Annotated in this window: 52 protein-coding genes and 1 pseudogene (1 of these 53 only partly in view); 22 read left to right on the top strand and 31 right to left on the bottom strand. The window is 61.2% G+C overall.

Annotated elements, in window-relative coordinates; genetic code table 11:
* From K0H47_RS23970 to K0H47_RS23960, 3 genes are all read right to left on the bottom strand, one after another.
* Nucleotides 1–502 carry the 5' portion of a thiazole synthase gene (locus tag K0H47_RS23970; protein ID WP_032884143.1) on the bottom strand. The gene continues 293 nt to the left of window position 1, outside the view, so 502 of the gene's 795 nt are visible here — the first part of the coding sequence; the start codon lies at nt 500–502; its stop codon lies off the left edge, out of view.
* Between the two features lie 65 nt (nt 503–567).
* Entirely contained in the window at nt 568–768 is a 201-nt protein-coding gene (gene thiS / locus K0H47_RS23965; RefSeq protein ID WP_063026500.1) for a sulfur carrier protein ThiS, read from the bottom strand.
* Between the two features lie 71 nt (nt 769–839).
* Nucleotides 840–1,217, bottom strand: coding sequence for a DUF423 domain-containing protein (locus tag K0H47_RS23960; protein ID WP_093204045.1), 378 nt, complete (start codon nt 1,215–1,217; stop codon nt 840–842).
* Nucleotides 1,218–1,291: 74 nt separating this feature from the next.
* Here K0H47_RS23960 and mtgA point away from each other — a divergent pair, with 74 nt between their 5' ends.
* A complete protein-coding gene (gene mtgA / locus K0H47_RS23955; RefSeq protein WP_063026496.1) occupies nt 1,292–2,014 on the top strand; it encodes a monofunctional biosynthetic peptidoglycan transglycosylase in 723 nt (240 codons plus the stop codon).
* 195 nt (nt 2,015–2,209) lie between these two features.
* On the opposite strand, the gene rpoH is transcribed toward mtgA, so the two are convergent.
* The 4 genes from rpoH to ftsY form a co-directional block, all read right to left on the bottom strand.
* Nucleotides 2,210–3,064 (bottom strand): RNA polymerase sigma factor RpoH, encoded by an 855-nt coding sequence (gene rpoH, locus K0H47_RS23950; RefSeq protein WP_003176698.1) that lies wholly within the window; start codon nt 3,062–3,064, stop codon nt 2,210–2,212.
* 129 nt (nt 3,065–3,193) lie between these two features.
* The gene (ftsX, locus tag K0H47_RS23945) at nt 3,194–4,216 is read right to left on the bottom strand and encodes a permease-like cell division protein FtsX (protein WP_017476532.1); all 1,023 of its coding nucleotides are present in this window, start codon (nt 4,214–4,216) and stop codon (nt 3,194–3,196) included.
* Complete coding sequence (gene ftsE, locus K0H47_RS23940) at nt 4,213–4,884, bottom strand: cell division ATP-binding protein FtsE (protein ID WP_017476533.1); 672 nt, start codon at nt 4,882–4,884, stop codon at nt 4,213–4,215. Before ftsE ends, ftsX begins: the two co-directional genes overlap by 4 nt.
* Nucleotides 4,881–6,296 carry a signal recognition particle-docking protein FtsY gene (ftsY, locus tag K0H47_RS23935; RefSeq protein WP_177025607.1) on the bottom strand — a complete coding sequence of 472 codons (1,416 nt, stop codon included), beginning with the start codon at nt 6,294–6,296 and terminating at the stop codon, nt 4,881–4,883. Before ftsY ends, ftsE begins: the two co-directional genes overlap by 4 nt.
* 232 nt (nt 6,297–6,528) lie before the next feature.
* On the opposite strand from ftsY, the gene K0H47_RS23930 reads away from it, so the two are divergent.
* From K0H47_RS23930 to K0H47_RS23915, 4 genes are all read left to right on the top strand, one after another.
* A complete protein-coding gene (locus tag K0H47_RS23930; protein ID WP_003213786.1) occupies nt 6,529–7,884 on the top strand; it encodes a pitrilysin family protein in 1,356 nt (451 codons plus the stop codon).
* Complete coding sequence (locus K0H47_RS23925; RefSeq protein WP_219273745.1) at nt 7,877–9,367, top strand: pitrilysin family protein; 1,491 nt, start codon at nt 7,877–7,879, stop codon at nt 9,365–9,367. The genes K0H47_RS23930 and K0H47_RS23925 overlap by 8 nt, the downstream gene beginning before the upstream one ends.
* Nucleotides 9,367–9,972 (top strand): 16S rRNA (guanine(966)-N(2))-methyltransferase RsmD, encoded by a 606-nt coding sequence (rsmD, locus tag K0H47_RS23920; RefSeq protein ID WP_003213788.1) that lies wholly within the window; start codon nt 9,367–9,369, stop codon nt 9,970–9,972. The genes K0H47_RS23925 and rsmD overlap by 1 nt, the downstream gene beginning before the upstream one ends.
* Before the next feature lie 130 nt (nt 9,973–10,102).
* Entirely contained in the window at nt 10,103–11,098 is a 996-nt protein-coding gene (locus tag K0H47_RS23915) for a hydrolase (protein ID WP_219273744.1), read from the top strand.
* A gap of 120 nt (nt 11,099–11,218) precedes the next feature.
* Here the strand turns inward: K0H47_RS23915 and K0H47_RS23910 are convergent, their stop codons facing one another.
* Together K0H47_RS23910 and K0H47_RS23905 are read right to left on the bottom strand one after the other, a co-directional pair.
* Complete coding sequence (locus K0H47_RS23910) at nt 11,219–12,073, bottom strand: sulfurtransferase (RefSeq protein WP_063026484.1); 855 nt, start codon at nt 12,071–12,073, stop codon at nt 11,219–11,221.
* Between the two features lie 39 nt (nt 12,074–12,112).
* The gene (locus K0H47_RS23905) at nt 12,113–12,784 is read right to left on the bottom strand and encodes a TetR/AcrR family transcriptional regulator (RefSeq protein ID WP_003213791.1); all 672 of its coding nucleotides are present in this window, start codon (nt 12,782–12,784) and stop codon (nt 12,113–12,115) included.
* Nucleotides 12,785–12,931: 147 nt separating this feature from the next.
* Here K0H47_RS23905 and K0H47_RS23900 point away from each other — a divergent pair, with 147 nt between their 5' ends.
* From K0H47_RS23900 to K0H47_RS23880, 5 genes are all read left to right on the top strand, one after another.
* Nucleotides 12,932–14,359 (top strand): coniferyl aldehyde dehydrogenase, encoded by a 1,428-nt coding sequence (locus K0H47_RS23900; RefSeq protein WP_219273743.1) that lies wholly within the window; start codon nt 12,932–12,934, stop codon nt 14,357–14,359.
* A gap of 28 nt (nt 14,360–14,387) precedes the next feature.
* Entirely contained in the window at nt 14,388–14,933 is a 546-nt protein-coding gene (locus tag K0H47_RS23895; RefSeq protein ID WP_063026481.1) for a hypothetical protein, read from the top strand.
* Between the two features lie 33 nt (nt 14,934–14,966).
* A complete protein-coding gene (locus K0H47_RS23890) occupies nt 14,967–16,562 on the top strand; it encodes a GMC family oxidoreductase (RefSeq protein WP_003213795.1) in 1,596 nt (531 codons plus the stop codon).
* 114 nt (nt 16,563–16,676) lie between these two features.
* On the top strand, nt 16,677–17,156 hold the full coding sequence (coaD, locus tag K0H47_RS23885) for a pantetheine-phosphate adenylyltransferase (RefSeq protein WP_003176711.1): 480 nt from the start codon (nt 16,677–16,679) through the stop codon (nt 17,154–17,156).
* Nucleotides 17,157–17,258: 102 nt separating this feature from the next.
* Nucleotides 17,259–17,510, top strand: coding sequence for a YfhL family 4Fe-4S dicluster ferredoxin (locus K0H47_RS23880; protein ID WP_003213796.1), 252 nt, complete (start codon nt 17,259–17,261; stop codon nt 17,508–17,510).
* Nucleotides 17,511–17,643: 133 nt separating this feature from the next.
* Here the strand turns inward: K0H47_RS23880 and mutM are convergent, their stop codons facing one another.
* On the bottom strand, nt 17,644–18,456 hold the full coding sequence (gene mutM, locus K0H47_RS23875) for a bifunctional DNA-formamidopyrimidine glycosylase/DNA-(apurinic or apyrimidinic site) lyase (RefSeq protein ID WP_017476543.1): 813 nt from the start codon (nt 18,454–18,456) through the stop codon (nt 17,644–17,646).
* Between the two features lie 21 nt (nt 18,457–18,477).
* Nucleotides 18,478–19,290 (bottom strand): HDOD domain-containing protein, encoded by an 813-nt coding sequence (locus K0H47_RS23870; RefSeq protein ID WP_172834596.1) that lies wholly within the window; start codon nt 19,288–19,290, stop codon nt 18,478–18,480.
* Nucleotides 19,291–19,603: 313 nt separating this feature from the next.
* Between K0H47_RS23870 and K0H47_RS23865 the strand changes: the two genes are divergently transcribed.
* The 4 genes from K0H47_RS23865 to ilvD all read left to right on the top strand — a co-directional run bounded on the left by K0H47_RS23865 (nt 19,604) and on the right by ilvD (nt 25,693).
* Complete coding sequence (locus K0H47_RS23865; RefSeq protein ID WP_003213799.1) at nt 19,604–20,800, top strand: class I SAM-dependent rRNA methyltransferase; 1,197 nt, start codon at nt 19,604–19,606, stop codon at nt 20,798–20,800.
* Nucleotides 20,801–21,187: 387 nt separating this feature from the next.
* Nucleotides 21,188–22,270: a SagB/ThcOx family dehydrogenase gene (locus tag K0H47_RS23860; protein ID WP_219273742.1), complete on the top strand. Its 1,083-nt coding sequence runs from the start codon at nt 21,188–21,190 to the stop codon at nt 22,268–22,270.
* Between the two features lie 122 nt (nt 22,271–22,392).
* A complete protein-coding gene (locus tag K0H47_RS23855; protein WP_219273741.1) occupies nt 22,393–23,592 on the top strand; it encodes an MFS transporter in 1,200 nt (399 codons plus the stop codon).
* Between the two features lie 259 nt (nt 23,593–23,851).
* Nucleotides 23,852–25,693, top strand: a complete 1,842-nt coding sequence (gene ilvD / locus K0H47_RS23850; RefSeq protein ID WP_063026475.1) for a dihydroxy-acid dehydratase — start codon at nt 23,852–23,854, stop codon at nt 25,691–25,693.
* Nucleotides 25,694–25,877: 184 nt separating this feature from the next.
* Here the strand turns inward: ilvD and K0H47_RS23845 are convergent, their stop codons facing one another.
* Nucleotides 25,878–26,936 (bottom strand): haloacid dehalogenase-like hydrolase, encoded by a 1,059-nt coding sequence (locus tag K0H47_RS23845; protein ID WP_257626727.1) that lies wholly within the window; start codon nt 26,934–26,936, stop codon nt 25,878–25,880.
* Between the two features lie 241 nt (nt 26,937–27,177).
* Here K0H47_RS23845 and K0H47_RS23840 point away from each other — a divergent pair, with 241 nt between their 5' ends.
* Nucleotides 27,178–28,569: an L-cystine transporter gene (locus K0H47_RS23840; RefSeq protein WP_093203997.1), complete on the top strand. Its 1,392-nt coding sequence runs from the start codon at nt 27,178–27,180 to the stop codon at nt 28,567–28,569.
* 94 nt (nt 28,570–28,663) lie between these two features.
* On the opposite strand, the gene K0H47_RS23835 is transcribed toward K0H47_RS23840, so the two are convergent.
* Nucleotides 28,664–29,176 carry a dihydrofolate reductase gene (locus K0H47_RS23835; RefSeq protein WP_219273740.1) on the bottom strand — a complete coding sequence of 171 codons (513 nt, stop codon included), beginning with the start codon at nt 29,174–29,176 and terminating at the stop codon, nt 28,664–28,666.
* A 90-nt stretch (nt 29,177–29,266) separates the two neighbouring features.
* On the opposite strand from K0H47_RS23835, the gene K0H47_RS23830 reads away from it, so the two are divergent.
* Nucleotides 29,267–30,646 (top strand): DUF2868 domain-containing protein, encoded by a 1,380-nt coding sequence (locus tag K0H47_RS23830; RefSeq protein WP_219273739.1) that lies wholly within the window; start codon nt 29,267–29,269, stop codon nt 30,644–30,646.
* Nucleotides 30,639–32,012: a DUF3482 domain-containing protein gene (locus K0H47_RS23825; RefSeq protein WP_076013018.1), complete on the top strand. Its 1,374-nt coding sequence runs from the start codon at nt 30,639–30,641 to the stop codon at nt 32,010–32,012. The genes K0H47_RS23830 and K0H47_RS23825 overlap by 8 nt, the downstream gene beginning before the upstream one ends.
* Here the strand turns inward: K0H47_RS23825 and K0H47_RS23820 are convergent.
* From K0H47_RS23820 to K0H47_RS23790, 7 genes are all read right to left on the bottom strand, one after another.
* The gene (locus K0H47_RS23820) at nt 32,009–32,563 is read right to left on the bottom strand and encodes a phosphonate degradation HD-domain oxygenase (protein WP_177070884.1); all 555 of its coding nucleotides are present in this window, start codon (nt 32,561–32,563) and stop codon (nt 32,009–32,011) included. The genes K0H47_RS23825 and K0H47_RS23820 overlap by 4 nt on opposite strands.
* Nucleotides 32,563–33,687, bottom strand: a complete 1,125-nt coding sequence (locus K0H47_RS23815) for a TIGR03364 family FAD-dependent oxidoreductase (protein WP_177070885.1) — start codon at nt 33,685–33,687, stop codon at nt 32,563–32,565. The genes K0H47_RS23820 and K0H47_RS23815 overlap by 1 nt, the downstream gene beginning before the upstream one ends.
* Nucleotides 33,688–33,812: 125 nt before the next feature.
* Nucleotides 33,813–34,829, bottom strand: coding sequence for a putative 2-aminoethylphosphonate ABC transporter substrate-binding protein (locus K0H47_RS23810; protein ID WP_017476554.1), 1,017 nt, complete (start codon nt 34,827–34,829; stop codon nt 33,813–33,815).
* A gap of 23 nt (nt 34,830–34,852) precedes the next feature.
* Nucleotides 34,853–36,577 carry a putative 2-aminoethylphosphonate ABC transporter permease subunit gene (locus K0H47_RS23805; RefSeq protein WP_219273738.1) on the bottom strand — a complete coding sequence of 575 codons (1,725 nt, stop codon included), beginning with the start codon at nt 36,575–36,577 and terminating at the stop codon, nt 34,853–34,855.
* Nucleotide 36,578: 1 nt separating this feature from the next.
* Nucleotides 36,579–37,643: a putative 2-aminoethylphosphonate ABC transporter ATP-binding protein gene (locus K0H47_RS23800; protein WP_063026458.1), complete on the bottom strand. Its 1,065-nt coding sequence runs from the start codon at nt 37,641–37,643 to the stop codon at nt 36,579–36,581.
* A 225-nt stretch (nt 37,644–37,868) separates the two neighbouring features.
* Nucleotides 37,869–38,732 carry a LysR family transcriptional regulator gene (locus K0H47_RS23795; RefSeq protein ID WP_008438952.1) on the bottom strand — a complete coding sequence of 288 codons (864 nt, stop codon included), beginning with the start codon at nt 38,730–38,732 and terminating at the stop codon, nt 37,869–37,871.
* Between the two features lie 15 nt (nt 38,733–38,747).
* Nucleotides 38,748–41,018, bottom strand: coding sequence for a heavy metal translocating P-type ATPase (locus K0H47_RS23790; protein ID WP_219273737.1), 2,271 nt, complete (start codon nt 41,016–41,018; stop codon nt 38,748–38,750).
* Nucleotides 41,019–41,103: 85 nt separating this feature from the next.
* On the opposite strand from K0H47_RS23790, the gene cadR reads away from it, so the two are divergent.
* Nucleotides 41,104–41,553, top strand: a complete 450-nt coding sequence (gene cadR, locus K0H47_RS23785; protein ID WP_017476559.1) for a Cd(II)/Pb(II)-responsive transcriptional regulator — start codon at nt 41,104–41,106, stop codon at nt 41,551–41,553.
* A gap of 124 nt (nt 41,554–41,677) precedes the next feature.
* Here the strand turns inward: cadR and K0H47_RS23780 are convergent, their stop codons facing one another.
* From K0H47_RS23780 to K0H47_RS23770, 3 genes are all read right to left on the bottom strand, one after another.
* Complete coding sequence (locus K0H47_RS23780) at nt 41,678–42,511, bottom strand: thymidylate synthase (RefSeq protein WP_008438950.1); 834 nt, start codon at nt 42,509–42,511, stop codon at nt 41,678–41,680.
* A gap of 51 nt (nt 42,512–42,562) precedes the next feature.
* On the bottom strand, nt 42,563–43,375 hold the full coding sequence (gene lgt, locus K0H47_RS23775) for a prolipoprotein diacylglyceryl transferase (protein WP_008438947.1): 813 nt from the start codon (nt 43,373–43,375) through the stop codon (nt 42,563–42,565).
* Nucleotides 43,376–43,441: 66 nt separating this feature from the next.
* The gene (locus K0H47_RS23770) at nt 43,442–44,224 is read right to left on the bottom strand and encodes a sulfite exporter TauE/SafE family protein (RefSeq protein ID WP_017476560.1); all 783 of its coding nucleotides are present in this window, start codon (nt 44,222–44,224) and stop codon (nt 43,442–43,444) included.
* 89 nt (nt 44,225–44,313) lie between these two features.
* On the opposite strand from K0H47_RS23770, the gene K0H47_RS23765 reads away from it, so the two are divergent.
* Nucleotides 44,314–45,060 (top strand): NRDE family protein, encoded by a 747-nt coding sequence (locus K0H47_RS23765; protein WP_219273736.1) that lies wholly within the window; start codon nt 44,314–44,316, stop codon nt 45,058–45,060.
* A gap of 99 nt (nt 45,061–45,159) precedes the next feature.
* Here the strand turns inward: K0H47_RS23765 and ptsP are convergent, their stop codons facing one another.
* Together ptsP and K0H47_RS23755 are read right to left on the bottom strand one after the other, a co-directional pair.
* Complete coding sequence (gene ptsP, locus K0H47_RS23760) at nt 45,160–47,439, bottom strand: phosphoenolpyruvate--protein phosphotransferase (protein ID WP_003213828.1); 2,280 nt, start codon at nt 47,437–47,439, stop codon at nt 45,160–45,162.
* A gap of 22 nt (nt 47,440–47,461) precedes the next feature.
* A complete protein-coding gene (locus tag K0H47_RS23755) occupies nt 47,462–47,941 on the bottom strand; it encodes an RNA pyrophosphohydrolase (RefSeq protein ID WP_003176750.1) in 480 nt (159 codons plus the stop codon).
* Nucleotides 47,942–48,084: 143 nt separating this feature from the next.
* Here K0H47_RS23755 and K0H47_RS23750 point away from each other — a divergent pair, with 143 nt between their 5' ends.
* A complete protein-coding gene (locus tag K0H47_RS23750) occupies nt 48,085–48,741 on the top strand; it encodes an HAD family phosphatase (RefSeq protein ID WP_063026447.1) in 657 nt (218 codons plus the stop codon).
* A 112-nt stretch (nt 48,742–48,853) separates the two neighbouring features.
* On the opposite strand, the gene K0H47_RS23745 is transcribed toward K0H47_RS23750, so the two are convergent.
* Entirely contained in the window at nt 48,854–49,267 is a 414-nt protein-coding gene (locus K0H47_RS23745) for a DUF2269 family protein (RefSeq protein WP_076013032.1), read from the bottom strand.
* A 40-nt stretch (nt 49,268–49,307) separates the two neighbouring features.
* Nucleotides 49,308–50,822, bottom strand: coding sequence for a threonine ammonia-lyase, biosynthetic (gene ilvA / locus K0H47_RS23740; RefSeq protein ID WP_003213834.1), 1,515 nt, complete (start codon nt 50,820–50,822; stop codon nt 49,308–49,310).
* Between the two features lie 136 nt (nt 50,823–50,958).
* Between ilvA and rpiA the strand changes: the two genes are divergently transcribed.
* Nucleotides 50,959–51,630 (top strand): ribose-5-phosphate isomerase RpiA, encoded by a 672-nt coding sequence (rpiA, locus tag K0H47_RS23735; protein ID WP_008438935.1) that lies wholly within the window; start codon nt 50,959–50,961, stop codon nt 51,628–51,630.
* A 133-nt stretch (nt 51,631–51,763) separates the two neighbouring features.
* Here the strand turns inward: rpiA and K0H47_RS23730 are convergent, their stop codons facing one another.
* The 4 genes from K0H47_RS23730 to K0H47_RS23715 all read right to left on the bottom strand — a co-directional run bounded on the left by K0H47_RS23730 (nt 51,764) and on the right by K0H47_RS23715 (nt 56,047).
* A complete protein-coding gene (locus tag K0H47_RS23730; RefSeq protein WP_201142362.1) occupies nt 51,764–52,669 on the bottom strand; it encodes an SdiA-regulated domain-containing protein in 906 nt (301 codons plus the stop codon).
* Between the two features lie 117 nt (nt 52,670–52,786).
* Nucleotides 52,787–53,716: an SdiA-regulated domain-containing protein gene (locus K0H47_RS23725; RefSeq protein ID WP_177025621.1), complete on the bottom strand. Its 930-nt coding sequence runs from the start codon at nt 53,714–53,716 to the stop codon at nt 52,787–52,789.
* Between the two features lie 248 nt (nt 53,717–53,964).
* Nucleotides 53,965–54,630 (bottom strand): fumarylacetoacetate hydrolase family protein, encoded by a 666-nt coding sequence (locus tag K0H47_RS23720; protein WP_003213842.1) that lies wholly within the window; start codon nt 54,628–54,630, stop codon nt 53,965–53,967.
* Between the two features lie 22 nt (nt 54,631–54,652).
* A complete protein-coding gene (locus tag K0H47_RS23715; RefSeq protein ID WP_177025622.1) occupies nt 54,653–56,047 on the bottom strand; it encodes an FAD-binding oxidoreductase in 1,395 nt (464 codons plus the stop codon).
* Nucleotides 56,048–56,251: 204 nt separating this feature from the next.
* Here K0H47_RS23715 and K0H47_RS23710 point away from each other — a divergent pair.
* Nucleotides 56,252–56,669: pseudogene (locus tag K0H47_RS23710) on the top strand (phosphoglycerate dehydrogenase); the annotation flags it as partial.

Raw genomic sequence — 56,669 nt, 5'->3', positions numbered from 1 at the left:
AACCGATCAGACCGGCCAGCGGCATTACCGCGATGCAGCCGATTTCGGCCAGTTGGCGGGCAATGATCGGGTCATCGCTGGTGTAAACCATCACGTCGAAGCCTTCCTTGACCAGGGTTTCGGCGGCCTTGAGGGTTTCGATCACGTTGGGGAACAGGGTTTTCTGGTCGGCCAGCACTTCCAGCTTCACCAGGTTGTGGCCGTCGAGCAACTCACGGGCCAGGCGGCAGGTGCGCACGGCTTCGATGGCGTCGTAGCAACCAGCAGTGTTTGGCAAGAAGGTGTAGCGATCCGGCGACAGCACTTCGAGCAGGTTCGGCTCGCCCTCGATCTGACCGAGGTTGGTGCGGCGCACGGCGAAGGTAACGATCTCGGCACCCGAGGCTTCGATGGCCAGGCGGGTTTCTTCCATGTCGCGGTACTTGCCGGTACCGACCAGCAAACGGGACTGGTAGGTACGACCGGCCAGGACAAAAGGCTTGTCGCTACGAACGATGCTCATGGGAAATCCTCGAGTTGGGGTGAGGTTCTACAGAATGCGGGTTGGCGCTCTGGAGCGCCGGGCGGCTAGCCGCCGCCGATGGCATGGACCACTTCGACCTGGTCACCTTCGGTGAGCGCGGTCTCGGCGTGCTGGCTACGCGGGACGATATCCTGGTTGAGCTCCACTGCGACGCGACGCCCGGTCAAATCCAGACGGGTCAGCAGGGCCGAAACGGTTTCACCGTCGGGCAGTTCAAAAGATTCGCCGTTCAACTGAATGCGCATGCCACGGGCCGCCATCGTTTTTAGGGGCCAGCATTCTAGCGTGATTGGCGTTGCTGGCCCAAGCCCCTTGGTCAGGCAGCCTGTAGACGCCACGCCGCCAAACCGAGGAAGAACCAGCCCAGCAGGAACGCCAGGCCACCAAACGGGGTGATGATGCCGAGCTTGCTGATGCCGGTCATGGTCAGCACATACAGGCTGCCGGAGAACAGCAGGATGCCGATGGTGAACGAGATGCCCGCCCAGGTGACCAGTCGACCGGGAATGTGCACCGCCAGCAATGCCACGCCGAACAGCGCCAGGGTGTGCACCAGTTGGTAGGTCACGCCGGTGTGGAAAATCGCCAGGTACTCGGCGCTCAGGCGGTTTTTCAGGCCGTGGGCGGCAAACGCGCCCAGGGCAACGCCGGTGAAACCGAAAAAGGCAGCCAGCATCAGAAAGCCACGCAACATGAGGAACTCCAGTCAGACTCAGTGGGCAGGGTCTGTATAATGGCCCGCTCAACGGGTTCGGCCAAGCCATCTCTATGCTGCGTCTCCTCTTCAAGCGTTTTCTCAAAGTCCTCAAGTGGTTTGCCATCGGCAGCGTGCTGCTGGTGCTGCTGTTCCGTTTCGTGCCGCCACCGGGAACTGCGCTGATGGTTGAGCGCAAGGTCGAATCCTGGGTCGACGGCGAGCCGATTGACGTACAGCGCACCTGGGTGCCGTGGGATCAGATCTCCGACGAGCTTAAAGTGGCGGTGATGGCGGGCGAAGACCAGCGCTTCCCGCAGCATTGGGGTTTTGATTTCGACGCGATCCAGGCGGCATTGCTGCATAACGAGCGCGGCGGCTCGATTCGCGGCGCCAGCACCTTGAGCCAGCAGGTGTCGAAGAACCTGTTTTTGTGGACCGGACGCAGCTATTTCCGCAAGGGCCTGGAAGCCTGGTTTACCGGGCTGATCGAGATTCTCTGGCCCAAGCAGCGAATTCTTGAGGTCTACCTCAACAGCGTGGAATGGGATGAAGGCGTGTTCGGCGCCGAAGCGGCAGCGCGGCATCATTTTGGGGTGAGTGCCAAGGCGCTGACCCGCCAGCAGGCCAGCTACCTGGCGGCGGTGCTGCCTAACCCACGGGTGTGGAGCGCCAGCCATCCAACATCGTATGTGGCGCGACGGGCGGCGTGGATTCGGCAGCAGATGAGTCAGTTGGGTGGCGACAGCTACCTGAATGAGCTGAACAACTCGCGCAAGGCGCCTTGGGCTGACTGACACCCCACAAAACAACTGCAGGAGCTGGCTTGCCTGCGATAGCGGTGTGTCGGCCTGCAGGTGTGTTGGCTGACAGGCCCTCATCGCAGGCAAGCCAGCTCCCACAGTGGACCGAGCTGAATTCGAGTTGTGCGAACACAAACAAAGATGCCCCGATCTCTCGATCGGGGCATTTTTTTGTCACTTCGCTGCCGTTTAGGCGGCGATCGACAGTTTCAGCTTGTTCATCGCACTCTTCTCGAGCTGACGAATCCGCTCAGCCGACACGTTGTACTTCTGCGCCAGGTCGTGCAGCGTGGCTTTTTCTTCTGCCAGCCAGCGCTGGTAGAGGATGTCACGGCTGCGGTCGTCCAGCACTTCCAGCGCTTCGTGCAGGTTGTGATTGGAATTGTCGCTCCAGTCAGCGTCTTCCAGTTGACGCGCCGGGTCGTACCGGTGGTCTTCCAGGTAGTTGGCCGGCGATTGGAAGGCGCTGTCGTCGTCCGCTTCAGCGGCCGGGTCGAAGGCCATGTCATGGCCGGTCAGGCGACTTTCCATCTCGCGCACTTCACGTGGCTCTACGCCAAGGCTTTCGGCCACCCGATGCACTTCTTCGTTGTTCAGCCAGGCCAGGCGTTTCTTCTGGCTGCGCAGGTTGAAGAACAGTTTGCGCTGAGCCTTGGTGGTCGCGACTTTCACGATGCGCCAGTTGCGCAGGATGAATTCGTGAATTTCCGCCTTGATCCAGTGCACAGCAAACGACACCAGGCGCACACCCATTTCCGGGTTGAAGCGCTTTACAGCTTTCATCAGGCCAACGTTGCCTTCCTGAATCAGGTCAGCCTGGGCCAGACCGTAGCCGGAATAGCTACGGGCGATATGTACGACAAAACGCAGGTGGGCGAGCACCATCTGCCGAGCCGCCCCCAAATCCTGCTCATAGTAGAGACTCTCGGCCAGTTCACGCTCCTGCTCGGGCGTCAGCAATGGAATGCTGTTGACCGTGTGCACATAGGCCTCCAGGTTCGCACCCGGGACCAGAGCATAAGCAGGTTGCAAAGAAGTGGTCATACGAAAAAACCTCCGACTCACATAACTCGTGCAGTTCAGCACTGCGAAAATTGACCGGGAACCGTAGGACAAGTTCCCTAAACCACTGATACGGTCAATACAAACGAAACCACATTACCCTGACATTAACTACTTCGGTGCCAGCTCACGTAAATGCCGTGCGACCGCAATCCACGCACCGATATACCCCAAGAGCACTGCCCCAAGCAACAATGACAGACCATCGGCTGCCGGCACGCCGGCCAAGGCAAAATCACTGCCGTACAGGCCAGCAAGCCCCACCACCGCGTCGTTCAGCCAGTTCAGGCCGAAAGCCAGTACGCCCCAGGACAAAATCCCCGCACCGAAGCCATAAAGCGCGCCCATGTACAGAAAAGGCCGACGCACATAGCTGTCCGTGCCGCCGACGAGTTTAATCACTTCTATCTCGGTGCGCCGGTTTTCAATATGAAGACGAATGGTATTACCTATCACCAAAAGTAATGCAGAAACCAGCAACACCGTCAGGCCGAACACAAACCGGTCGCCCAGCTTGAGAATTGCCGCCAACCGCTCCACCCAGACTAGATCAAGTTGGGCCTGCTGCACCTTCGGCAGCTCTGCGAGTTTTTGTCGCAGGGCTTCCAGGGTCGTCTTGTCCACCTCATTCGGCGTTACCAGCACCACGCCCGGCAGCGGGTTTTGCGGCAGCTCCTTGAGCGCCTCACCCAGGCCGGACTGTTGCTGGAACTCTTCCAGGGCCTGATCGCGGCTGATGTATTCAGCCTCGGCCACACCTGGAAGCTCTTTGATCTCGTCGCGCAGGGACTCGCCGTCTTTGGTGCTGGCATCCAGGTTCAGGTACAGCGAAATCTGCGCCGCCCGCTGCCATGAGCCGCCAAGGCGCTCGACGTTATTGAGCAGCAGCGACAACCCCATCGGCAGGCTCAAGGCCACGGCCATGACCAGGCAGGTAAAGAAGCTGCCAATCGGCTGTTTGCCCAGGCGACGCAGGCTGTCTACCAGGCTCGCGCGGTGACTTTCGATCCAGGCGTGCACCAGGGTGCCGAAGTCCGGGCCGTCGTCTTCGTCGCGTTTCTTCTTCTGAGGTTGCGGGTCGGCCGCTTTCGGCGCGACGCGTTCGGAAACCTTAGGGCTGCGTGTAGCACTCATACCCCAGCCTCCCCGTCGCCAATCAGGCGGCCGCGCTGCAGGGTCAACATGCGGTGACGCATGCGGGCGATCAGCGCCAGGTCGTGACTGGCGATCAGCACGCTGGTGCCGAGGCGGTTGATGTCTTCGAACACCCCCATGATTTCGGCGGCCAGGCGCGGGTCGAGATTACCGGTGGGTTCGTCCGCCAGCAGCAAGGCCGGGCGATGGACGATGGCGCGGGCGATGCCGACGCGCTGTTGCTGGCCGGTGGACAGGTCGCCTGGGTACAGGTCGGTCTTGTCCGAGAGCGCGACGCGCTCAAGGGCCGAATCCACGCGCTTGATGATTTCGGCCTTGGACAGCCCGAGAATCTGCAATGGCAAGGCGATGTTGTTGAACACCGTGCGATCGAACAGCAACTGGTGATTCTGGAACACCACGCCGATCTGGCGACGCAGGAATGGAATCTGTGCGTTGCTGATGGTGGCCAGGTCCTGGCCCGCCAGCAGCAATTTGCCGGTGGTTGGGCGTTCCATGGCCAGCAGCAGGCGCAGCAAGGTACTTTTACCGGCACCCGAATGGCCGGTCACAAACAAGAATTCGCCGCGACGCACCCGGAAACTCAGCTCATGCAAGCCGACATGTCCGTTGGCGTAGCGTTTACCGACCTGTTCGAAACGAATCATGAACGCTCCCGCTCGGCAAACAGTGCCTGTACAAAGGGTTCGGCTTCAAAAGTGCGCAGGTCGTCGATGCCTTCACCGACGCCGATATAACGAATCGGCAACCCGAACTGCTTGGCCAGGGCGAAGATCACGCCGCCTTTGGCCGTGCCGTCGAGCTTAGTCAATGCCAGGCCGGTCAGTTGGACCGTCTGGTGGAATTGTTTGGCCTGGCTGATGGCGTTCTGGCCGGTACCGGCGTCCAGCACCAGCAACACCTCGTGGGGCGCGTCGGCATCGAGCTTGCCGATCACGCGGCGAACTTTCTTCAATTCTTCCATCAGGTTGTCTTTGGTGTGCAGGCGACCGGCGGTATCGGCGATCAGCACGTCAATGTTGCGGGCCTTGGCAGCCTGCACCGCATCGAAGATCACCGAGGCCGAGTCGGCGCCGGTGTGCTGGGCGATGACCGGGATCTTGTTGCGCTCGCCCCAGACCTGCAACTGCTCCACGGCAGCAGCACGGAACGTGTCACCGGCGGCCAGCATGACCTTCTTGCCTTCCAGCTGAAGCTTCTTGGCCAGCTTGCCGATGGTGGTGGTCTTGCCGGCGCCGTTGACGCCGACCACCAGAATCACAAACGGTTTTTTCTGCGTATCAATGACCAGCGGTGCTTCCACCGGCTTGAGCATGGCCGCCAGCTCGGCCTGCAGCGACTTGTAGAGTGCATCGGCGTCGGTCAACTGCTTGCGCGCAACCTTCTGGGTCAGGCTCTGGATGATCACGGCGGTGGCTTCGACGCCCACGTCGGCCGTCAGCAGACGGGTTTCGATGTCTTCCAGCAGCTCGTCATCGATGGTCTTTTTGCCGAGGAACAGGCTGGCCATGCCTTCGCCGATGCTGGCGCTGGTCTTGCTCAGGCCTTGCTTGAGGCGGGCAAAGAAGCCGGTCTTGCTGGTTTCGGCAGGAGCAGCAGGCTCTTCGATGATGGCTGGCGCGGCGACTGCGACCGGAGCAGGCTCGGCGACAACCGGTGCAGGCACCTCAATCACTGGCGGCGCTTCGACCACAACCGGCGCAGGCTCCACGAGGGCCGGAATCGGCGGCGTCACATGCCCGGCCTGCTCGTCTTCAACCAGTGCCACGGGCTCTTCCGCCACCGGCAACACCAGCCACGGTTTGTGCTCAGGCTCGGCTTCTGGCTCAGGCTCTGCCTCAACCACCGGCTGCAACACCGGCTCGACCATCGGCAACACCACCGGGGCCGGGGTTTCGGCAACCGGTTCGGCTTCTACTGGGGATTCAGGGATCGGTTCTGCTTGAACCTGTGGCTGTTCGACGACGGTTTCCTGCGGCTTTTTGCGCAGCCATCCGAACAGGCCTTTTTTCTCGCCAGCCGCAGCTGGGGTCTTCTTGTCGTCGTTGGAACCAAACATGGAGACGGCTATCTCAAGGTAGCGACGCGCCGAGGGGCACGTCGGTAAATAAAATTCGATGCGTAACAGACTGTTTTTTAGCCAGCTCGTTCATGCGCAACATTTTGTAAGGCCTAAATAGGGCCTCAACAAGACAGCCGTAGTGGCCGTCCCTAGGTCGGATCAGTATCCTAGCACCTCCTCGCCCGCCGACGCTAAGACCAAGCGGGCAGCTCAACAGGTTTAAAAACGAATGAATGCTCTAGCCCGCCGCGCCGCAGGCCTGCTGCTCAGCACAGTTTGTCTGCCCCTTTCAGCTTTGGCTGCCGACCCACAACCCACCCACGAATTCACCCTCGACAACGGCCTCAAGGTCGTCGTGCGCGAGGACCATCGCGCCCCGGTGGTGGTTTCCCAGGTCTGGTACAAGGTTGGCTCCAGCTATGAAACCCCGGGCCAGACCGGTTTGTCCCACGCCCTGGAGCACATGATGTTCAAGGGCAGCGCCAAGGTCGGCCCCGGCGAAGCCTCGTTGATCCTGCGTGACCTGGGCGCCGAAGAAAACGCCTTCACCAGTGACGACTACACCGCTTACTACCAGGTGCTGGCCCGTGACCGCCTGGGCGTTGCCTTCGAACTGGAAGCCGACCGCATGGCCAGCCTGCGTCTGCCGGCCGACGAGTTCAGCCGCGAGATCGAGGTGATCAAGGAAGAGCGCCGGATGCGCACCGACGACAACCCGATGTCCAAGGCCTACGAGCGCTTCAAGGCCATGGCCTACCCGGCCAGCGGCTACCACACGCCGACCATCGGCTGGATGGCCGACCTGGACCGCATGAAGGTTGAAGAGCTGCGCCACTGGTACCAATCCTGGTACGTGCCGAACAACGCCACCCTGGTAGTGGTGGGCGACGTGACCCCGGATGAGGTCAAGACCCTGGCCCAACGCTACTTCGGCCCGATCCCCAAGCGCGACGTGCCACCGGCGAAAATCCCACTGGAACTGGCCGAGCCCGGCGAACGCCTGCTGACAATGCACGTACAGACCAAACTGCCCAGCGTGATCCTTGGTTTCAACGTGCCCAGCCTCGCCACCGCTGAAGACAAGCGTTCGGTCAACGCCTTGCGCCTGATCTCGGCCCTGCTGGACGGCGGCTACAGCGCGCGCATCTCGACGCAACTGGAGCGCGGCGAAGAGCTGGTGTCCGGCGGTTCGTCGAGCTACGACGCCTACACCCGCGGTGACAGCCTGTTCACCTTGACCGCCACCCCGAACCTGCAGAAGAAAAAGACCGTGGCCCAGGCTGAAGCCGGCCTGTGGCGCCTGCTGGATGAACTGAAGGCCAAGCCACCGAGCGCAGAAGAACTGGAGCGTATCCGCGCCCAGGTCATCGCCGGGGTGGTTTACCAGCGCGACTCGATCACCAGCCAAGCCACTGCCATCGGCTCCCTGGAGACCGTCGGCCTGTCCTGGAAACTCATGGACACCGAGCTTGCCGAGCTGCAAAGCGTAACCGCCGAAGATATCCAGAAAGCTGCACGCACCTATTTCACCCGCGAACGTCTCAGCGTCGCCCATGTCTTGCCTGAGGAGACCGCTCATGAGTGAACGTAAAAACAACCGTCTGGTGCTGCCCGGCCTGATCGTGGTCACGTTGGCTGCCGCGTGCGCGGTGTATTTCCTGCGCCCGAGCGAATCCGTCGCCAGCCAGGCGCTGGAGCAGGCCAAGTCCGCCAACAAACTGCAATCCCTGGCCGAGCTGGACGACAAGGCACCGACCAACCGCAAGCTCGACGTGCAAACCTGGACCACCGCCGAAGGCGCCAAGGTGCTGTTCGTCGAAGCCCATGAACTGCCGATGTTCGACATGCGCATCCTGTTCGCCGCCGGCAGCAGCCAGGACGGCAACACACCGGGCCTGGCGCTGTTGACCAACGCAATGCTCAACGAAGGCGTGCCAGGCAAAGACGTCAGCCAGATTGCCGCCGGTTTCGACGGCTTGGGTGCCGACTTCAGCAATGGTGCCTACCGCGACATGGCGCTGGTTTCCCTGCGCAGCCTGAGCGCCAGCGACAAACGTGACGCTGCCCTGTCGCTGTTTGACGACGTGATCGGCAAGCCGACCTTCCCCGCCGACTCCCTGGCGCGGATCAAGAACCAGCTGCTGGCCGGCTTTGAATACCAGAAGCAGAACCCCGGCAAACTGGCGAGCATCGAGCTGTTCAAGCAGCTCTATGGCGACCACCCTTACGCCCATCCGAGCGAAGGCAACGCCGAAAGCGTGCCGAAGGTGACCCTCGCGCAGTTGAAGGACTTCCACGCCAAGGCCTACGCCGCCGGCAACGCAGTGATTTCTGTAGTCGGCGATCTGACCCGCGCCGAAGCCGAGGCCATGACCGCCAAGGTCTCCGCTTCACTGCCTAAAGGCCCGGCGCTGGCGAAGATCGCCCAACCGGCGGAGCCGAAGGCTGGCACCACGCATATCGAGTTCCCGTCCAAGCAGACAACCCTGCTGCTGGCGCAACTGGGCATCGACCGTGCCGACCCGGATTACGCCGCGCTGTCCCTGGGCAATCAGATCCTCGGCGGCGGTGGCTTCGGCACCCGCTTGATGAGCGAAGTGCGCGAGAAACGTGGCCTGACCTACGGCGTATACTCCGGCTTTTCGCCGATGCAGGTACGCGGCCCGTTCATGATCAACCTGCAAACCCGCGCCGAAATGAGCGCTGGCACCTTGAAACTGGTGCAGGACGTGCTGGCCGACTACCTGAAGACCGGCCCGACACAAAAAGAACTCGACGACGCCAAGCGCGAACTGGCTGGCAGCTTCCCGCTGTCCACCGCGAGCAATGCCGATATCGTCGGGCAGCTGGGCGCCATGGGTTTCTACAACTTGCCGCTGAGCTACCTGGAAGATTTCATGAAACAATCCCAGGCGCTGACCGTTGACCAGGTCAAAGCTGCTTTGAACAAACATTTGAGTGCCGACAAGATGGTCATCGTGACCGCCGGCCCAACGATTGCGCAAAAGCCACTACCGCCCCCCACAGATAAACCCGCCGAGCAGCCGCTCGGGGTTCCGGAGCATTAATGGCCCGTCCATCCCGTCCCAAAAAACCCGTCCACAACGTTCACAACGGTGTGGGCCAACTGCGCATCATCGGTGGAGAATGGGGCAGCCGTAAGCTGAGCTTCCCCGACGTCGTGGGCCTGCGCCCGACGCCCGACCGCGTGCGTGAAACCCTGTTCAACTGGCTCGCGCCGTATATCGCCGGGGCCAAGGTGCTGGATCCGTTTGCGGGCAGCGGCGCGTTGTTCCTCGAAAGCCTGTCCCGTGGCGCTGCACTGGGCCAGGCGCTCGACGCCAGCAACGTGGCGGTTGCCAGCCTCAAGGAACACCTGGGCACCCTGCGTTGCACCACCGGGCAAGTGCAGACGGCTGATGCGCTGCGTTACCTGGAAACCCAGGAAGCCCGTGAGTTTGACGTGGTGTTCCTCGATCCGCCGTTTAACCAGAACCTGCTGCCGACCGTTTGCGCGTTGCTGGAAGAGCGCCAGTGGTTGGCTCCGGATGCCTGGATCTACACTGAAAGCGAAACCGCACCGTCCACGCTCGGCCTGCCGGGCACCTGGCGCCTGCACCGCGAGCAGAAATCCGGGCGGGTGTATTACGCGTTGTGGCAACGCACCGTGTAGGAGCGAGCTTGCTCGCGAAGATCGTTAACGATGACGCGGGAAACCAGGGGAACGCGGTGATCTTGAGTTTTTCGCGAGCAAGCTCGCTCCTACAATGATTGGAGCAAGCCCATTCGGCACCGAGAATTTCATGACTCCGCCCCTCGACCGCTTCACCCCCGCCTTCGGCCTCGGCAACCCGCACCTGCAAACGCTGTGGGGACCGCTGTGGCGCAAAACCACCCACATCGAACGCCAGCGCGAACGGCTGTGGCTCGCAGACGGGGACTTCCTCGACCTCGACTGGCACGGACCCCATGACGCAACCACCCCGTTGGTGCTGGTACTGCACGGGCTGACCGGCTCGTCCAACTCGCCCTATGTAGCCGGCCTGCAAAAAGCCCTGGCGGCTCAAGGCTGGGCCAGCGTGGCGCTCAACTGGCGTGGCTGTTCCGGCGAGCCCAACCTGCTCGCCCGCAGCTACCATTCCGGCGCCAGTGAAGACCTGGCCGAAACCATCGCTCACTTGCGGGCCAAGCGCCCGTTGGCGCCGCTGTATGCGGTGGGTTATTCGTTGGGCGGCAATGTGCTGCTCAAGCACTTGGGTGAAACCGGCGAAGCCTCCGGGCTGCAAGGCGCGGCAGCCGTGTCGGTGCCGTTCCGCCTGGACCAGTGCGCCGATCGCATCGGCCTGGGCTTTTCACGGGTTTATCAGAAGCATTTCATGCGTGAAATGCTGGCCTATATCCGCGTCAAACAAAGCCGTTTTCTAAAGGATGGCCAAGAAGCAGGCCTGAAAACCCTGGCCGACTTGGGCTCGCTGGAGAAGATGCGCACGTTCTGGGACTTTGACGGCCGCGTCACCGCGCCGCTGCACGGGTTCCTCAGCGCCGAGGACTATTACAGCCGGGCCTCAAGCCGCTATTACCTCGGAGCGATTCGCACACCCACCCTGATCATCCAGGCCGCAGACGACCCATTCGTGTTCACCCACAGCCTGCCCGAGGCCAGCGAGCTGTCGGACTGCACCGAGTTCGAACTGCTGACCAAGGGCGGGCATGTCGGGTTTGTCGATGGCTCGCTGAAACAGCCAACTTACTACCTGGAACGACGAATCCCAGAGTGGCTACTGACACAACGCCGATAAAAATGTGGGAGCGGGCTTGCTCGCGAAGGCGGAGTGTCAGCCAATACATCTGCGACTGACACACCGCCTTCGCGAGCAAGCCCGCTCCCACACTTTGGATCAGACCGGGTCAGGCAGACCTCAGTCGCCTGTCGCAACTTCCCGCTTTGGATCAGTGATCCACTCGCTCCACGACCCCGCGTACAACTTGCCCAACGGGTAACCCGCCAGACACAACGCAAACAGGTTGTGGCAGGCAGTCACGCCCGAACCGCAGTAAGCCACCAGGTCATCCGGCGAGCGATCTTGCAGCTTGGCGGCGAAACGTTGCTTGAGCTGGTCCGCCGGCAGGAAACGGCCGTCGCTGCCCAGGTTTTCATTGAACGCCGCACACTGCGCACCGGGAATATGCCCGGCAACCGGATCGATCGGCTCCACTTCACCGCGAAAGCGCGGCTGGGCGCGGGCGTCGATCAGGGTCAGGCCGGGTTGGCCGAGGCGTTTTTGCAGGTGTTCGGCATCCAGTTGCAGGTGGTTGTCCGGCGAGCCGCTGAAGGTACCGGGCTCGATCACCGGGGCATCCAGGCTCAGGGGGAAGCCCGCCGCGTGCCAGGCTTTCAGGCCGCCGTCGAGGATAAACACCCCGTCGCGCTTGCCCAGCCAGGCCAGCAGCCACCAGGCGCGGGCGGCATAGGCACCGGGGCCGTCGTCATACAAAACGATATCGCTGTCAGCGTTGACGCCCCAAGCCCGCAGTTGCCGGATAAACGCATCCGGCGCCGGCAGCGGATGACGGCCGGTCACGCCCTTGGTTACCGGCCCGCTGAGGTGGCGTTCCAGATCGGCATACTGCGCCCCTTCGATATGCCCTTCGGCGTAGCTGCACAGGCCGTAATCCGGGTCTTCCAGGGCAAAGCGGCAATCGAGGATCACCAGCCCGCCGGACTGCTGGCGCTCGGCCAGTTGCTGGGGGCTGATCAGTTGAGCAAGCGGCATGACTGACTCCTGTGGCTAGGTTAGCGTTCGGGAAACATCCTACTTCACTTCTTCCAGCGCCTGATTCAACGGCACGTAAAACTCTTTGAACAAAGCATCCACCGCGTCCTTCGCCTTAGGGGTGATAAACCCGGCTTCCAGCACCAGCACCTGGTACACACCGCGCTTGATGGCCTCAGCGCTCAGGTGCGTGGACTTTTCATTGGTGGTGCACAGGAAGCGCACCCATGAGGTGAGGATGATCCAGGCGTTGAGGGTCAAGGCTTCGGTTTGTACCGGGTCCATGTTCAGGATGCCGGCATCGACAAAACCCTGATAGATGGCCGCACCCTGGATCAGGCAGCGCTGGGAAAACCGCCGGTAGCCGGTAGCCAGCTCCGGGTCGCTTTCCAGCAGGTGTTCGAGGTCACGGTGCAAAAAGCGGTAGCGCCACATGCCGGCGAGCACCGCCTGCAGGTAGAAGCGCTTGTCTTCCACGGTCACCGCGCGGCCCTGGGGAGGGCGCAGGAAACTGTCCACCAACGCTTCGTACTCACGAAACAGCACCGCGATAATCGCCTGCTTGTTGGGGAAGTGGTAGTACAGGTTGCCCGGGGAAATTTCCATATGGGCAGCGATATGGTTGGTGCTGACACTGCGCTCGCCCTGCTGGTTAAACAGCTCCAGGCTGGTTTGCACAATGCGCTCGCTGGTCTTTACTCGTGGTGCCATGGGAAATCAACTTCTAGACCCGTGATGGCGGCATCTTACGGACTATCCTTGCCCGGATAAATCGGCACGTATGTGCAATGTTATTTGACAATTTAGAGCAATGACTCTAATAAATGAAGCATTCCAATAACAATCGGGAACTTCGCCATGTCTGCCAACGTTGCCTACCTGCAAGATTCCCAGGCGCTGGACCAGCTCCAGGACCTGTTCGACGCTCAACGCCGGGCCTACGCGGCCAACCCGATGCCGCCCGCCGCCCAGCGTCAGCAATGGCTCAAGGCCTTGCGCGACCTGCTGAGCGATGAGCGCCAGGCGCTGATCAACGCCATCAGCAGTGATTTCAGCCATCGTAGCGCCGACGAAACCCTGTTCGCCGAATTGATGCCCAGCCTGCATGGCATTCACTACGCCAGCAAACACCTCAAAGGCTGGATGAAACCTTCCCGACGCGCTGTAGGCATCGCCTTCCAGCCCGCGTCGGCCAAGGTTATCTATCAACCGCTGGGCGTGGTCGGGGTGATCGTGCCTTGGAACTACCCGTTGTACCTGGCCATCGGCCCTTTGGTAGGCGCCTTGGCGGCCGGCAACCGGGTGATGCTCAAGCTCAGCGAATCTACTCCCGCCACCGGCCAGTTGCTCAAGGCGCTGCTGGCGAAGATCTTCCCCGAAGACCTTGTGTGCGTAGTGCTCGGCGAAGCGGAAGTCGGCATGGCGTTTTCCAAGTTGCGCTTCGATCACCTGCTGTTCACCGGCGCCACCAGCATCGGCAAGCACGTGATGCGCGCGGCGGCCGAACACCTGACACCGGTCACCCTGGAACTGGGTGGCAAGTCACCGGCGATTGTTTCCGCCGACGTACCGCTCAAGGACGCCGCCGAACGCATCGCCTTCGGCAAGGCGCTGAATGCCGGGCAAACCTGCGTGGCGCCGGACTACGTACTGGTGCCGGAAGACCGTGTAGACGGTTTCGTCGAGGCCTACAGCCAGGCGGTTCGCGGGTTCTATCCGACTCTAGCCGACAACCCGGACTACACCGCGATCATCAACGAACGACAACTGGCCCGGCTCAACGGCTACGTGAAAGACGCCACTGACAAGGGCGCCACCTTGGTCCCACTGTATGACCGAGGCCAGGACCGGCGCATGGCCCACAGCCTGTTGCTGAATGTCAGCGACGACATGACGGTGATGCAGGACGAGATCTTCGGCCCGGTGCTGCCGATCGTGCCGTATCGCGGCCTCGACCAGGCCTTCGCCTACATCAATCAGCGCCCTCGCCCACTGGCGCTGTATTACTTCGGCTACAACAAGGCCGAACAGAACCGCGTGCTGCACGAGACCCATTCCGGCGGCGTGTGCCTGAACGACACTTTGCTGCATGTGGCCCAGGACGACATGCCCTTCGGCGGCATCGGCCCGTCGGGCATGGGCCATTACCACGGCCATGAAGGCTTCCTGACCTTCAGCAAGGCCAAGGGTGTGCTGATCAAGCAACGCCTGAACGCCGCCAAGCTGATTTACCCGCCCTACGGCAAATCCATCCAGAAGTTGATCCAGAAGCTGTTCGTCCGCTAACAAACCCATCACCGGGATAACAATAAGAATGAACCCTAGCCTGACTGAATCACCCGCGCTGTCACGGCGCGGCGTCTTGAAACTCGGCCTGTGCGCCAGCGCCTTCCTGGCCACCGCCGGGCTTGGCGCCAGCCTCAGCGGCTGCTCCAGCAGCACCCCGGCCAGCGGCTTTGCGATGTTGCGCAGCAGTGACCTGCCGTTTTTGCGGGCAGTGATTCCGGTGCTGCTGGAGGGCGTGGCCAGCGCCGAGGTGGTGGTGGCCGGCATCGACGACACCTTGAAAAAACTCGATTTCAGCCTGCAACACCTCTCGCCCGAGATGTTCAAGCTGACCCAGCAACTGTTCGACGTACTGGGCATGGCGGTCACCCGTGGACCGCTGACCGGTGTGTGGGGCAGTTGGGAAAACGCCAGCGCCGAGCAGATCCGCAACTTCCTGCACCGCTGGGAAAACAGCTACCTGAACCTGCTGCGCATGGGCCAGGGTTCGTTGCTCAAACTGGTGATCATGGCCTGGTATTTCCGCCCCGAGTCCTGGGCGCATTGCGGCTACCCCGGCCCACCGAAAATCTGATTCGCATCCCGATAAAAACAAGAGACGACCCTGATGCCCGTACCTGATCTGTTCCGCGATGGCATGGCCCGCGGCTGGAAAACCCATAATGGCGCCGCCCTCGACCAGGACCTGACCCTGGAAGCTGACGTCGCAATCATCGGCAGCGGCGCCGGCGGCGGCACCACCGCCGAAATCCTCAGCGCAGCCGGCTACAAGGTACTGTTGATTGAAGAAGGGCCGCTGAAAACCAGCAACGACTTCAAGCTGCTGGAGGACGAGGCCTACGCCAGCCTGTATCAGGAAGGCATCGGGCGCATGAGCAAGGACGGCGCCATCACCATCCTGCAGGGGCGCGCGGTCGGCGGTACCACGCTGATCAACTGGACCTCCAGTTTCCGCACCCCGGACCCGACCCTCGCCCACTGGGCCAGCGAATACGCGGTCAAGGGCCACAGCAGCGCCGAGATGGCGCCCTGGTTCGAAAAAATGGAGCAGCGCCTGGGCATCGCGCCCTGGGCGATGCCGCCGAACGCCAACAATGACGTGATCCGCAAAGGCTGCGAAAAACTCGGCTACAGCTGGCACGTGATCCCGCGCAACGTGCGCGGCTGTTTCAACCTGGGATATTGCGGCATGGGCTGCCCGGTCAATGCCAAGCAATCGATGCTGGTGACGACCATTCCGTCCACCCTGGAGAAAGGCGGCGAGTTGCTGTACCTGGCCCGCGCCGAACGCCTGAAGTTCAGCGGCGACACCATCACCAGCCTCGAATGCGTGGCCATGGATCAGTATTGCGTGGCTCCCACAGGCCGCAAAATCACGGTCAAAGCCAAGCACTACGTACTGGCCGGCGGCGGCATCAACAGCCCGGCGCTGCTGCTCCGTTCCGATGCGCCCGACCCCCACTCGCGCCTGGGCAAGCGGACCTTTCTGCATCTGGTGAATTTTTCCGCCGGGCTGTTCGACGAGGTGATCAACCCGTTCTACGGGGCGCCGCAGTCGATCTATTCCGACCACTTCCAATGGCAGGACGGCACCACCGGCAAAATGTCCTACAAGCTCGAAGTGCCGCCACTGCATCCGGGACTCGCCAGTACCTTGCTTGGCGGCTACGGCACGCAGAACGCGCTGGATATGGGCCAACTGCCCAAGACCCACGCAATGCTTGCCCTGTTGCGCGACGGTTTCCACCCCGACAGCCCGGGCGGCACAGTCGAATTGCGCGGCGATGGCACCCCGGTGCTCGATTATCAGGTCTCGCCCTACGCCTGGGATGGCCTGCGCCGGGCGTTCCACAGCATGGCGGAGATTCAGTTCGCCGGCGGCGCCAAGTCGGTGATGCCGCTGCACGGGGATGCGCGCTACGTGAACACATTGGCCGAAGCCCGCAGCATGATTGACGGTTTGAACCTTGAATTGCATCGCACGCGGCTCGGCAGCGCGCATGTGATGGGCGGTTGCGCCATGGGTGAAGAACCGAAAAATGCGGTGGCCGACAGTCTTGGGCGCCATCATCAACTGCGCAACTTATCGATCCACGATGGCTCGCTATTCCCCACCAGCATTGGGGCTAACCCGCAGTTATCGGTCTACGGATTGACCGCGCAACTGGCGACAGCATTGGCCGAACGTCTGAAAACGGCCTGAAAAAACCGGGTATTCGCGGTGTCTATAGTGCTTTCTTCTGAATAAGTCGACTTGGCCCACCGGTAATGCTGCGATACCATCCGGTTCCCCAACGGACTCCGCCAGGACGACGCGATGAACCGAGTGTTGTACCCAGGTACCTTCGACCCAATCACCAAGGGCCATGGCGATCTGGTCGAACGCGCCTCGCGCTTGTTCGACCATGTGATTATCGCGGTCGCTGCCAGCCCCAAGAAAAACCCGCTGTTTCCCCTGGAGCAGCGCGTGGAGCTGGCCCGTGAGGTCACCAAACATCTGCCCAACGTTGAAGTGGTCGGCTTCTCGACGCTGCTGGCGCACTTTGCCAAGGAACAGAACGCCAATGTCTTCCTGCGCGGCCTGCGGGCGGTGTCGGACTTCGAATACGAGTTCCAGCTGGCCAACATGAACCGCCAACTGGCGCCGGACGTGGAAAGCCTGTTTCTTACGCCGTCGGAGCGTTATTCGTTCATTTCCTCGACATTGGTTCGAGAAATCGCGGCGTTGGGCGGGGATATCACCAAGTTTGTGCACCCGGCTGTGGCGGATGCGCTGACGCTGCGCTTCAAGAAGTAAGACCGCTCAATCGGCGCCCGCTCGCACTGCGGGCGCCAATGCGGCACAATTGCGCGCATTAGTTTTCAGATGCCTTGGCTGACAGCCCTGGCAGGAGTTTCCATGTCCCTGATCATCACCGACGATTGCATCAACTGCGACGTCTGCGAACCCGAGTGCCCGAACGCTGCCATTTCTCAGGGTGAGGAGATCTACGTGATCGACCCCAACCTGTGCACCCAGTGTGTGGGCCACTACGACGAACCTCAGTGCCAGCAGGTCTGCCCGGTGGATTGCATTCCGCTGGACGAGGCTCATCCGGAGACGGAAGAGCAACTGATGGAGAAGTACCGGTTGATTACCGGCAAGGCCTAAGTCCCTTGGCGATTCGTTAGGCCCCTTCGCGAGCAAGCCCGCTCCCACCTTCGACTGCATTCCAAAGGTGGAACTCGGTCGAATGTGGGAGCGGGCTTGCTCGCGAAGAGGCCATCAGCAGCACCACAAATTGTCAGCTCTGACACTTCGGGCAAAACACACTCGCCCGCTGGCCCAGCATCACGTTGCGCAACTCAGCCCCACAGACCTTGCACGCCTCGCCACCACGGCCATAAACGAACAATTCCTGCTGGAAATACCCCGGCTGTCCGTCGCCGCCGATAAAGTCCCGCAGCGTGGTGCCGCCGCGCTCGATGGCCGCCGCCAGGATGCGTTTGATCTCGATCGCCAGCTTCAGGTAACGCCCACGGGAAATCCCCTTGGCTTCCCGGCGCGGATCAATCCCGGCGGCAAACAGCGCCTCCGTCGCGTAGATATTGCCCACCCCCACCACCACCGCGTTGTCCATGATGAACGGCTTCACCGCCATCGAGCGCCCACGGGACAGTTGGAACAACCGCTCGCCGTCAAACAGATCGGTCAACGGCTCCGGCCCCAGGCGGATCAGCAGTTCATGGTTCAGCGGGTCGAGGCTCCAGAGCATCGCGCCAAAGCGTCGCGGGTCGGTGTAACGCAGGGCCAGGCCCGACTCCAGCTCGATATCCACATGTTCATGCTTGGCCGCCGGGCTGCCGGCTTCCACCAGGCGCAGGTTGCCCGACATGCCCAGATGGCTGATCAAGGTGCCGACTTCGGCATTGATCAACAAATACTTGGCCCGCCGCTCCACCAGCACAATGCGTTGCCCGGACAGCCGCACATCCAGGTCTTCCGGGATCGGCCAGCGCAGGCGCCGCTCACGCACCACCACACGGCTGACCCGCTGGCCTTCCAGATGCGGCGCAATTCCGCGCCGGGTGGTTTCGACTTCGGGTAACTCGGGCATGTTTACCTCATGGAGAAAGGGTTAGTGCGCGCCCAGCTCGCGGATCGACAACTTCAAACTCTCGAAGTCGTAGTCCGACAGGCCGATATGGTCCAGCACCAGCGGGCCGATGGCACTCCACTCATGGTCATCCACCTGGTTGCCCAGCACGCGGTACGACGCACAAATGTGCTCGGCCATTTTCAGGATCGCCAGCAGGTTTTTCAGCTGCGGCTTGTGGTTGGACTCGTCGCTGAAAATCGCCAGGGCATTGTGGTGATTGGCGATGGCGTCGGTCACATGCTCCGGCAGGCGCCAGGATTTGGCGGTGTAGTAGCCCACCACGGCATGGTTGGTGTTGAACGCCTGGTTCTCGGTGTCGACCACACGGCATTCCGGGCCGGCGTTGGCATAGGCCTCCTCCAGCACGCTCATGTAGTTCGGGAAACGCTTGAGCATCAGCGGCACGCCGCAATCGTGGAACAGCCCCAACGCGTAGGCTTCATCGACCGCCTGGCTGCCGGTGCGCTTGGCCAGGGCCAGGCAGGTCATGGCCACATCCTGGGCGGTGTCCCAGAAACGGTTGAGGGTGACGATGGTGTCGTCGCTCATCTCGCCCTTGATCGACTGCGCGTTAATCAGGTTGACGATGGAGCGGCTGCCCAGCAGGTTCACCGCGCGCTGGATCGAGACAATCTTGTTGCTCAGCCCGTAATACGGCGAGTTGACGATCTTCAGCAGCGAGCCGGAAAGGCCCGGGTCCTGGGCGATCAGCCGGGCGATCACTTCCAGATCCGGATCGGGCATGTACTGCTCCATCTGCAAATCCACCATGATTTGCGGTTGAGGCGGCACGCTGATGCCTTGGAGGCTCTGTTGGATCTGTTCGGCGGATAGCTCTTGGGACATAGGGGGCACACTCTGGACTAGGCGGCGATTCTAACCTTTATGGCAACCGGGCTGACACCTCAAAAACCCGAACTGAAACCGGATCGAATGTGGGAGCTGGCTTGCCTGCGAAGCAGACGGCTCGGTCTTTCAGATAACCGAGGTGATGCTATCGCAGGCAAGCCAGCTCCCACAGGGATATCACAACCCACATGCCCGGCGGCGCGGCCAAGTACTGCACAACACGGTATACTCCCGCTCTTTTTTCCGGAGCGACGTCATGTCCCTGCCAAGCCTGCGTCTCAAAGCCAACGCCGATCGTCGTTTGCGCAACGGCCACCTGTGGGTCTACAGCAACGAAATCGATGTGGCCGCCACACCTCTTCACGGCTTCCAGGCAGGCGACCAGGCGATCCTGGAAGCAGCCGGCGGCAAGACCCTCGGCATCGTGGCCATGAGCCCGAACAACCTGATCTGCGCCCGCCTGCTGTCCCGCGACATCAAGCTGCCACTGGACAAGTCGCTGCTGGTGCACCGCATCAACGTGGCCCTGTCCCTGCGTGACCGCCTGTTCGACAAGCCGTTCTACCGCCTGGTGTACGGCGATTCCGACCTGTTGCCAGGCCTGGTGGTCGACCGTTTCGGCGACATCCTGGTGGTGCAGATCGCTTCGGCGACCATGGAAGCCCACAAGGAAGACGTGATCGCCGCACTGACCCAAGTGCTCAAGCCAAGCGGCATCCTGTTCAAGAACGACTCCGCCGCGCGTGATGCCGAAGGCCTCAACCGCTACGTCGAAACCGTATTCGGCCTGGTGCCGGAGTGGGTTGCCCTGGAAGAAAACGGCGTGAAGTTCGAAGCGCCGGTGATCCAGGGTCAGAAGACCGGCTGGTTCTACGACCACCGCATGAACCGCGCTCGCCTGGCTCCGTATGCCAAAGGCAAACGCGTACTCGACCTGTACAGCTACATCGGCGGCTGGGGCGTGCAAGCGGCCGCCTTCGGCGCCAGTGAAGTGTTCTGCGTCGACGCCTCCGCCTTCGCCCTCGACGGCGTGGAGCGCAACGCGGCACTGAACGGCGTTGCCGAGAAGATGACCTGCATCGAAGGCGACGTGTTCGAAGCCCTCAAAGAGCTGAAAGCCAGCGAAGAGCGTTTCGACGTGATCGTGGCCGACCCGCCGGCCTTCATCAAGCGCAAGAAAGACATGAAAAACGGCGAAGGCGCCTACCGCCGCCTGAACGAGCAAGCCATGCGCCTGCTCAGCAAGGACGGCATCCTGGTCAGCGCTTCGTGCTCGATGCACTTGCCGGAAGATGACCTGCAAAACATCCTGCTGACCAGCGCCCGTCACCTGGACCGCAATATCCAGATGCTGGAACGCGGCGGCCAGGGCCCGGATCACCCGGTGCACCCGGCGATTGCCGAGACTCGGTATATCAAGAGCATTACGTGCCGGTTGTTGCCGAATAGCTAAGTTTTTCCCGCGATGCTGCCCGACTGGCTCCGGGCAGCATCAATTCACAAAGCCGCCCCTTCAAATAAAAGCAAACTTTTTCATTTCTTGTACAAAGTCAAAAACAACATATAGCTTCATCGTTACAGCAAAAACATACTACAACGCCAGCAGAATCCTCCTACGCCTCCTGACTAGATAAATCTAAAACCAGCGCCTAGCCTAGTTTTTGTCACAATCATTTTGTGTGACAGCCATTTAACTTAATGAAATGGAGAGCTGATATGAACGCGATCGTTCTTGAGTCAAAAGCACTGGCAGCATTCGCATTGATTGGAATGCCTAAATAAGTCGTTGATGACAAGCTGGGTTGTACGCCAACCCAGCCTTAAGAACGGGAAGAAAACAATGCAAATAAATCCCAACTTATTTTTCTTAACCAAATCACAACATCTGATTATCTGGAACTACAAAACTCATGAGCAATTTGAATTAGATCGCGCGCACTCGCAGCGACTGCTAGAGCTAATATACGACCTTTCGCTTTATAACCCTGAGTTTGAGATCGACTCGACGTTCACTCACCATGCAATTATTCAACAAGGTGCGCCAACGTTAGATAACCAGTGGGGATGGGATGATTTGTCGAGGATATTCCACATCGGTACAAAAGACTTATCAGGCGCTGATCAACCTACAGACGGCGTCAGTTGGGCAGCTCATTATTTGGCCCACTGCCAGGGCGTAATGCGCAAGAGTCCTCCTGATTCGAATCGGTTCGCCCATCTCCAATCAGAAGACTTTATCAGTCTACCGCAACCCTCACCAAACGATTCGCTTAGAACATACCCGTTACTGCAACACACGTTAATTAAGCGAAAAACCTGCCGCACCTATTTAAACAAAAGCATTTCTTTAGAAGACCTAAGTACGCTGCTCTACCTGTCTCTAGGGCACTTGAAAGAACGCCTGCAAGACACCTCACATTTAACGCCCCCCTCTTTCCGCGCTAGACGAAGCAGCCCGTCAGGTGGTGGATTAAGCTCCAGCGAAGGTTATGTGTATGCGCACAACATAAGAGGCGTAAATCCCGGATTTTATTATTACCACCCGGAGTTACACGCACTCAGGCTGATTCGTCGAATACAAGAGCCTCTTGGAAATTACCTTAACGGCCAGCACTTCATCGACAATCTTCCCTTTGGTATTTTCATTACATCACGATTCGACAAACTGTGGTGGAAGTACCCACACTCCAGAGCCTACCGAGTTGCCCTGATAGAAGCCGGACACATCTCACAAACAGCTCAGCTCATTTCAACCGCCATGGGGCTTAACACTTGGATTGCCTCCGCTCTCAACGACACCAAGATCGAGAAAGCCCTTGGCATACAGGACCTTAAAGAGCAGTTGGTACTTTTCGTAGGCGCCGGTTACAGCGACGGTCAGGTTTTCAGCGATGAATTCGAAAAGCTTTTGAGGACTGATTGAGGCCTTGGCGATGCAGCCTTTTACAGCATGCCTTTGGAAGAGAATGACTCCACCTTTATTGATTGAATTCTCGCCACCCAAGGCTAATATCGGTTTTTGGCACCCCACCGGAAATAAAAACAATGTCTGAGTCTTCCTGCTCGCCCTTACTCGGCAGCGAGATAAAACGCCACCAACTCTCACGCTTCATCCTCATCACCTGCATTTCGCTGATCAGCTTTTTCCCGATCAATATCCTGCTGCCCTCATTCCCGGCCCTCGCCGCCCGATTCGACATGCCCAGCGCAGATGTCGCGCTGTCCATCAGCCTGTTCACGTTGGTTTTTTCGATTTCCCAACTGGTCGCCGGCCCGCTGTCGGATAAATGGGGCCGCAAGGAAGTCCTGCTCGGTTGCATCACGCTGTCGATCCTGGGTGCGATAGGTTGCGCATTATCGACGGACTACCTGAGCTTCCTGCTGTTTCGCTCGGTCCAGGCCGTGGGTTGCGGCTTCTTCGTACTGGGCCACGCGTTAGTGGAGGACCTGTTCGAAGAACAGGATCGAGCCCGTGTTCGCCTCTACTACATGACCCTGAGCGGCTCGTTCGTCGCCTTGTCACCGCTGATCGGCTCCTGGTTGCAAACCACCTTCGACTGGCAAGGTAGTTTCTATGGGTTCGCACTGATGGCGTCGGGCATGTTGATCCATGCGTTCTGCATACTGCCCTCCAAGTCCGCCAGCCCGCACCGCACGCAGGTGTCGATCATCGGTACGCTGAAAGATGTCGCAACCAATCGCGACTTCCTGCGTTACTGGTGGATCGCCGCGTTGGTGTTCGCCTGCTACTTCGCCTTGATCAGCGTGACACCGTTGATTTTCATGGACTCGCTGAAACTCTCCGAATACCAGTACGCACTGGTACTCATGGTGTATGGCGTGGCCTATCTGCTCGGTGGCTTGGCGGCGTCGTATCTTCAAAAACGCATCTCGCTGTCCCGGCAAATCAACATCGGCCTTGGATTGCTGCTTGTCGCAGGCGTGCTTCTGATGCTGATCGTCGGTCTTGGAGCTATCACCACCATCACCCTGCTGATCCCGATGCTGATCAGCGCCCTGGCCGTGACCCTGGTACGCCCTGCCGCGATTTCCGCGGCCATGTTGCTGTTCTCCAGCAGCGCCGGCACCGCCGCTTCGGCCGGCAACAGCATCATGTTCATCACCGCCGCCGTCAGCAGCGCCGCCCTCGCCCAAGCGGGAGCCAACCTGCTGCTGACCATCGCCATCAGCTTCATCGTGTTCAGCGTTTGGGGCGTGGTGACGAACGCTCGGGTCGGCCGCTGACAGTGAAATTTGCGCCCCCACACGTCTCGTAAGCGCTATCTACACGCTGGCGGCCATTCCCTCCGGCCGCCAGCGGTGTAGAATCGGACCTATTCATCGCCAGTCATCCCCCGGCGGGTTTATGAGCTCGAGGCCCAAGCAAGCGGCGATCCCGCGACGCGAGTGGCAACTTCCGGACACACGGCCATTTTCTGAGTGTTCCAGACGTCAATAGAAGCTCACTCCCCTTAGTCCCTGATTAGCCGCCCGGAGTGCTCCAATGCCCGATTACCGCTCGAAAACATCCACCCACGGCCGCAACATGGCCGGCGCCCGCGCACTGTGGCGCGCCACGGGGATGAAAGATGACGACTTCAAAAAGCCGATCATCGCGATTGCCAACTCGTTTACCCAGTTCGTACCCGGCCATGTCCACCTCAAGGACCTGGGCCAACTGGTCGCCCGCGAGATCGAACGCGCCGGCGGTGTAGCGAAAGAATTCAACACCATCGCCGTGGATGACGGCATCGCCATGGGCCATGACGGCATGCTGTATTCCCTGCCGAGCCGCGAGATCATCGCCGACTCCGTGGAATACATGGTCAACGCCCACTGCGCCGACGCCATCGTGTGCATCTCCAACTGCGACAAGATCACCCCTGGCATGCTGATGGCCTCCCTGCGCCTGAACATCCCGGTGATCTTCGTCTCCGGCGGCCCGATGGAAGCCGGCAAGACCAAGCTCGCCTCCCACGGCCTTGACCTGGTAGACGCCATGGTCATCGCCGCCGATTCCAGCGCTTCTGACGAGAAGGTTGCGGAATACGAGCGCAGCGCCTGCCCTACCTGCGGTTCGTGCTCCGGCATGTTCACCGCCAACTCGATGAACTGCCTGGTGGAAGCCTTAGGGCTCGCCTTGCCGGGCAACGGCTCGACACTGGCCACCCACAGCGACCGCGAGCAACTGTTCCTGCAGGCAGGCCGCACCATCGTCGAGCTGTGCAAGCGCTACTACACCGAGAACGATGAGTCGGTGTTACCGCGCAACATCGCCAACTTCAAGGCGTTCGAAAACGCCATGACCCTGGACATCGCCATGGGCGGTTCCACCAACACCATCCTGCACTTGCTGGCCGCCGCGCAAGAAGCCGAGATCGACTTCGACCTGCGGGACATCGACCGCCTGTCGCGCCACGTGCCGCAACTGTGCAAAGTCGCGCCAAACATCCAGAAGTACCACATGGAAGACGTGCACCGCGCCGGCGGGATCTTCTCGATCCTCGGTTCGTTGGCCCGTGGCGGCTTGCTGCACACCGACCTGCCGACCGTGCACAGCAAATCCCTGGCCGAAGGCATCGCCAAGTGGGACATCACCCAGACCACCGACGAAGCCGTGCATCACTTCTTCAAGGCAGGCCCGGCCGGCATCCCTACGCAAACCGCGTTCAGCCAGTCGACCCGTTGGGAAACCCTCGACGACGACCGTGAAAACGGCTGCATCCGCAGTGTTGAGCATGCCTATTCGAAAGAAGGCGGCCTGGCCGTGCTGTACGGCAACATCGCGCTGGATGGCTGCGTGGTGAAAACCGCCGGTGTGGACGAGTCGATCCACGTGTTCGAAGGCCGCGCCAAGATCTACGAAAGCCAGGACAGCTCGGTACGCGGCATCCTCGCTGACGAAGTGAAGGAAGGCGACATCGTCATCATCCGTTACGAAGGCCCGAAAGGCGGCCCGGGCATGCAAGAGATGCTCTACCCGACGTCGTACCTGAAATCCAAAGGCCTGGGCAAAGCCTGCGCCTTGCTCACCGACGGCCGCTTCTCCGGCGGTACTTCGGGCCTGTCCATCGGCCATGCTTCTCCGGAAGCCGCTGCGGGCGGCGCCATCGGTCTGGTGCAGGATGGCGACAAGGTGCTGATCGACATTCCGAACCGCTCGATCAACCTGTTGATCAGCGACGAAGAACTGGCGGCACGCCGCATCGAGCAGGACAAGAAAGGCTGGAAGCCGGTAGAGAAGCGTCCGCGCAAAGTCACTACCGCGTTGAAGGCTTACGCCCTGCTGGCTACCAGTGCCGACAAGGGTGCTGTGCGTAACAAGGCGATGCTCGACGGGCTGTAAGCCTCGCCCATAAAAATGCCCCGCCAGGTGCGGGGCATTTTTTTGTCTGGAGAAAATCCCCAGAACGCAGGAGATCAAAAAATGTGGGAGCTGGCTTGCCTGCGATAGCAATCTGTCAGTTGATACATCTGCCGACAGACACACCGCCATCGCAGGCAAGCCAGCTCCCACACTGATCGCGGGTTTACTGGATCTCGTCCGGCTTGACGATCACCCAGTTTTTATCCGCCGTCACCGGCAACCCTTCCTTGGCCTGGGCCGCTGCGTGCTTGGCCATCATGCCATTCAACTGTGTCATGTACTTGTCCTTGCGGTTGACCCACAGGTGGATGCCGCCCTTGGCCACGTCCACGTCATGAAACAGCATGTAGCCGTCACTGGTTGGCGTGTCGCCACCGACGATCACCGGTTTTTTCCACTCGTCGATGTAGGTCAGGATCGCCGCGTGCTTGCCGGCCATCCAAGTGGCAGGGGTCCACAGGTACGGGGTCAGTTCCAGGCCAAGGTTGGCCTTCTCGTCATACTTGCCGGCGGCGATCTGTTTGCGTGCGGTGGTCAACTCGCCGGTCTTGCGGTCCTTGAGCAGGGTGCTCACGCCGATGACGTTCTCGGGTTTGACGTTGTAGCCGTACTTCGGATCGGCCGCGACCATGCGTACCAGTTCCTCGGACGCGGCGGTCATCACGTAGACCTCAATGCCATTTTCCATCAGCTTGTTGAACAGCTCAGCCTGGCCGGTGAAGACTTTCGGCGGCTGCACTTCCATATTCTTGACCACGTCACCTTCGTAGTAGGTGACCGGCACCGGCTTGCCCGACGCCATCATCTCGTCGACGTAGCCCTTGAGTTCCTTGAGGGTGAAGCCGGAGAAAATCTGCGCGACCCACGGGTAGCAGACCATGTCGTCGACTTCGCAGAGGCGGTAGTAGTAACTGAACAGGCTTTCCTTGTGGTCAGCGGTGTCTTTGAACGGGATCAGCTTCAGGGAGGGGTCCATGGTGTCGCGGGTGATCAGGCCCTGGTTTTCCAGGTACGGCAGCAACGACTCTTCAAGGTCGTAGCGGTAACTGGTGTTGTCCATATCGAACACCGCGAAGTTGCCCTTGTTGGCATTGGCGGCAATCATCGTGTCCAGTTGCTTGGCGGCAGCCGCCGGCCAGTGTTTCAACTCGGTGGCGGCAAAGGCCTGGCTCGCGAGGCCCAGGCACAGCGCGGCGGCAAACAGTTTCGGCGCTAGCTTCATGTGCGTTTTCTCCCTGAGTGAAAGACATCGACGCTAACAAATCTGTGTGACAGTTATCGCCCGAGCGCGACCGCTTTCGTCGTGATCGCGCCAATGCCATACGCCTGGGCGCCATCCGCTTATTCCAAAAACGACAGTCACCATGCGATAACGTTATTAAATCAATATATTTCAAGCTGTTAGGCTTGCCGGTTCGCAATCGCAGGCTCCTGCGATTGGCTGCCTTCTCAACGGAGCTTCAATGAATCTGCCCCTGATTCTCAACTTACTAGTGTTCGTGGTCCTGTTGCTGGGCCTGGCACAAACCCGCCGAACCAACTGGAGCCTCGCCAAGAAGGTGTTGTTTGCGTTGGTCCTCGGCGTGATCTTCGGTGTGGTGCTGCACGCGATCTACGGTGCCGGCAACCCGGTGCTCAAGGCCTCGATCGGCTGGTTCGACCTGGTCGGCAACGGTTACGTGCAGTTGCTGCAAATGATCGTGATCCCGCTGGTGTTTGCCTCGATCCTCAGCGCCGTGGCCCGCCTGCATAACGCCTCGTCCCTGGGCAAGATCAGCTTCCTGACCATCGGCACGCTGCTGTTCACCACGGCGATTGCGGCGCTGATCGGTATCGGCCTGACTAACCTGTTCGGACTCACTGCCGAAGGCCTGGTGGCCGGCACCCAGGAAATGGCACGCCTGCAAGTGATCCAGAGTGACTACGCAGGCAAGGTCGCCGACCTGAATATCCCGCAACTGCTGCTGTCGTTCATCCCGCAGAACCCGTTCGCCGACCTGGCCCGGGCCAAGCCGACGTCGATTATCAGCGTGGTGATCTTCGCTGCATTCCTTGGAGTTGCCGCGCTGCAATTGCTCAAGGATGACGTGGAAAAGGGCCAGAAAGTCCTCAACGCCATCGACACCCTGCAAGCCTGGGTGATGCGCCTGGTGCGCCTGGTGATGAAGCTGACCCCGTACGGCGTATTGGCGTTGATGACCAAAGTGGTCGCCAGCTCCAACCTGCAAGACATCATCAAGCTCGGCAGTTTTGTGGTGGTGTCGTACCTGGCCCTGGGCCTGATGTTTGTGGTGCATGGCCTGCTGCTGTCCCTGGCCGGGATCAACCCGCTGCGGTTCTTCCGCAAGGTCTGGCCGGTGCTGACGTTTGCCTTCACCAGCCGCTCCAGCGCCGCCAGCATCCCGCTGAGCATTGAAGCGCAGACCCGTCGCCTGGGGATTCCGCAGTCCATCGCCGGCTTTGCCGCCTCGTTTGGCGCAACGATTGGCCAGAACGGTTGTGCGGGACTTTACCCGGCGATGCTGGCGGTGATGGTTGCACCGACAGTGGGCATCAACCCACTGGACCCGCTGTGGATCGCAACACTGGTGGCGATTGTGACCTTGAGTTCGGCCGGCGTGGCGGGCGTGGGCGGCGGTGCGACATTTGCCGCGCTGATCGTGCTACCGGCGATGGGCTTGCCGGTGTCACTGGTGGCGCTGCTGATTTCGGTTGAGCCGCTGATCGACATGGGCCGTACGGCGTTGAACGTGAACGGTTCGATGACGGCGGGGGCGATTACCAGCCAGATCATGCAGCAGACGGATAAAGAGCTGTTGAATGCGGATGAGCATGCGGAACTGGCGCAGGCCTGACAGACCGCTATCGCAGGCAAGCCAGCTCTCACATTGAACCGGTTTTTTCAGTAATACTCGGTCAACTGTGGGAGCTGGCTTGCCTGCGATGCTCTTAGACTTTTTCCCAGACTTCGAAGTTATACGCCGGCTTGTCCCCCTCAGCCGCATTCTCGACATTCGACACCAGCTTCCACTGGTTCAAATCAAACTCGGGAAACCACGCATCCCCTTCCGGGCTCAGTGCCACCCGCGTCAAATACAGGCGATCCGCCTGCGCCAGCCCCTGGGCATACAACTGCGCGCCGCCGATCAGCATCAGCTCATCCACGCCCTGCGCCTTGGCCCACTCCTCAGCCCGCTCCACTGCTGCGTCCAGGGACGGAAAAACTTCCGCACCTTCCAGCGCCAGATCGGTCTGACGGCTGACCACAATGTTCAAGCGGCCCGGCAACGGTCGACCCAGGGAATCCCAGGTCTTGCGTCCCATGATGATCGGCTTGCCCAAGGTGGTGGCCTTGAAATATTTGAAATCCCCCGGCAAATGCCAGGGCATGCTGTTGTCGACGCCGATCACACGGTTTTCACCGAGGGCTGCGATCAGGCTTAAAGGGAGAGTTTTTTTCATGGCGACGAGAATACCAGAGGCGCGCGCGGCATACCCCAACCGGCGTTCCAGCGGTTATGCTCCAACCTCACTGGCTCAACAGGACGGCGCGTGACAGCTCTGAATCCCCTGCAAACACTCTGGCTGACCGAAACCGTGCGCTTGCGCGAGGAACACGCCGGCGCCCTGGAAGACCAGGAAGCCAATCGCCTGGCCCGCAGCAGCGGCGGTGACTTGCCGACGCGCATTCAAAACCGCGCGCTGTGGCTGGCTGAACGCGATGGCCTGACCGCCGCCCTGACCCGCTGGCTGCAAGGTGCACGCCTGGCGCTGATCCTGCTGGCGGTGGTTGCCATCATCAGCGGTGCCGGCCTGGCCTTTGCCGCGCTGGGCAACGGGCTGGCGCCGGTCAATGTGTTCTGGGCCCTGGGCAGCCTGCTGGGCTTGAACCTGATCCTGTTGTTGAGCTGGGCCCTGGGCCTGCTGTTTGCCGGTGAACACGGCGCCAGCCTTGGCCGCCTGTGGTTATGGCTCAGCGAAAAACTCGCCCGCGACGCCAAGGCCGCGCAACTGGCGCCCGCCCTGCTGCTGTTGCTGCAACGGCGCAAACTCAATCGCTGGGCGGTCGGTGTGCTGGTCAACAGCTTGTGGCTGCTGGCACTGCTCAGCGCCATGGTGATCCTGCTGACGCTGTTGGCCACCCGGCGCTACGGCTTCGTGTGGGAAACCACCATCCTGCGGGCCGACACCTTTGTCGCCGTGACCCAAACCCTCGGCGCCCTGCCCGCCTTGCTCGGCTTCAACGTACCCACGGTCGAGATGATCCGCGCCAGCGGCGATGCCGCCCTGAATATCGAAAGTGCCCGCCAGGCCTGGGCCGCCTGGCTGGTGGGCGTGCTGCTGGTGTACGGCATCCTGCCGCGGCTGATCCTCGCGTTGATGTGCCTGTGGCGCTGGAAACGCGGGCGCGCCGCCCTGTGCCTCGACCTTAACCTGCCCGGCTACAGCCAACTGCGTGAGCGGCTGATGCCCAGCAGCGAACGGCTTGGGGTCAACGATGCGGCGCCCGAACAGTTGCACCACGTGACCGGCGGCGTCAGCGAACTGGAAAGCGACGGCGCTCTGCTGGTGGCCATTGAACTCGATGACCAACGCACCTGGCCTCCGAAGCTCCCGGCCAGCGTCAAGGACGCCGGCATCCTCGACAGCCGTGAATCCCGCAACAAGCTGCTGGAGCAACTCACCCGCTTCCCGCCCGCACGCCTGGCCATCGCCTGCGACCCACGGCGCTCGCCGGATCGTGGCAGCCTCGCGCTGATTGCCGAACTGGCCCGCAGCGCCACCGCCACCCGCGTCTGGCTGCTGCAAGCGCCGGCGGGTCAGGCGCTGGACGCGGAACGCTTGGGTGACTGGCATACAGCGTTGCAGCAGTTGCAGATCCCGTTCGCTGATTGCGCGCCGCTCACTTGGCTGGAGACCGGTCATGACTAAGCCCCTGAAACTCGCCGTGGTCGGCCACACCAACGTCGGCAAGACCTCGTTGCTGCGCACCCTCACGCGAGACGTCGGCTTCGGAGAAGTCTCCCATCGGCCCAGCACCACCCGGCATGTCGAAGGTGCTCGGCTGTCGGTAGACGGCGAAGCCTTGCTGGAGCTGTACGACACGCCCGGACTGGAAGATGCCATCGCCCTGCTCGATTACCTCGAGCGCCTGGACCGCCCCGGCGAACGCCTCGACGGCCCGGCACGGCTGGCGCGTTTTCTGGAAGGCAGCGAGGCCCGGCAACGCTTCGAACAGGAAGCCAAGGTGCTGCGCCAACTGCTGGCCTCGGATGCCGGTCTGTATGTGATAGATGCCCGGGAGCCGGTGCTGGCCAAGTACCGCGATGAGCTGCAAGTGCTGGCCAGCTGTGGCAAGCCGCTGCTGCCGGTGCTCAATTTTGTCAGCAGCGCCGACCACCGCGAGCCGGACTGGCGCGAAGCCCTCGCCCGCCTCGGCCTGCACGCGCTGGTACGTTTCGACAGCGTCGCACCACCCGAAGACGGCGAGCGCCGCCTCTATGAAAGCCTCGCCCTGCTGCTGGAAAATTCCCGTGGGCAACTGGAGCGGCTGATCCTCGATCAGGAAGCCCAGCGCCAGGCTCGCCAGCAAAGTGCTGCGCGGCTGATCGCCGAACTGCTGGTCGACTGCGCCGCCTGCCGCCGCAGCGTGGTCAGCGAAGCCGAGGTAGAACAGCAAGCCATCAGCGAACTGCGCAAAGCCGTGCGCCAGCGCGAACAGCGTTGCGTGGAAGCCTTGCTCAAGCTATTCGGCTTCCGCCCGCAAGACGCCGCCGCCAGCGATTTACCGCTGCTGGACGGGCGCTGGGGCGATGACCTGTTCAACCCCGAAACCCTCAAGCAACTGGGCGTGCGGGTCGGTGGCGGCATCGCGGCCGGCGCGGCCGCCGGTGCGGGTGTGGATCTACTCGTAGGCGGCCTGACCCTCGGCGCCGCCGCCCTCGCCGGCGCCATCGCGGGAGGCGCGCTGCAAACTGCCCGCAGTTATGGCAGCCGCCTGCTGGGCAAGATCAAGGGCCAGCGCGAGCTGACCGTCGACGACAGCGTGCTGCGCCTCTTGGCCCTGCGCCAGCGGCAACTGCTCAAGGCCCTGAACTTGCGGGGCCACGCGGCGATCCACAGCATCAAGGTCGACACGCCCCAGGACAAGACCTGGCGCGAAGGCAAATTGCCCGAAGCCCTGAACAAGGCCCGGGCTCATCCGCAATGGTCGTCCCTCAACCCGCATCCCAAGTTGAGCCAGGCCGAACGCCAGGAACAGATCGAAGCCCTGGCCCAGCGCCTGGACGAAACCTAAGCCGCCAACAACTGCCGGGCCTTGGATTTCAACACTTCAAGGTCCATCACCGGCACGTGCATTTCCTTGGCCTGTTCATCCCAGTGACGCATGCGCAGGCTGACGGCGCACAGCGGGTCCTGCTCAAACGCCCGTGCCTCCTCGGCAGTCATCACGCCGCCCTGGTAACCCAAGGTACGACGGCTGGCTTCGCTCAAGCGCGCGTAGTAATCCGGCTGGCTGAAGGTCAGGTAACGCTTGGCCTGCACGTGGTATTCCACCAGTTTTGCCATGCGCTCGCTGAAGCCCGCCTGGCGCAGATAATCGGCCCCCAGCCGTTCATGGCTGACCACACCATAACCGCCCATGTTCTCGCCACCTTGGCCGCAGATGTGCCCGATATCGTGGAAGAACGCCGCCAGCACCACTTCATCATCGAAGCCTTCGGCCATGGCCAGTTGCGCGGCCTGGGACATGTGCTCAATCTGCGAGACCGGTTCGCCAATGTAGTCGGCCGTACCGTGCTGTTCGTACAGGCCGAAGACTTCGGCGATTGCCTGTTCAGTATTCATCACGCACTCCCCCACAGCTCAGTGATATTGCGCTCGGCCATCGCCGGCCCGACGCTCATGCCCACGCCGGTGTGCATCAACGCCGCATTCACCCCCGGCGCCGCCCGCAAGAACGAAAACGGCCCTGGGCCACGGGAACCATAGACGCCCTGCCAGCGCTCCACGACCTGGATCTTGCAGCCCAGAGTCTCTTCGGCCAACTCGATCATCCAGGTGTCCACCTGCTCGGCATTGAACGGTGAAGGGTCGCTGCCGTAATGGTGGGAGTCACCGATGATCAGCTCACCATAAGGCGTTGGGCTGATCAGTAGGTGAATGCCGTTTTCGTGCAGATGCGGTACATCCCGCAGGATTTCGGCCTGCACCGGCGCGGCTTCCGGCAAATCGGCGAAGGCGCCGTAGTGGACGCAACTGAGACCGGTCAGCAGCGCGTGTTGCAGGTCCAACGCCACCGTAGGCCGGGCCCGCAGCATTTGCAGGCGGCAGATTTGCGGATGGAGTTCGGCGATCTGCTCGGCCAGCAGCGTCTGGTAGTCGTGACCGGAGCAGACAATGATCTGCTCACCGCGAAAGGTGCCGGCGGTGGTGTGCACCTGGCCGGGTTCGATGTCGCGGACCAGGGTGGAGAAATGAAACTCCACCTTCAGTTCGCGGCTCAGGTAGTTGATCAGTGCCGGGATGGCTTCGCGGGAATACAGTTGTTGATCGTCCAGCCCGTGAAGCGCGGCGCGGTGATGGGCGAACTGGCCGCCATACAGGTCAGCCAGGGCGGTGCCTTGCAGCAACTCGACGCGATAACCATGCTCCTTGGCGCGCCCCGCGCAGAAGGCTTCAAGCAAGTGCTCTTCGGCTTCGGTCCGGGCGAACAGGTAGGAGCCGTTGCGTTTGAGTTGGATACCGGCGAGCTGTGCCCACTGGCCCCAGATCTCGCGGCTGTCCCGCGCCAGGTCAAGCATCGGCCCCGGCGGTTGGCCGGTGACCAGTGCCTGGCCGAAGTTGCGTACGGAAGCACCCAATGGGGTGGCGCTGCGCTCGAAGACCTTGACCTTGAGGCCGCGTTTGGCGGCCGCGTAGGCGTGGGACAGGCCGAGGATGCCGGCGCCGATGATCAGCAGTTGTGTCATGAAGACCTCTCGTTCCCACGCTCCGTGTGGGAATGCATCCTGTGACGCTCCGCGTCACGACTACAAAAGCGGACGCAGAGCGTCCAGAGCCGCGTTCCCACGCAGAGCGTGGGAGCGATCGGTGGTTATTGTTTTTCCGACTTGCCGTCATAGCGCTTGCGCCATTCGGTCAGGATGCTGTCGCGATTTTTCGACGCCCAGGCAAAGTCGTTCTTGATCAGCCGCTGCTCATAGTCAGCCGGCAATTCGGTCTGCGGCTTGGCAATACCCGGCTGGGCCAGTACCGCGAAGTTTTCCTTGTACAGCTCCATCGCCGCAGGGCTTGCGGAGAAGTCGGCGAGTTTCTGTGCCGCGTCCGCGTGGGCAGTGCCTTTGATCACGGCAGTCGCTTCGATGTCCCAGCCCAGGCCTTCTTTCGGCAGGATGATGTCCAGCGGTGCACCCTGGCGCTTCAGTTGAACGGCCGGGTATTCAAACGAGATACCGATCGGAAACTCACCTGACGCCGCCAGCTTGCACGGCTTGGAGCCGGAGTGAACATACTGGCCGATGTTCTGGTGCAGATCGTCCATGTACTGCCAGCCCTGCTTCTCGCCGAAGGTCTGCAGCCAGGCGCTGACATCCAGGAAGCCGGTGCCGGACGAGGCCGGATTGGGCATCACGATCTTGCCTTTGTACTCAGGCTTGGTCAGGTCTTGCCAGCTCACCGGCTTGCTCAGGCCCTGCTTTTCGGCTTCGACGGTGTTGAAGCAGATGGTCGCAGCCCACACGTCCATGCCGACCCAGGCCGGTGGGTTGGCGGCGTCGCGGTAGTTCGCGCCGATCTTGCCCAGGTCCTTGGGTGCGTAGTTTTGCAGCATGCCCTGCTGGTCGAGGATCGCCAGGCTGGAAGCCGCCAGGCCCCAGACCACGTCAGCCTGCGGGCGGGCTTTTTCGGCCAGCAGCTTGGCGGTGATGATGCCGGTGGAGTCGCGCACCCATTTGATATCGATGTCCGGGTTAGCCTTTTCGAAGGCTTGTTTGTAAGTCTTCAATTGCTCGGCTTCGAGGGCCGTGTACACGGTCAACTCGGTCTTGGCGGCAAAGGCATTCAGGCTGAACGCAGTGAGCACAGCAGCGGCTAACGCCAGGGGCTTGAACATGGTGCAGTTCCTTTATGGATGATTTATTGACCGGGCGCGGTTTGGCGCCAGGCCTGGGAGCGGCGCAACAAGCCGCGTGAGGCCCACGCCAGCAGCAAGGACACGCCCGCCGAGGTGAACAGAATCAGGGTCGACATGGCCGCCGCGCCGCCGACGTTGCCGGCGTCGTCCATGTTCAGCACGGCAACTGCCGCGAGGATGGTGTCGGGGCTGTAGAGGAAGATCGCGGCGGAGACGGTGGTCATCGCCGAGACGAACAGGTAGCGCACGATGTCCAGCAGCGCCGGCAAGCAGATCGGCACGGTGACCCGCAGGTAATGCCGGTACAGCGGCGCCTTGAGGGACAATGCGGCGGCTTCGAACTCGGCGTCCAACTGACGCAGGGCCGTGGTGGCGGTCATTTGTGCGGTGGTCAAATAGTGAGCAATGGTGCACACCACCAGCAGCGTCATGGTGCCGTAGAGCACATGCAGCGGGTTGCCGTTGAGGTTGAAAAAGAACACGTAGCCCAGGCCCAGCACCAACCCTGGCACCGCCATCGGCACGAAGCTGAGCATGCGCAGCGCCAGGTTCAGGCCCTTCTGGCCCTTGGTCTTTTCCATCAGGTAGGCGCCGGTAAAGATCAGCACACTGCCGATCAATGCAGTGCACAGAGCCATGGTGATGCTGTTGCGATAGGCCAGCCAACCGCCGCCGGCCGTGTCCTCGAACTGGTAGTGGGCCAGCGACAGCGACAGGTTGTAGGGCCAGAACTTCACCAGCGACGAGTAGACCGCCATGCCAAACACCAGCAACAGGATCGCGCAGATCAGCAGGACGATGGCCAGGTAGCAGCCATCTCGCAGTTTCGACGGCGCGGGCTGGAACACTTGAGCGCGGCCGCTCATGGAGTCGCCGTGGCGACGGCGTAGCCAGGCGTCGACACCAAAACTGAACAGTGCCGGCAGCAGCAGGACCATGCCGATCAAGGCGCCGCGGCCGAATTGTTGCTGCCCGACCACAGCTTTGTAGGCTTCCAGCGCCAGCACTTGATAATCGCCGCCGACTACCACGGGCACGCCGAAGTCAGTGATGGTCAAGGTGAACACCAGGCAAAATGCGGCGAAGACAGCCTGGCGCGTCGCCGGCCAGGTGATGCTGCGAAACGCTCGGGACGGGCTGGCGCCCATGCTCGATGCGGCGTCAAACAGTCGTGCATCCGCCAGGGAAAGCGCCGACAACAAAATCATCAACGCATGGGGAAAGGTGTAGATCACTTCACCGAGGACGATGCCCCAGAAGCCATAGATGTTGTCCGACAGCAGCCCGCGCAGCATACCCTGGTTACCGAACAGGTAGACCAGCGCAATCCCGGGCAGCATCGACGGTGCCATCAACGGCAGCAGCGACATGCCACGCCAGATCGCCTTGCCCGGAATCAACGTGCGTTGCAGGGCGTAGGCAAACAGGTAGGCCAACGGTACGACGATGGCCGCCACGCTGCCGGAAACCTTCAGGCTGTTACCCAGCAACCAGTGGAAGTTGTCGCTGGTGACCAGTTCCCGCGCCGCCACCAGGCCACCGCCCTGCCCGGCTTCACTGCTGAAGCCGCGCCAGAAGATGGCCAGCAGCGGCAGCAGTACCGCGACGCCCAGCAAACACAGCCAGAGCAGCTTGCCGCCGACCACAAAAATACGGTCGCCGACTTCGGCACGGGAAACCTGACGAGCCACGTTATCGGGTATCGGCAGAGTCATATCGCGGGCCATCTCAGGCAAACACCTGCAGGCTGCGCGGGGGCAGCGCGACCCAAATGTCCTGGGCGCCGAGGCGCGGCATGGCTTCCGGGGCCAGTTCGGCCAGCAGCGGATGGCCGGGCAGTTGGTCCAGCTCAAAGCTCATGCGGCAGCGGTTGCCGAGGAAGGTGATCTCGCGGACCTTGGCCGGGAACAGGTTTTCTTCATGCACCGGCGGGTTGACGCTGATGGCTTCCGGGCGGCAGAACAGACGGCCCGATTTTGCGGCACCGGAGTTTTCCGCCAGGCGCATATTCATCCCGCCGACCTGGGCGTGGCTGGCGCTGTTGCGGCTGAACGGCAGCCAGTTGCCCTGGCCGACGAACTCAGCCACGAACGGCGTGGCCGGGCGGTCGTAGATTTCCTGGGGCGTGGCGTATTGCTCGACCTTGCCGTTGTTCATCACGGCAATGCGGTCGGCCATCAGCATGGCCTCGTCCTGGTTGTGGGTGACCATCAGGGTGGTAATGCCCAGGCGGCGTTGCAGTTGGCGCAGCTCGGTGCACAGATGCTCGCGAACCCGGGCGTCGAGGGCCGACATGGGTTCGTCCAGCAACAACAAGGACGGCGCCGGCGCCAGGGCGCGGGCCAGGGCAACGCGCTGCTGTTGGCCGCCGGAGAGTTGGCCGGGGAATTTCTTTTCGCTGCCCACCAGGCCTACGAGTTCCAGCATCTGCCCGACGCGCTTGCGCACTTCATCGCGGCCACTGCCGGTGAGGCCGTAGCCGATGTTCGCTTCGACGGTGAGATTGGGAAACAGCGCGTAGGACTGGAACAGAATGCCGTAGTCCCGGGCCTGGGGTGCCAGCAGGGAAACGTCGCGGTCGCCGAGGTACAACTCGCCGCTGTCCTGGCGTTCCAGGCCGGCGATGCAGCGCAGCAAGGTGGTCTTGCCGCAGCCCGACGGGCCCAGCAGGCACACCAGTTCGCCGGCGGCGACATCCAGGGACACGTTATCCAGCGCGGTAAAGGCGCCGAAGCGTTTCTGCACACCGCGCACCTTCATTGGCGCGCCGGGGTTGGTCATGGCTGTGTTCATGGAGGCACCTCATCAAACTGATGAAGGTCATCCTAGGCAGGCAATGCGTCCCTCTTGTGGCAGAAAGGCAAAACGTGGCGATAGTGGTATTGGTGGATTTGGGTTGTGCCAACAGATTGTTCCTACGCTCTGCGTGGGAATACATCCTGTGACGCTCCGCGTCACGACCTTAAGAGCGGACGCGGAGCGTCCAGGCCGGCGTTCCCACGCAGAGCGTGGGAACGATCAGAGAGGGGACATTTCCTGCGCCAACCCCAGGAAAGCCGCCGGCAACCGGGCGCCCTTTCGCTCTTTGAGGCAGTACAAATACTCGGGAATCTGCGGCGCATTCTCGATGGTCAGCACGCGCAATTGCGGGTCATGGGGCACTTCCTGGCGGGCAATGATGCTGATGCCGATATTGCGCAACACCGCCTCACGGATCGATTCCCGACTGCCGATCTCCAGCAACGGCCCGTAACTCACACCGGCGCCCTGCAACATCTCCTCGGTTAACCGACGGGTGGTCGACCCCGGCTCGCGCATCAGCAAAGTGTGCCCGGCCAGCGCGGTCAGCGGTACATGTTCAAGCACCGCGAGCGGATGATTGCGATGCACCGCCAACACCAGCGGGTCCATGCCCAGCACCCGGCGGATCAGGCGTGGGTCTTCAAGCAGTTGGGACGAGGCGGCAACGTCGACGCGGTAGTCATCCAGCGCTTCCAGCACCTGTTGGGAATTGCCGATCTCCACTGAGACCTCGACCTGTGGCAGCCGCTCGCGGAAGGTTTTGACCAGGTCGAGGATGTAATAAGGTGCCGTCGCGGCAATCCTCAAGGCCCCTTGTACCTGGCCACTGTTGCGCAGGAAAAACTCGATGTCCGCTTCCTGCTGCAGCAGCGCCTTGACCATCGGCAACAGCCGCGCGCCTTCGTCACTGACGGTCAGGCGGCGCCCGCCGCGGTAGAACAACTCCACCGAGTACTGGCTTTCCAGGTGACGAATCTGGGTGGTCACCGTGGGCTGGCTCAGCCCGAGCTTTTTCGCCGCCTGGGTAATACTGCCCAGGCGGGCGACCATGTAAAACGCCTTCAGCTCGGCACTCAGCACACCACCCTCTCTCGACTATTTGCGCAGCAGGCGCAGACCATTGAATACCACCAGCAGGCTCACGCCCATGTCGGCGAACACCGCCATCCACATGGTGGCCATCCCAAGGAAGGTCACCGCGAGGAAGATCGCCTTGATCACCAAGGCCAGAGCGATGTTCTGCTTGAGGATACTCGACGTTTGCCGCGACAGCCGAATGAATGCCGGAATCTTGCGCAGGTCATCATCCATCAGGGCCACGTCGGCGGTCTCGATGGCGGTGTCGGTACCGGCCGCAGCCATGGCAAACCCGATCTCGGAACGGGCCAGGGCCGGGGCGTCATTGATACCGTCGCCGACCATGCCCACCCGGTGGCCCTTGGCGTAGAGCGCTTCGATGGCCTGCAGCTTGTCGGTAGGCAACAGGTCGCCCTGAGCCTGGTCGATGCCGACCTGATCAGCAATCGCCTTGGCCGTATGAGTGTTGTCGCCGGTCAGCATCAGGGTCTTGATGCCCAGGTCGTGCAGCTGCTGGATGGCTTCGCGGCTGGTGTCTTTCACGGTGTCGGCCACGGCGAACAGCGCCAGCGGGCCGGATTTGTCCAGCAACAGGACCACGGACTTGCCTTGTTTTTCCAGGGCGAAGAGCTTCTTCTCCAGGGCCGGCGAGCACAGGTTCAGCTCTTCCACCAGGCGGTGGTTGCCCAGGTAGTAGACCTCGCCATTGATTTCACCCTTCACACCGCGACCGGTCAGGGCCTCGAAGTTATCCACCGTGTGAACGGCGAGATTCTTATCCACAGCCGCGTTGGCGATGGCCAGGGACACCGGGTGATCGGAACGCCCGGCCAGACTGGCGGCCAGGGCCGGCGCGCTGCCTTCCATGTTCGGGAACAGCGCCAGGTAATCGGTTTGCACCGGTTTGCCGTGGGTGATGGTGCCGGTCTTGTCGAGGGTCAGGTAGTCGAGCTTGTAACCGCCCTCCAGGTACACGCCGCCCTTGATCAGGATCCCTTTGCGCGCCGCGGCGGCCAGGCCGCTGACGATGGTCACCGGAGTGGAAATCACCAGTGCACATGGGCACGCGACCACCAGCAGCACCAGCGCGCGGTAAACCCATTCAAACCACACGCCGCCCATGAACAGCGGCGGGATCAACGCCACGCCCAAGGCAAAGATGAACACCGCCGGGGTGTAGACCTTGGCGAAGGTGTCGACAAACCGCTGGGTAGGCGCGCGGGCGCCCTGGGCCTGTTCCACGGCGTGGATGATCCGCGCCAGGGTGGAGTTGTTGGCGGCTGCAGTGACTTTGTATTCCAGAGAACCGGCCTGATTGATGGTGCCGGCGAAGACTTTATCGCCCACAGTCTTTTCAATCGGCAGGCTTTCACCGGTAATCGGCGCCTGGTCGATGGTGGACTGGCCAGAGGTGACTTCACCGTCCAGGCCAATACGCTCGCCGGGACGAACCCGCACGATAGAGCCCAATTCGATAACTTTAACGTCCTGTTCAACCCAACTGCCGTCCGCTTGACGGACCGTGGCCTGTTCCGGCGTCATCTGCATCAGGCCGCTGATAGCGTTACGTGCACGGTCCAGAGACTTGGCTTCGATCAACTCGGCCACGGTGAACAGGAACATCACCATCGCGGCTTCCGGCCACTGGCCGATCAGGATCGCGCCGGTGACGGCGATGCTCATCAGGGCGTTGATGTTCAGGTTGAGGTTCTTCAGGGCGATCCAGCCCTTTTTGTAGGTGGTGAGGCCGCCGCTGAAGATCGAGATCAGCGCGACCAGGGCAATCACCCACGTCGGGGCTGCGTTGGTGAAGTGCAGCACTTCTGCACCCAACGCGCCCACACCGGACACGGCCAGTGGCCACCAGTGCTTCTTCGCCGGCGGTTCCGCCGGGGCAACGCCTTCCTCGATGGGATCCGCCTGCATGCCCAAGGACTTGATGGCGTCGATGATCGGCGCGGTCGTCGGCAAGTCGTGAGTCACGCCGAGGATACGGTTGATCAGGTTGAATTCCAGTTGCTGCACACCGGCGAGCTTGCCCAGTTTGTTCTGGATCAGCGTCTGCTCGGTGGGACAGTCCATGGCTTCGATGCGGAAAGTGCTCAGCCGCGAACCCGCCGTGGGGGCGTCCGTCAGCTTCACCAGCGCCGGCGCGGCCTTGCTGGAACAGCAGGAATCGCCATGGCTGCCATGGTCGTGCTTCTGCACAGGTTTCAGCTTGGGGCCGTGATCGTGCGCGTGGTCATGATCATGGTCGTGCTTGTGCTGGGTGTGGATGGAATCGCTCATTCTGTCGCGTCCGTAAAGGTGCCTGTTGCCAAGTAAAGACCCTGTAGCCACTATAGGGTCAAGCACCCTTTTGGAGATTGCTGCGATGAAGATCGGCGAATTGGCAAAATTGACGGATTGCCAGGTGGAAACCATCCGTTATTACGAGAAAGAAGGCCTGCTGCCGCCGCCTGCGCGCAGTGACGGTAATTACCGGCTTTACACCCAGGCGCACACCGAACGGCTGGTGTTTATCCGCAACTGCCGCAGTCTGGACATGACTCTTGAGGAAATTCGCAGCCTGCTGGGCCTGCGGGACAGTCCTCAGGACCAGTGCGAAAGCGTGAATGCATTGATTGATGAGCACATCCACCACGTGAAGGCGAGGATCGACGGGCTGCTGGCGTTGCAGGAACAGTTGCTTGACCTGCGCCAACGCTGCGGCGGCGGGCCGGATCTGGATCAGTGCGGGATTTTGCAGCGGCTGGAGGTCAGCGGGAGTGTCGCGGCCAGCGAGGCTGAACCCTCACATGTAGGCAGAAGCCACGGTCATTGATGTGTACACAAAACAAATGTGGGAGCGGGCTTGCTCGCGAAAGCGGAGTGTCAGCCACTGAATGTGTTTCTGATACACCGTATTCGCGAGCAAGCCCGCTCCCACATTGGGACCGAGATCGCTTTTAGATAGCCACGTCGGCCTTGATGCTCGGATCAGCGTCATAGCCCACGATTTCAAAGTCTTCGAATTTGTAATCGTAGATCGACGCTGGTTTGCGCTTGATCACCAGTTCCGGCAGCTTCTTCGGCGTGCGCGCCAGCTGGGTCTGGATCTGTTCCATATGGTTGCTGTAGGCATGGGTGTCGCCCGTGGTGACGATGATCTCGTGAGGGATCAGGTCGCACTGCTGGGCCAGCATATGGGTCAGCAGCGCCAGGGCCGCAGTGTTGTACGGCAGGCCGAGGAACACGTCGGAGCTGCGGATGTACAACTGCATCGACAGATGTCCGTCATGCACAAAGGCCTGGTACAGCAGGTGGCAAGGCGGCAGCGCTTGCTTGCCGTCCCGGGCGTTTTGCTGGGGGCTCTTGGTCTCGTCCGGCAGGTACTCGACGTTCCAGCCGTGGAACAGGATGCGGCGGCTGTTGGGGTTGGTCTTCAGGGTCTCGACCATGTAGTCGATCTGGTTGATCTTGCCGCCGTCCTTGGTTGGCCACGCGGTCCACTGCTCGCCGTACACCGGGCCCAGGTCACCGTCTTCGGTGGCCCATTCGTCCCAGATCTTTACGCCATTCTCGTTCAGCCACTTGATGTTGGTGTTGCCACTCAACATCCAGATCAATTCGTTGGCGATGCTTTTGAAGTGAAGCTTCTTGGTGGTCAGCAGCGGGAAGCCGTCGGCCAAGCTATGCCGAAACTGACGGGCAAACACGGCCTTGGTGCCGGTGCCGGTGCGGTCGCCCTTGGTCAGGCCATTGGTCACGACATCGTTCAGTAGTTCGAGATATTGCTTCATGTCTATACCTGTATCGTTGAAGCCGGGCCCCTCGGGCCCCGGCGTTCGAATTTAAAGCGCGGTGTTCTTGATGCCTTGCGGGCGATTGTAAGCCCACCACAGCAGGCCCAGGCCGGCGATGATCATCGGCAGGCTGAGAATCTGACCCATGGTCAACCAGCCCCACGCCAGGTAGCCCAGCTGCGCATCCGGCACCCGCACGAACTCGACGATAAAGCGGAAGATCCCGTAGAACAGCGCGAACATGCCCGACACGGCCATGGTTGGGCGTGGCTTGCGCGAAAAGATATAGAGGATCAGGAACAGCGCCACACCTTCCAGGGCGAACTGGTACAGCTGCGACGGGTGACGCGGCAATTGCGCCGGGTCGCTGAACGGCGGGAACACCATGGCCCACGGCACGTCGGTCGGCTTGCCCCACAATTCGGCATTGATGAAGTTACCGATGCGCCCGGCGCCCAGGCCAATCGGCACGAACGGTGCGACGAAGTCCATCAGCTGGAAGAACGACTTGCCGTTACGCCGGCCAAACCACCAGGCGGCGATCATCACCCCCACAAACCCGCCGTGGAACGCCATGCCGCCCTTCCACACCTCGAAGATCAGTGTCGGGTTGGCGATGTAGGCTGGCAGGTCGTAGAACAGCACATACCCCAGGCGTCCGCCGACGATGACCCCCATCGACATCCAGAACACCATGTCGGAGAGCTTCTCCTTGGTCCAGGTCGGGTCGAAACGGTTCAGGCGCCGGGAAGCCAGCAACCAGGCACCGCCGATGCCGATCAGGTACATCAACCCGTACCAGTGGATTTGCAGCGGACCGATGGCCACGGCCACCGGGTTGATCTGCGGGTAAGGCAGCATTGCGACTCCTCGTTAAATCAATAGTCATGGCGCATCGGACCATGCCGGTGCGCGATTAAGCCTGCGTTACAGCAAAAAATTCAGCCCTACACAAAACAGCAGCCCGGCGAACAGCCGCTTGAGCAAGCGCGGCGACAACCGATGCGCCAGGCGCGCGCCAAAGCGGGCTGCCACCATGCTGGTCAGGGCGATGCCCAGCAGCGCCGGCAAGTACACAAAGCCGAGACTATGCTCGGGCAGCAGCGGATCATGCCAGCCCAGAATCATGAAACTTAACGCACTGGCCAGGGCGATCGGCAAGCCGCAGGCCGACGAGGTGGCCACTGCCTGCTGCATCGGCACGCTGCGCCAGGTCAGGAACGGCACGGTCAACGAACCGCCGCCGGTGCCGAAAATCGCCGACGACCAGCCGATCACGCCGCCCGCCAAGGTCAGGCCGAGCTTTCCCGGCACCTGACGGCTGGCCTTGGGCTTGAGCTCCAGGGTCATCTGCAAGGCGATCACCAGGGCAAACACACCGATGATCTTCTGTAGATGAGGCCCGGAGATCGCCTCGGCGGTCAGCGCGCCAACGCCTGCGCCCAGCAGGATACCCACGGCCATCCACACAAAGATCGGCCAGCGCACGGCACCGCGCCGGTGATGCTCACGCACCGCATTGACCGACGTGAAGATAATAGACGCCAGGGATGTGCCGACAGCGAGGTGGGTCAACACCGAGGGATCGAAGCCCTGCAAGGTGAAGCTGAACACCAGCACGGGCACGATAATGATCCCGCCGCCCACGCCGAACAGCCCGGCGAGCATGCCCGCACAGGAACCCAGCAGCAAATACAGCAGAAATTCCATGGGAGCCCCCGAAAACAGACCGGCATGTTAACGGATGCAAAGCACAGGGTTCTATGGGTAGAGTGGGCAAAACACAAAGGGATTGCCTTATGTGCCTGATTGTTTTTGCCTGGCGGCCGGGCCACGCCCTGCCGCTGATCGTCGCGGCCAACCGTGATGAGTTTTATGCCCGGCCCAGTCTGCCGTTGGCCCAGTGGCTGGATGCGCCCCATGTTTACGCCGGGCGCGACCAGGAAGCCGGCGGGACCTGGCTGGGAGTTGGCGCAGATGGGCGCTTTGCGGCGCTGACCAATATTCGTGACCCGCACCAGCCGCCGGCGCGCAAGTCGCGGGGCGAATTGGTGGCGCGGTTTCTCGGTGGTTCGCTGTCGATTGACGACTATTTGGCCGACGTTAATGGCAGATCCATTGAATATGCCGGGTTTAACCTGTTGGTCGGCACACGGGACGAGCTTTGGCATTACAACGCCAAGGAGTCTGCGCCAACGCGCCTGGAAACAGGGGTTTATGGGTTATCCAATGCGGGACTGGATACGCCGTGGCCGAAGTTGTTGAAGGCCAAGGCGGCGCTGGCGCAAGTGCTGGAAGATCCGCAGCCCGAGGCCTTGTTGGAGATTTTGAGCGACCCGCAGACTGCGCCGTTTGCCGACTTGCCGGACACCGGCGTGGGACTGGCGACGGAGAGCCTGTTGTCGAGTGTGTTTATTGCCAGCCCCAGTTACGGGACGCGGGCGAGCACGGCGCTGATTGTGAATGCCGACGGGACACGGCATATCGTGGAGCGCAGTTTCGGGCCCCATGGCGGCAGGCTGGGCGAGGTGGAACTGAAAATTTAGCAGTGACTGGACTCGCCTCATCGCGGGCAAGCCCGGCTCCCACAGGGAAATGCATTCCAAATGTGGGATCTGGCTTGCCTGCGATGAAGGCGCCTCGGTTTAGAGGCTTTTTGCAGACGCCGGATTGATCATCCGCGCCAACCCAAGGTTCTTCAGCGCCAATTGCAGCGAGCTGTGGATAACTTGCGGGTTGTCGATGGTCATCAACTCCGCCAGCAATTCCTTGGCCCGGCTCAGGTTGATCTGGCGCAGCATCCATTTCACCTTCGGCAAGTTGGTGGCGTTCATCGACAGGCTGTCAAAGCCCATCGCCATCAACAGCACGGCCGCCGCCGGGTCACCGGCCATTTCACCGCAGATACTCACTTGCTTGCCTTCGGCATGGGCGTCGCGCACCACGTTCTGCAAGGCTTGCAGCACCGCCGGGTGCAGGTAGTCGTAAAGGTCGGCCACCCGTGGGTTGTTGCGGTCCACGGCCAGCAGGTACTGGGTCAGGTCGTTGGAGCCCACCGACAGGAAGTCCACCTGCCGCGCCAGCTCCTTGGCCTGATACACCGCTGCCGGAATCTCGATCATCACGCCAATCGGCGGCATCGGCACGTCGGCGCCTTCGTCGCGCACTTCGCCCCACGCCCGGTGGATCAGGTGCAGCGCCTCTTCCAGCTCGTGGGTGCCGGAGATCATCGGGAGCAGAATGCGCAGGTTGTTCAGGCCTTCGCTGGCCTTGAGCATGGCGCGGGTCTGGACGAGGAAGATTTCAGGATGGTCGAGGGTAACGCGAATACCTCGCCAGCCAAGGAAGGGGTTGTCTTCCTTGATGGGGAAATACGACAGTGACTTGTCGCCGCCAATGTCCAGGCTGCGCATGGTCACCGGTAACGGATGGAAGGCGGACAGTTGCTCGCGATAAATCGCCAGCTGCTCCTTCTCACTCGGAAAACGTTGGTTGATCATGAACGGCACTTCGGTGCGGTACAGCCCGACACCTTCAGCGCCGCGCTGTTGTGCACGTGCCACGTCCGCCAGCAGGCCGGTGTTGACCAGCAGCGGTACACGGTGGCCGTCGAGGGTCACGCACGGCAGTTCCCGCAGGGCGTCGAGGCCCTGGGACAGCTGGCGTTCTTCTTCCACCACTTCAGCGTATTGCTTGCGCAGCACTTCGCTGGGGTTGGTGTAGACCTCGCCGTGGTAGCCGTCGACGATCATTTCGATGCCGTCGACCTTGGAATACGGCAGGTCCACCAGGCCCATCACCGTCGGAATGCCCATGGCCCGGGCCAGGATCGCGACGTGGGAGTTACCCGAACCCAATACCGAGACCAGGCCCACCAGTTTGCCTTCCGGCACTTCGCCGAGCATGGTGGCGGTCAGTTCTTCACTGATCAGGATGGTGTTATCGGGGTACACCAGGGTGGTCGAGCGTTCTTCCTGCAGGTAGGCCAGCAGGCGGCGACCGAGGTCTTTCACGTCCGAGGCGCGTTCGCGCAGGTAGGCGTCGTCCATCAGTTCAAAACGGTTGACGTGATCGGTGACCACTTGGCGCAGCGCGCCCTGGGCCCACTGGCCGGTCTTGATCACGTCCTTGACTTCGCTGCCCAGGGACGCGTCGTCAAGCATCATCAGGTACACATCGAACAACGCCCGCTCTTCAGGCCGCAGCTGGGTGGCCAGCTTGGTCGACAGGGTGCGCATGTCATTGCGTACGCCTTCGAGGGCGGTCTTGAACAGGATGATTTCAGCGTCGATGTCGGTGACGGTCTTGTCCGGCACCACGTCCAGGTCGGCCGGCGGCAGCATGACCACCGCTGTACCGACGGCAGCGCCCGGCGAACCCGGTACGCCGACGAACTTGGCTTCCTGGATACCCTTGCCCTGGCGCCCCAGGCCGCGAATCGAACCGGTGGCCTCGGCGTGGGCGATAACCCCGGCGAGCTGCGCGCTCATGGTCACGAGGAAGGCTTCTTCACCCTCGTCGAACTGGCGGCGTTCTTTCTGCTGGATAACCAACACGCCGACAACGCGGCGGTGGTGAATGATCGGTGCACCGAGGAACGAGGCATAGCGCTCTTCGCCGGTTTCGGCAAAGTAGCGATAACGCGGGTGATCGGCAGCGTTTTCGAGGTTCAGGGGTTCTTCACGCGTCCCCACCAGCCCCACCAGACCCTCATTGGGCGCCATGCTGACCTTGCCGATGGAGCGCTTGTTCAAGCCCTCGGTGGCCATCAGGACAAAACGGTTGGTCTCGGGGTCCAGCAGGTAAACCGAGCAGACCTGGCTGCCCATGGCTTCCTTGACGCGCAACACAATAATCCCCAACGCCGCCTTGAGATCCTTGGCGGAGTTAACTTCCTGGACGATCTTGCGCAGCGTATTGAGCATGGCTCGGGGTCGAACTCCGTCGTCAGTCGCGCGCTAAAAGGCGCGGGGCAAGCTCTTTAAGAGCGCGACGATAAACCTCGCGCTTGAATGTCACCACCTGGCCCAACGGATACCAATAACTGACCCAGCGCCAGCCATCGAACTCCGGTTTACCGGTCAAATCCATCCGCACCCGCTGCTCGTTGGAGATCAGGCGCAGGAGAAACCATTTCTGTTTCTGGCCGATGCACAGCGGTTGGCTGTGGGTACGCACCAGACGTTGCGGCAAACGATAGCGCAACCAGCCTCGTGTGCAGGCCAGAATTTGCACATCTTCACGTTCAAGGCCTACTTCTTCGTTCAACTCACGGTACAAGGCGTCTTCAGGGGTTTCGTCGGGGTTGATTCCGCCTTGAGGAAACTGCCAGGCATCTTGGTTGATACGGCGAGCCCATAGCACCTGTCCGGCATCATTCGTAAGAATAATCCCGACATTAGGACGGAAACCATCGGGGTCGATCACGGCAACAACCTCGCAAACGCATGTCACCGCATTGTTCCACAAAGATTGATACAGCGGCAACGAGGCTGCTTACCTTATGTGCACTCTTGTGAAAAGACCGTATTCTGGACGCCTTTTTACAGACTTTTCAGCGAGTAACTGCAATGCGCCTGGCTTTATTCGACTTGGACAACACGCTTTTGGGGGGTGACAGCGATCACGCCTGGGGCGATTACCTCTGTGAACGCGGAATTCTCGACGCCGTGGCCTACAAGGCCCGCAACGATGAGTTTTACCAGGATTACCTGGCCGGCACGCTGGATAACGCCGAGTACCTGAACTTCTGCCTGGAAATCCTCGGCCGCACCGAGATGGCCCAGTTGGATGAGTGGCACCGTGACTACATGCGCGACTGCATCGAGCCGATCATGCTGCCCCAGGCGGTTGAATTGCTGGCCAAGCACCGGGCAGCGGGCGACAAGCTGGTGATCATCACCGCCACCAACCGTTTCGTCACCGCGCCAATTGCCGCACGCCTGGGCGTGGAAACCCTGATCGCCACCGAATGCGAGATGGAAAACGGCCGCTACACCGGACGCAGCACCGATGTACCGTGCTTCCGGGAGGGCAAGGTGACGCGCTTGAATCGTTGGTTGGAAGAGACCGGGTTTAGCCTGGAGGACAGTTACTTCTATAGCGATTCGATGAATGACCTGCCGCTGTTGGAGCAGGTGACGCATGCAGTGGCAGTGGATCCGGATCCTAATCTGCGGGCTGAGGCTGAGAAGCGTGGTTGGCCGGTAATTACTCTGCGCAGCTGATAACGCTTTCGCGAGCAAGCCCGCTCCCACATTTGATCGAGTTCCATCTTTGGAATGCAGTCGAATGTGGGAGCGGGCTTGCTCGCGAATGAAGGCGACCCGGTTTCAAGTCTTAAACGGGTTTGGCACCCATCAACCCGGCAATCGCCACAAACCCCACCAGGCTCACAACCGCCAGCGCCACGGTGAAGTTCACACTCCCCGCCCCGCCCAACCGCAGTCGATTAAGCCGCGCCACCAGCCAGAACCAGCTCAGCGCCGCCACGGTGTAGATCACGCTTGAACCCAGAATCCAGGTTTGCCCCAGCGGCCAGCCGATCAGGTGCGCCAGCCACCAGCCAGTGAACGGCATGCTCACCACGCAAATTCCCATCAACAGCCACACAAACACCCAAGGCCGCTGCACGGTATAGGCCGGCCCCGCACTGCGCTTGCGCCAGGCCAGCACCGCCAGCGCGACACCGCTGAGCAGCAGCAACACCGTGGCCGCGATGTGGATAACTTTAAGGGTGGTCAGCGTTTCCATGTTCTCGATTCCTTGTAGGCCGCTCAGTCAGCGTAGTCGCTCAACCGAGGAACAGTTGGTAGGCCGGGTTATCACTTTCATCCCAGTACGGGTAGCCAATGGCTTCCAGCGCCGCCGGCACCAGGTGGCGCTCGTCCGCCGGCACTTGCAGGCCCGCCACCACGCGCCCATCGGCAGCACCGTGGTTGCGATAGTGGAACATCGAGATATTCCAGCGCCCGCCCAATTTGTTGAGGAAGTTGAACAGCGCCCCCGGACGTTCCGGGAATTCGAAGCGGAACACCACTTCGTCGCTGACGTGTGCCGCATGGCCGCCGACCATATGGCGGATGTGCAGCTTGGCCAGTTCGTTTTCCGTCAGGTCCAGCACCGGGAAACCCTGGCTGGTGAGGCTGGCGATCAGTGCGCTGCGCGGGTCGTTTTCCGGGTGGGTCTGCACGCCGACAAAAATGTGCGCCTCGCGGCCGGAGTGGTAGCGGTAGTTGAATTCGGTGATCTGGCGCTTGCCCACGGCCTCGCAGAAGGCCTTGAAGCTGCCCGGCTTCTCGGGGATGGTCACGGCGATGATGGCTTCGCGGCCTTCACCCAGCTCGGCGCGCTCGGCCACATGGCGCAGGCGGTCGAAGTTGACGTTGGCCCCGGAATCGATGGCCACCAGGGTTTGCCCGGTGATGCCACGGGTCTCGACGTACTTCTTGATGCCCGCCACGCCCAGGGCGCCAGCCGGCTCCGTGATGGAGCGGGTGTCGTCGTAGATGTCCTTGATCGCCGCGCAGATTTCATCGGTGCTGACGGTGATCACTTCATCCACGTAGTCCTTGCAGATGTCGAAGGTGTGCTGGCCGATCTGCGCCACCGCCACGCCGTCGGCGAAGATGCCCACGGTCGGCAGGACCACGCGCTCGCCCGCCGCCATGGCGGCTTGCAGGCAGTTGGAGTCGTCCGGCTCGACGCCAATGATCTTGATTTCAGGCCGCAGGTATTTCACGTAGGCCGCGATACCCGCGATCAGGCCACCGCCGCCCACCGGGACGAAAATCGCGTCCAGCGGCCCCGGGTGCTGGCGCAGGATCTCCATTGCCACGGTGCCCTGCCCGGCAATGGTGTGCGGATCATCGTAGGGGTGAATGTAGACATAGCCCTTTTCGTCGACCAGCTTCAGCGAATACGCCAGCGCTTCCGGGAACGAATCCCCGTGCAACACCACTTTGCCGCCACGGGAGCGCACGCCTTCGACCTTGATTTCGGGGGTGGTCTTGGGCATCACGATGGTGGCCTTGACCCCCAGCACCTTGGCCGCCAGGGCCAGGCCCTGGGCGTGGTTGCCCGCTGAAGCGGTGACCACACCGCGCGCCCGTTCTTCGGCACTCAATTGGGTCAGCTTGTTGTAGGCACCGCGAATCTTGAACGAGAACACCGGCTGCAAGTCTTCGCGCTTGAGCCAGACCTTGTTGCCCAGGCGCTCGGAGAGCTGGCGGGCGGTCTGCAGCGGGGTTTCTACGGCAACGTCGTAAACGCGCGAGGTGAGGATCTTTTTGACGTACTGTTCAAGCATCGGAAAGCATCACTGGGCGGGTTGGGCAGGGCCAAGGAGTCTAACCCAGCGTTTGGCCGGGCGACCACACGAAAACCGAGGTTTTGTTGGGTTATACTCGCGCCCCTCTTTACTCCCCGCCCGTTCCGGAGCCCGCATGACCCAGGATCAACTCAAACAGGCAGTGGCCCAGGCCGCCGTCGATTTAATCCTTCCTAAACTCGACGATAAAAGCATCGTCGGTGTCGGCACCGGCTCCACCGCCAACTGCTTTATCGATGCGCTGGCCCTGCACAAGGGCGCGTTCGACGGCGCGGTTGCCAGTTCCGAAGCCACCGCTGCGCGGCTCAAGGGCCACGGTATCCCGGTATATGAGCTGAACACCGTCAGCGACCTGGAGTTCTACGTCGACGGCGCCGATGAAAGCGACGCGCACCTGAACCTGATCAAGGGCGGCGGCGCAGCCCTGACCCGCGAGAAGATCGTCGCGGCCGTGGCCAAAACCTTCATCTGCATCGCCGACGCCAGCAAACTGGTGCCCGTCCTCGGCGCGTTCCCGCTGCCGGTGGAAGTGATCCCGATGGCCCGCAGCCACGTGGCCCGCGAGCTGGTGAAGCTGGGCGGCGACCCGGTGTACCGCGAAGGCGTGCTGACCGACAACGGCAACATCATCATCGACGTGTTCAACATGCAGATCACCAACCCGGTGGAACTGGAGCGTCAGATCAATGCCATCGTCGGCGTCGTCACCAACGGCCTGTTCGCGGCCCGTCCGGCTGACGTACTGCTGCTGGGCACCCCGGAAGGCGTGAAAACCCTTAAGGCATAAAAGCACCACAGACCCAGTGTGGGAGCTGGCTTGCCTGCGATGGCATCGCCCCGGCACTACTGAAAGACCGCGTCGCCTGCATCGCAGGCAAGCCAGCTCCCACCTTCGATCTTCGCCATGGCTGGGATCGGGTTCATTTCTTGAACACATAGAACAAGTTCGGCTCACTGACCATGTACAACGTGCCGTCGTTGTCCATGGCAATCCCCTCGGCCTGAGGCACGCGCTGCTTCAGGCCATGACGCCCCTTGAGCAGTGACAAACTGCTCAGGGGACGACCGTCGATATCCAGCTCCAACACCAGGAATGACTCATCCGACAGCGCCAGCAAATGGCCGCTGCGCTCATCGTATTGCAGGCTCGACAGGTCACGCACAAACAATCCGGCATCGCGCTTGGGGTTGTTGATCACGTGCACCGAGTAGGTTTTTTCCGGTTTGAAATGGGGAAAGCCGTGGACCTCGTAGATCAGCATCGGGTCGCGTTCCTTGGCCACAAACAAACGCTTGCCCACCGAGTCATAGGCCAGGCCTTCGAAGCCCTTGTTGCCGCCCAGGTGCACGCCGAGGGTCATTTGCTCGGCGTCGGCGGCATCAAGGAATTTGGTGTCGTCATCCACGTGGACCTTGATCAGCCGCTGCTGGCGCTCGTCGCTGATGACGTAGGTGTTGTCGCTGATGTACTCCACAGCCTCGGCGTCGCCAAAACCCACCAGCGCAATGCGTCGCAGGATTCTGCCGTCCAGGGACAGCTCCACCAGCTCGGCATTCTTGTTGGTCACGGTAAACAGGCTGTTGCGCACCGGATCGAAGGTCAGGGCCGAGACATCATCGTTGAGACCGTCGATCACCTGCGCCTCCAAAGCCACCTGGTAATTCCCCAGGCCAATGGAGTGCTCACCGGCGGGATTACGCCACGACTGCCAGTTGAACCAGGCACGCTCGAACAGGCGCAATTGCTGCGCGACCACGCCGACAGCCACCAGGGCGATCAGGATCAGGATGAAAAAGGCAGGCTTTGGACGGGCAAGTCGACGCATCGGGCGGGGCTCAAAGTGAAAACTGGCGAATGAATATCACGGTCGCCTGAATTTAAACTTAAACGCCCCGGGTGTCTGGCGGATGCCGCAGATAGAGAGAAATCTGACGTAATCGAACTACTGTTTCTGCTTCTCGAAGCGATAGAACAGGTTCGGCTCGCTGACCATGTACAGCGTGCCGCTCTCGTCCATGGTCACGCCTTCGGCACGAGGAATGGTGTTCTTCAAGCCATTGAAGCCGCCGAGCAACGTCATGAAGCTGACTTGCTCGCCCTTCTCGTCCAGTTCCAGCAACAGATGGGAATCCGCCGACAACGCCAGCAGGTGGCCGGTACGCGGATCAACGGTCAGCGCTGAGAGGTTGCGCATGTCCAGCTCGGTGCTGGCGAGCTTTTGCTTGTCGCCGGTGAGGGTCTGGCTGCCGTCGCTTTTCCAGGTGAACAGCGCCGGTGGGCGCTCTTCGCCGAGGATCAGTTGCTGGTTGCGCTTGTCCCAGGTCACGGCTTCAAAGGCTTTGTTTTGGTCCTTCGACGGGCCAAGGTCGTAAGACGGGAAATCGGCTTTGTTCAACTGCTGGGTCTGCGGGTCGACCTTGATGATGGTCAGGCTGTGCTGACGCTCATCGACCACGGCCATCAAGCCGTTTTCCATCATGGTCACGCCTTCCGGGTTGTTCCAGCCGTTGAGCGGCATCTTGCGCAGTACGTCGCCTTGCAGGGTCAATTCAACCAGGAACGGGTTTTTGCCCATGACCGAGAACAGGGTCTTGGTCAGCGGGTTGTAGGTGAGGTCCGAGGCTTCGTCCTTCTCCATGCCGGGCAACAACTTGGCATCGATCACCGCGCGGTAGTCCGGGAGCCAGACGCTTTCCAGGCGCTCGGTCGGGGTTTCGAAGCCCTCCGCCACCCACAGCACGCCACGGTCATCCCAATGCATCGCCCAGACCACGCCGTAAATGATCGCGCCGGCCAGGAACAGCCAGGAATACCAGCGCATGGCAAGGCGTGAACGCAACGAGGGTTTTACGGATGGGAGAGGCACGGCCATTACGCTTTCCAGAAAGTCAGCTTTAGGGGATAGCACAGGATCACAAGGTCCGCGCGCAGGAGGCTGAGGATTATCCGGATGGGGTGTGAAAAAAATGCAAAAACCGGTGCTTCCAGGCAAACACAAAACAATGTGGGAGCCGGGCTTGCCCGCGATGGCGGCGGGCCAGTCAACATTTAAGGCGACTGACACACCGTTATCGCGGGCAAGCCCGGCTCCCACATTTTGAACCGCGTTTCGCCAGGTATTTAGCGAACGCTGCTTTCGAAACGGCTCACACCCGGCAATTCCAGCACCAGCTCGTCACCCACATTCAGCGGGCCCACGCCGGCCGGTGTGCCGGTGAGGATCACATCCCCGGCCTGCAGGGAGAAGCAGCCGGCCATGTACTGGATCATCGGGATGATCGGGTTGAGCATGATCGCGCTGTTGCCGTCCTGGCGCACTTCGCCATTGATGGTCAGGCGGATGCCGATGTCGGTCACGTCCGGGAACGTGCTGCCGACCACGAACGGGGCAATCACTGCCGCGCCATCAAACGACTTGGCGATTTCCCACGGCAGGCCCTTGGCTTTCAGCTCGGCCTGTTTATCCCGCAGGGTCAGGTCGAGGGCCGGGGCGAAGCCGGAGATGGCGTCCAGCACTTCCTCGCGGCTCGGCTTGGCCGACAGAGGCTTGCCGATCAACACGGCGATTTCCGCTTCGTAGTGCACCGAACCGCGCTCGGTAGGGATGGCGAAACCACCTTCCAGCGCCACCACGCAGCTACCTGGCTTGATAAACAGCAGCGGCTCGGTAGGCACCGGGTTATCCAGTTCCTTGGCGTGTTCGGCGTAGTTACGCCCGATGCACACCACTTTCCCCAGGGGAAAGTGAATATTGGTGCCGTCGACATACTTGTGCTGGTAGCTCATGGACCGACTCCTTCAGGGACTGTTAAACAGCGAAAATCTTGCCCGGGTTCATGATCCCGTTCGGGTCGAACACCGCTTTCACTGCTTTCATGTATTCGATTTCAACCGGCGAGCGGCTGTAGGTCAGGTAGTCGCGCTTGGTCATGCCCACGCCGTGTTCGGCGGAGATCGAGCCGTTGTACTTCTGCACGGTCTCGAACACCCACCTGTTGACGGTGGCGCACTTGGCGAAGAACTCGTCCTTGCTCAGATTTTCCGGCTTGAGGATGTTCAGGTGCAGGTTGCCGTCGCCGATGTGGCCGAACCAGACGATTTCGAAGTCCGGGTAGTGTTCGCCGACGATCGCGTCAATTTCCTTCAGGAAGGCCGGCACTTTCGACACAGTCACCGAAATGTCGTTCTTGTACGGCGTCCAGTGGGAGATGGTCTCGGAGATGTACTCGCGCAGCTTCCACAGGTTGTGCAGTTGGGTTTCGCTCTGGCTCATCACGCCGTCGAGCACCCAGCCCTGCTCCACGCAGTGTTCGAACGTGGCCAGGGCGTCGTTGGCTACTTCTTCGGTGGTCGCCTCGAATTCCAGCAGCGCGTAGAACGGGCAGTCGGACTCGAACGGCGCCGGAACATCGCCGCGACCGAGGACTTTGGCCAGGGCTTTGTCGGAGAAGAACTCGAACGCGGTCAGGTCCAGCTTGCTCTGGAAGGCGTGCAACACCGGCATGATCGAGTCGAAATCGGTGGTGCCGAGCACCATGGCGGTGAGGTTTTTCGGCGCACGGTCCAGGCGCATGGTCGCTTCGACCACAAACCCCAGGGTGCCTTCCGCGCCGATAAACAGCTGGCGCATGTCGTAGCCGGTGGCGTTCTTGATCAGGTCTTTGTTCAGTTCCAGCAGGTCGCCCTTACCAGTGACGACTTTCATGCCGGCGACCCAGTTACGGGTCATGCCGTAGCGAATCACCTTGATCCCGCCGGCATTGGTGCCGATATTGCCGCCAATCTGGCTGGAACCGGACGAGGCGAAATCCACCGGGTAGTACAGGCCTTTTTCTTCGGCGACGTTCTGCAATTGCTTGGTGACCACGCCCGGCTGACACACGGCGGTGCGGTCGGTGAGGTTCACGTCGAGGATCTGGTTCATATAGTCGAAGGACACAACCACTTCGCCATTCGCTGCCACCGCAGCAGCCGACAGGCCGGTACGACCACCGGACGGCACCAGCGCCACCTTGTGTTCATTGGCCCAACGGACGATGGCCTGCACCTGTTCGGTGGTCTTCGGGAAGACGATGGCGACCGGGGCCGGGGCGAAATGCTTGGTCCAGTCCTTGCCATAAGCCTCAAGGGAGTCAGCATCGGTCAGGACCTTGCCAGGCTCAACCAGGGTCTTCAGCTCATCAATCAGGGCAGGATGGGTCATCGACAGAACTCTCGAACAATTCATGGTCATCCTGAGAACGCTTCACGTCGCAGGAATGGGTGTTTAGCGGGGCACGTATGCTAGCATACCGCCCCCGCAGGATAGTGCCCAAGGGCGTTCTGCGGTGACGGCTTTCCTGCCGTCCGGGTCAGCTTACGTGATCCGATTCCCTGCCATTTTTCTCCGGGATACAGGTTTACGCAGATGAGCAAGACTTCTCTCGATAAGAGCAAGATCAAGTTCCTTCTTCTGGAAGGCGTCCACCCATCGGCCGTCGACGTTCTGAAGGCTGCTGGGTACTCCAGCATTGAGTACATCACCAGTTCTCTGCCGGAAGCCCAGCTCAAGGAAAAGATCGCCGACGCGCACTTCATCGGCATTCGCTCCCGCACTCAGCTGACCGAAGAGATCTTCGATCACGCCAAGAAGCTTGTCGCTGTAGGTTGTTTCTGCATCGGCACCAACCAGGTCGACCTCAACGCAGCGCGCGAGCGCGGCATCGCGGTGTTCAACGCACCGTACTCCAACACCCGCTCTGTGGCTGAGCTGGTATTGGCCGAGGCCATCCTGCTGTTGCGCGGTATCCCTGAGAAGAACGCTTCCTGCCACCGTGGCGGCTGGA

Source organism: Pseudomonas sp. Xaverov 83 (assembly GCF_019352905.1).
Lineage (GTDB): Bacteria > Pseudomonadota > Gammaproteobacteria > Pseudomonadales > Pseudomonadaceae > Aquipseudomonas > Aquipseudomonas yamanorum.
The sequence above is the reverse complement of the archived record's forward strand: the minus strand, read 5'-3'. Positions and strand labels throughout refer to the sequence as shown.

Bases quoted from the DNA above. Each gene is read 5' to 3' on its own strand.
- K0H47_RS23890 (WP_003213795.1), top strand. From the start codon at position 14,967: ATGCCCGTACCTGATCTGTTCCGCGATGGCATGGCCCGCGGCTGGAAA.
- mtgA (WP_063026496.1), top strand. From the start codon at position 1,292: ATGCTGCGTCTCCTCTTCAAGCGTTTTCTCAAAGTCCTCAAGTGGTTT.
- K0H47_RS23790 (WP_219273737.1), bottom strand. From the start codon at position 41,018: ATGAGCGATTCCATCCACACCCAGCACAAGCACGACCATGATCATGAC.
- cadR (WP_017476559.1), top strand. From the start codon at position 41,104: ATGAAGATCGGCGAATTGGCAAAATTGACGGATTGCCAGGTGGAAACC.
- K0H47_RS23805 (WP_219273738.1), bottom strand. From the start codon at position 36,577: ATGGCCCGCGATATGACTCTGCCGATACCCGATAACGTGGCTCGTCAG.
- K0H47_RS23765 (WP_219273736.1), top strand. From the start codon at position 44,314: ATGTGCCTGATTGTTTTTGCCTGGCGGCCGGGCCACGCCCTGCCGCTG.
- K0H47_RS23745 (WP_076013032.1), bottom strand. From the start codon at position 49,267: ATGGAAACGCTGACCACCCTTAAAGTTATCCACATCGCGGCCACGGTG.
- K0H47_RS23770 (WP_017476560.1), bottom strand. From the start codon at position 44,224: ATGGAATTTCTGCTGTATTTGCTGCTGGGTTCCTGTGCGGGCATGCTC.
- ftsE (WP_017476533.1), bottom strand. From the start codon at position 4,884: ATGATTCGTTTCGAACAGGTCGGTAAACGCTACGCCAACGGACATGTC.
- K0H47_RS23910 (WP_063026484.1), bottom strand. From the start codon at position 12,073: ATGCCGCTTGCTCAACTGATCAGCCCCCAGCAACTGGCCGAGCGCCAG.
- thiS (WP_063026500.1), bottom strand. From the start codon at position 768: ATGCGCATTCAGTTGAACGGCGAATCTTTTGAACTGCCCGACGGTGAA.
- K0H47_RS23900 (WP_219273743.1), top strand. From the start codon at position 12,932: ATGTCTGCCAACGTTGCCTACCTGCAAGATTCCCAGGCGCTGGACCAG.
- rpoH (WP_003176698.1), bottom strand. From the start codon at position 3,064: ATGACCACTTCTTTGCAACCTGCTTATGCTCTGGTCCCGGGTGCGAAC.
- K0H47_RS23930 (WP_003213786.1), top strand. From the start codon at position 6,529: ATGAATGCTCTAGCCCGCCGCGCCGCAGGCCTGCTGCTCAGCACAGTT.
- ilvA (WP_003213834.1), bottom strand. From the start codon at position 50,822: ATGCTTGAACAGTACGTCAAAAAGATCCTCACCTCGCGCGTTTACGAC.
- K0H47_RS23860 (WP_219273742.1), top strand. From the start codon at position 21,188: ATGCAAATAAATCCCAACTTATTTTTCTTAACCAAATCACAACATCTG.
- K0H47_RS23810 (WP_017476554.1), bottom strand. From the start codon at position 34,829: ATGTTCAAGCCCCTGGCGTTAGCCGCTGCTGTGCTCACTGCGTTCAGC.
- K0H47_RS23845 (WP_257626727.1), bottom strand. From the start codon at position 26,936: ATGAAGCTAGCGCCGAAACTGTTTGCCGCCGCGCTGTGCCTGGGCCTC.
- ftsY (WP_177025607.1), bottom strand. From the start codon at position 6,296: ATGTTTGGTTCCAACGACGACAAGAAGACCCCAGCTGCGGCTGGCGAG.
- K0H47_RS23715 (WP_177025622.1), bottom strand. From the start codon at position 56,047: ATGACCCATCCTGCCCTGATTGATGAGCTGAAGACCCTGGTTGAGCCT.
- K0H47_RS23905 (WP_003213791.1), bottom strand. From the start codon at position 12,784: ATGGCACCACGAGTAAAGACCAGCGAGCGCATTGTGCAAACCAGCCTG.
- ptsP (WP_003213828.1), bottom strand. From the start codon at position 47,439: ATGCTCAATACGCTGCGCAAGATCGTCCAGGAAGTTAACTCCGCCAAG.
- lgt (WP_008438947.1), bottom strand. From the start codon at position 43,375: ATGCTGCCTTACCCGCAGATCAACCCGGTGGCCGTGGCCATCGGTCCG.
- K0H47_RS23750 (WP_063026447.1), top strand. From the start codon at position 48,085: ATGCGCCTGGCTTTATTCGACTTGGACAACACGCTTTTGGGGGGTGAC.
- K0H47_RS23895 (WP_063026481.1), top strand. From the start codon at position 14,388: ATGAACCCTAGCCTGACTGAATCACCCGCGCTGTCACGGCGCGGCGTC.
- K0H47_RS23855 (WP_219273741.1), top strand. From the start codon at position 22,393: ATGTCTGAGTCTTCCTGCTCGCCCTTACTCGGCAGCGAGATAAAACGC.
- mutM (WP_017476543.1), bottom strand. From the start codon at position 18,456: ATGCCCGAGTTACCCGAAGTCGAAACCACCCGGCGCGGAATTGCGCCG.
- coaD (WP_003176711.1), top strand. From the start codon at position 16,677: ATGAACCGAGTGTTGTACCCAGGTACCTTCGACCCAATCACCAAGGGC.
- K0H47_RS23780 (WP_008438950.1), bottom strand. From the start codon at position 42,511: ATGAAGCAATATCTCGAACTACTGAACGATGTCGTGACCAATGGCCTG.
- K0H47_RS23960 (WP_093204045.1), bottom strand. From the start codon at position 1,217: ATGTTGCGTGGCTTTCTGATGCTGGCTGCCTTTTTCGGTTTCACCGGC.
- K0H47_RS23825 (WP_076013018.1), top strand. From the start codon at position 30,639: ATGACTAAGCCCCTGAAACTCGCCGTGGTCGGCCACACCAACGTCGGC.
- rpiA (WP_008438935.1), top strand. From the start codon at position 50,959: ATGACCCAGGATCAACTCAAACAGGCAGTGGCCCAGGCCGCCGTCGAT.
- K0H47_RS23925 (WP_219273745.1), top strand. From the start codon at position 7,877: ATGAGTGAACGTAAAAACAACCGTCTGGTGCTGCCCGGCCTGATCGTG.
- K0H47_RS23915 (WP_219273744.1), top strand. From the start codon at position 10,103: ATGACTCCGCCCCTCGACCGCTTCACCCCCGCCTTCGGCCTCGGCAAC.
- K0H47_RS23730 (WP_201142362.1), bottom strand. From the start codon at position 52,669: ATGCGTCGACTTGCCCGTCCAAAGCCTGCCTTTTTCATCCTGATCCTG.
- K0H47_RS23720 (WP_003213842.1), bottom strand. From the start codon at position 54,630: ATGAGCTACCAGCACAAGTATGTCGACGGCACCAATATTCACTTTCCC.
- K0H47_RS23800 (WP_063026458.1), bottom strand. From the start codon at position 37,643: ATGAACACAGCCATGACCAACCCCGGCGCGCCAATGAAGGTGCGCGGT.
- K0H47_RS23880 (WP_003213796.1), top strand. From the start codon at position 17,259: ATGTCCCTGATCATCACCGACGATTGCATCAACTGCGACGTCTGCGAA.
- K0H47_RS23840 (WP_093203997.1), top strand. From the start codon at position 27,178: ATGAATCTGCCCCTGATTCTCAACTTACTAGTGTTCGTGGTCCTGTTG.
- K0H47_RS23725 (WP_177025621.1), bottom strand. From the start codon at position 53,716: ATGGCCGTGCCTCTCCCATCCGTAAAACCCTCGTTGCGTTCACGCCTT.
- rsmD (WP_003213788.1), top strand. From the start codon at position 9,367: ATGGCCCGTCCATCCCGTCCCAAAAAACCCGTCCACAACGTTCACAAC.
- ftsX (WP_017476532.1), bottom strand. From the start codon at position 4,216: ATGAGTGCTACACGCAGCCCTAAGGTTTCCGAACGCGTCGCGCCGAAA.
- K0H47_RS23835 (WP_219273740.1), bottom strand. From the start codon at position 29,176: ATGAAAAAAACTCTCCCTTTAAGCCTGATCGCAGCCCTCGGTGAAAAC.
- K0H47_RS23865 (WP_003213799.1), top strand. From the start codon at position 19,604: ATGTCCCTGCCAAGCCTGCGTCTCAAAGCCAACGCCGATCGTCGTTTG.
- ilvD (WP_063026475.1), top strand. From the start codon at position 23,852: ATGCCCGATTACCGCTCGAAAACATCCACCCACGGCCGCAACATGGCC.
- K0H47_RS23815 (WP_177070885.1), bottom strand. From the start codon at position 33,687: ATGACACAACTGCTGATCATCGGCGCCGGCATCCTCGGCCTGTCCCAC.
- K0H47_RS23820 (WP_177070884.1), bottom strand. From the start codon at position 32,563: ATGAATACTGAACAGGCAATCGCCGAAGTCTTCGGCCTGTACGAACAG.